40 protein-coding genes and 1 tRNA gene (1 of these 41 running past the window's edge) are annotated in these 46264 nt (G+C 63.4%); 24 read left to right on the plus strand and 17 right to left on the minus strand.

Translation table 11 applies throughout. The features are described 5' to 3' along the window. Positions 1–68 (minus strand) — tRNA-Pro (locus N7650_RS16680); it reaches 9 nt to the left of the window's first position. A 79-nt stretch (positions 69–147) separates the two neighbouring features. Then, a complete protein-coding gene (locus N7650_RS16685) occupies positions 148–369 on the minus strand; it encodes a YgdI/YgdR family lipoprotein (RefSeq protein WP_064303201.1) in 222 nt (73 codons plus the stop codon). A 194-nt stretch (positions 370–563) separates the two neighbouring features. Here N7650_RS16685 and moaB point away from each other — a divergent pair, with 194 nt between their 5' ends. Both moaB and glp read left to right on the plus strand, forming a co-directional pair. Next, positions 564–1103 (plus strand): molybdenum cofactor biosynthesis protein B, encoded by a 540-nt coding sequence (gene moaB / locus N7650_RS16690; protein WP_009404586.1) that lies wholly within the window; start codon positions 564–566, stop codon positions 1101–1103. 22 nt (positions 1104–1125) lie between these two features. After that, a complete protein-coding gene (gene glp, locus N7650_RS16695; protein ID WP_279899205.1) occupies positions 1126–2313 on the plus strand; it encodes a gephyrin-like molybdotransferase Glp in 1188 nt (395 codons plus the stop codon). 16 nt (positions 2314–2329) lie between these two features. Here the strand turns inward: glp and N7650_RS16700 are convergent, their stop codons facing one another. Next, a complete protein-coding gene (locus N7650_RS16700; protein WP_279899179.1) occupies positions 2330–3580 on the minus strand; it encodes a glycosyltransferase family 4 protein in 1251 nt (416 codons plus the stop codon). Between the two features lie 194 nt (positions 3581–3774). Between N7650_RS16700 and yegS the strand changes: the two genes are divergently transcribed. Continuing rightward, on the plus strand, positions 3775–4674 hold the full coding sequence (yegS, locus tag N7650_RS16705; RefSeq protein ID WP_279899180.1) for a lipid kinase YegS: 900 nt from the start codon (positions 3775–3777) through the stop codon (positions 4672–4674). Here the strand turns inward: yegS and N7650_RS16710 are convergent. From N7650_RS16710 to N7650_RS16720, 3 genes are all read right to left on the minus strand, one after another. After that, positions 4658–5311 carry a response regulator transcription factor gene (locus N7650_RS16710; protein WP_009404594.1) on the minus strand — a complete coding sequence of 218 codons (654 nt, stop codon included), beginning with the start codon at positions 5309–5311 and terminating at the stop codon, positions 4658–4660. The genes yegS and N7650_RS16710 overlap by 17 nt on opposite strands. Beyond that, complete coding sequence (locus N7650_RS16715; RefSeq protein ID WP_240500636.1) at positions 5308–6213, minus strand: sensor histidine kinase; 906 nt, start codon at positions 6211–6213, stop codon at positions 5308–5310. The genes N7650_RS16710 and N7650_RS16715 overlap by 4 nt, the downstream gene beginning before the upstream one ends. 501 nt (positions 6214–6714) lie before the next feature. Continuing rightward, complete coding sequence (locus N7650_RS16720) at positions 6715–7131, minus strand: histidine kinase (RefSeq protein WP_279899181.1); 417 nt, start codon at positions 7129–7131, stop codon at positions 6715–6717. Between the two features lie 379 nt (positions 7132–7510). Between N7650_RS16720 and N7650_RS16725 the strand changes: the two genes are divergently transcribed. Then, positions 7511–8446, plus strand: coding sequence for a chemotaxis protein (locus N7650_RS16725; protein WP_009404598.1), 936 nt, complete (start codon positions 7511–7513; stop codon positions 8444–8446). A gap of 47 nt (positions 8447–8493) precedes the next feature. Then, a complete protein-coding gene (locus N7650_RS16730) occupies positions 8494–9297 on the plus strand; it encodes an MOSC domain-containing protein (protein WP_279899182.1) in 804 nt (267 codons plus the stop codon). A 109-nt stretch (positions 9298–9406) separates the two neighbouring features. Here the strand turns inward: N7650_RS16730 and N7650_RS16735 are convergent, their stop codons facing one another. Continuing rightward, entirely contained in the window at positions 9407–11332 is a 1926-nt protein-coding gene (locus N7650_RS16735) for a transglycosylase SLT domain-containing protein (protein WP_279899183.1), read from the minus strand. 205 nt (positions 11333–11537) lie between these two features. Here N7650_RS16735 and N7650_RS16740 point away from each other — a divergent pair, with 205 nt between their 5' ends. Next, positions 11538–13463: an ATP-binding cassette domain-containing protein gene (locus N7650_RS16740; protein WP_279899184.1), complete on the plus strand. Its 1926-nt coding sequence runs from the start codon at positions 11538–11540 to the stop codon at positions 13461–13463. 35 nt (positions 13464–13498) lie between these two features. Here the strand turns inward: N7650_RS16740 and N7650_RS16745 are convergent, their stop codons facing one another. Continuing rightward, a complete protein-coding gene (locus N7650_RS16745) occupies positions 13499–13942 on the minus strand; it encodes a universal stress protein (protein ID WP_009404606.1) in 444 nt (147 codons plus the stop codon). Positions 13943–14052: 110 nt separating this feature from the next. On the opposite strand from N7650_RS16745, the gene N7650_RS16750 reads away from it, so the two are divergent. The 7 genes from N7650_RS16750 (at position 14053) to N7650_RS16780 (ending at position 22407) form a co-directional block, all read left to right on the plus strand. After that, positions 14053–14490, plus strand: coding sequence for a hypothetical protein (locus N7650_RS16750; protein WP_009404608.1), 438 nt, complete (start codon positions 14053–14055; stop codon positions 14488–14490). Positions 14491–14959: 469 nt separating this feature from the next. Beyond that, positions 14960–17107, plus strand: coding sequence for a fatty acid oxidation complex subunit alpha FadB (fadB, locus tag N7650_RS16755; RefSeq protein ID WP_009404610.1), 2148 nt, complete (start codon positions 14960–14962; stop codon positions 17105–17107). 31 nt (positions 17108–17138) lie between these two features. Further along, entirely contained in the window at positions 17139–18314 is a 1176-nt protein-coding gene (gene fadA / locus N7650_RS16760; protein ID WP_279899185.1) for an acetyl-CoA C-acyltransferase FadA, read from the plus strand. Between the two features lie 74 nt (positions 18315–18388). Further along, positions 18389–18640 carry a DUF1653 domain-containing protein gene (locus tag N7650_RS16765; RefSeq protein WP_009404614.1) on the plus strand — a complete coding sequence of 84 codons (252 nt, stop codon included), beginning with the start codon at positions 18389–18391 and terminating at the stop codon, positions 18638–18640. Positions 18641–18740: 100 nt separating this feature from the next. Next, positions 18741–21350, plus strand: coding sequence for a type I DNA topoisomerase (gene topA / locus N7650_RS16770; RefSeq protein WP_279899187.1), 2610 nt, complete (start codon positions 18741–18743; stop codon positions 21348–21350). Between the two features lie 247 nt (positions 21351–21597). Further along, positions 21598–22119: a DUF6586 family protein gene (locus N7650_RS16775; RefSeq protein WP_279899189.1), complete on the plus strand. Its 522-nt coding sequence runs from the start codon at positions 21598–21600 to the stop codon at positions 22117–22119. 51 nt (positions 22120–22170) lie between these two features. Continuing rightward, complete coding sequence (locus N7650_RS16780) at positions 22171–22407, plus strand: hypothetical protein (RefSeq protein WP_009404620.1); 237 nt, start codon at positions 22171–22173, stop codon at positions 22405–22407. A gap of 53 nt (positions 22408–22460) precedes the next feature. Here the strand turns inward: N7650_RS16780 and sulA are convergent, their stop codons facing one another. Together sulA and lexA are read right to left on the minus strand one after the other, a co-directional pair. Then, positions 22461–22934 (minus strand): SOS-induced cell division inhibitor SulA, encoded by a 474-nt coding sequence (sulA, locus tag N7650_RS16785; protein WP_064303188.1) that lies wholly within the window; start codon positions 22932–22934, stop codon positions 22461–22463. 12 nt (positions 22935–22946) lie between these two features. Continuing rightward, entirely contained in the window at positions 22947–23561 is a 615-nt protein-coding gene (lexA, locus tag N7650_RS16790) for a transcriptional repressor LexA (RefSeq protein ID WP_279899193.1), read from the minus strand. A 183-nt stretch (positions 23562–23744) separates the two neighbouring features. Here lexA and N7650_RS16795 point away from each other — a divergent pair, with 183 nt between their 5' ends. From N7650_RS16795 to nagZ, 3 genes are read left to right on the plus strand one after another with little or no spacing between them, the layout of a single operon-like run. Then, positions 23745–24458, plus strand: coding sequence for a TetR/AcrR family transcriptional regulator (locus N7650_RS16795; protein ID WP_009404624.1), 714 nt, complete (start codon positions 23745–23747; stop codon positions 24456–24458). A 44-nt stretch (positions 24459–24502) separates the two neighbouring features. Further along, positions 24503–25027: a L,D-transpeptidase gene (locus N7650_RS16800; RefSeq protein ID WP_279899194.1), complete on the plus strand. Its 525-nt coding sequence runs from the start codon at positions 24503–24505 to the stop codon at positions 25025–25027. A 22-nt stretch (positions 25028–25049) separates the two neighbouring features. Beyond that, positions 25050–26048: a beta-N-acetylhexosaminidase gene (gene nagZ / locus N7650_RS16805; protein ID WP_170394692.1), complete on the plus strand. Its 999-nt coding sequence runs from the start codon at positions 25050–25052 to the stop codon at positions 26046–26048. A gap of 105 nt (positions 26049–26153) precedes the next feature. Here the strand turns inward: nagZ and N7650_RS16810 are convergent, their stop codons facing one another. From N7650_RS16810 to mfd, 3 genes are read right to left on the minus strand one after another with little or no spacing between them, the layout of a single operon-like run. Further along, on the minus strand, positions 26154–29435 hold the full coding sequence (locus N7650_RS16810) for a DEAD/DEAH box helicase (RefSeq protein ID WP_279899207.1): 3282 nt from the start codon (positions 29433–29435) through the stop codon (positions 26154–26156). Positions 29436–29447: 12 nt separating this feature from the next. Further along, entirely contained in the window at positions 29448–30020 is a 573-nt protein-coding gene (locus N7650_RS16815; protein WP_279899196.1) for a CsiV family protein, read from the minus strand. A 9-nt stretch (positions 30021–30029) separates the two neighbouring features. Beyond that, the gene (gene mfd, locus N7650_RS16820) at positions 30030–33479 is read right to left on the minus strand and encodes a transcription-repair coupling factor (protein WP_009404629.1); all 3450 of its coding nucleotides are present in this window, start codon (positions 33477–33479) and stop codon (positions 30030–30032) included. A 169-nt stretch (positions 33480–33648) separates the two neighbouring features. On the opposite strand from mfd, the gene N7650_RS16825 reads away from it, so the two are divergent. The 3 genes from N7650_RS16825 (at position 33649) to sthA (ending at position 37947) form a co-directional block, all read left to right on the plus strand. Beyond that, positions 33649–35112 carry a glyceraldehyde-3-phosphate dehydrogenase gene (locus N7650_RS16825; protein WP_279899197.1) on the plus strand — a complete coding sequence of 488 codons (1464 nt, stop codon included), beginning with the start codon at positions 33649–33651 and terminating at the stop codon, positions 35110–35112. A gap of 250 nt (positions 35113–35362) precedes the next feature. Next, positions 35363–36382, plus strand: a complete 1020-nt coding sequence (locus tag N7650_RS16830) for an FAD:protein FMN transferase (protein ID WP_279899199.1) — start codon at positions 35363–35365, stop codon at positions 36380–36382. 170 nt (positions 36383–36552) lie between these two features. Further along, the gene (sthA, locus tag N7650_RS16835; protein WP_009394761.1) at positions 36553–37947 is read left to right on the plus strand and encodes a Si-specific NAD(P)(+) transhydrogenase; all 1395 of its coding nucleotides are present in this window, start codon (positions 36553–36555) and stop codon (positions 37945–37947) included. A gap of 42 nt (positions 37948–37989) precedes the next feature. Here the strand turns inward: sthA and N7650_RS16840 are convergent, their stop codons facing one another. Together N7650_RS16840 and N7650_RS16845 are read right to left on the minus strand one after the other, a co-directional pair. After that, positions 37990–38712, minus strand: a complete 723-nt coding sequence (locus tag N7650_RS16840) for a glycerophosphodiester phosphodiesterase (RefSeq protein ID WP_279899201.1) — start codon at positions 38710–38712, stop codon at positions 37990–37992. A gap of 36 nt (positions 38713–38748) precedes the next feature. After that, positions 38749–39336 (minus strand): PilZ domain-containing protein, encoded by a 588-nt coding sequence (locus N7650_RS16845; protein WP_279899202.1) that lies wholly within the window; start codon positions 39334–39336, stop codon positions 38749–38751. 94 nt (positions 39337–39430) lie between these two features. On the opposite strand from N7650_RS16845, the gene N7650_RS16850 reads away from it, so the two are divergent. The 3 genes from N7650_RS16850 (at position 39431) to N7650_RS16860 (ending at position 42697) form a co-directional block, all read left to right on the plus strand. Continuing rightward, positions 39431–40681, plus strand: a complete 1251-nt coding sequence (locus N7650_RS16850) for a lipoprotein-releasing ABC transporter permease subunit (protein WP_009394767.1) — start codon at positions 39431–39433, stop codon at positions 40679–40681. A 7-nt stretch (positions 40682–40688) separates the two neighbouring features. Further along, positions 40689–41372 carry a lipoprotein-releasing ABC transporter ATP-binding protein LolD gene (lolD, locus tag N7650_RS16855; protein WP_170394411.1) on the plus strand — a complete coding sequence of 228 codons (684 nt, stop codon included), beginning with the start codon at positions 40689–40691 and terminating at the stop codon, positions 41370–41372. Positions 41373–41452: 80 nt separating this feature from the next. Beyond that, on the plus strand, positions 41453–42697 hold the full coding sequence (locus tag N7650_RS16860; RefSeq protein ID WP_009394769.1) for a lipoprotein-releasing ABC transporter permease subunit: 1245 nt from the start codon (positions 41453–41455) through the stop codon (positions 42695–42697). A 6-nt stretch (positions 42698–42703) separates the two neighbouring features. Here the strand turns inward: N7650_RS16860 and N7650_RS16865 are convergent, their stop codons facing one another. After that, positions 42704–44047, minus strand: coding sequence for a heavy metal sensor histidine kinase (locus tag N7650_RS16865; RefSeq protein WP_279899208.1), 1344 nt, complete (start codon positions 44045–44047; stop codon positions 42704–42706). Continuing rightward, a complete protein-coding gene (locus N7650_RS16870) occupies positions 44044–44724 on the minus strand; it encodes a heavy metal response regulator transcription factor (protein ID WP_009394771.1) in 681 nt (226 codons plus the stop codon). The genes N7650_RS16865 and N7650_RS16870 overlap by 4 nt, the downstream gene beginning before the upstream one ends. Before the next feature lie 150 nt (positions 44725–44874). On the opposite strand from N7650_RS16870, the gene N7650_RS16875 reads away from it, so the two are divergent. Both N7650_RS16875 and queF read left to right on the plus strand, forming a co-directional pair. After that, positions 44875–45360, plus strand: a complete 486-nt coding sequence (locus N7650_RS16875) for a cupredoxin family protein (RefSeq protein WP_279899203.1) — start codon at positions 44875–44877, stop codon at positions 45358–45360. Between the two features lie 57 nt (positions 45361–45417). Then, positions 45418–46248, plus strand: coding sequence for an NADPH-dependent 7-cyano-7-deazaguanine reductase QueF (gene queF, locus N7650_RS16880; RefSeq protein ID WP_279899204.1), 831 nt, complete (start codon positions 45418–45420; stop codon positions 46246–46248). The last annotated feature ends 16 nt before the right edge of the window (positions 46249–46264 follow it).

The raw sequence follows: 46264 nt of genomic DNA on the forward strand, positions 1-46264 counted from the left end.
AGACAGGATTCGAACCTGCGGCCTTCTCGTCCCGAACGAGACGCGCTACCTGGCTGCGCTACACTCCGATGAAGAAAATTCTACTCAAAAATTTCGCTTCGACAAGCCCCCGTTTCGTATGGAACGGGGGCTTTTTTACGAAGGCGCTTACAGCTCTTTCACGGTGCGAATCTGGTCCTTGTTGACCCGGGTACGCTTGCCATCCAGTTGCTCGATTTCGTAGAAGCCCGAATCGTCATCGTATTTCGGGGTATCGACGGCCTGGATTTCACGACCGTCGTTGAGGGTGATCACGGTAGGGGTCGAGCAACCGGCCAGGGCGCCAATGCCAAGAGCGAGCAGGAAGGCGGGAAGGGTCCGTTTGATCATGGGTAAATCTCCAGTTAAGTGGGGCCGTATAGTTCGTTAAGACGCAAACAGTTACAGCAAGTTCAGTACGAAGTTGCGGCCAGTGCCTGATCGCCGTATTGACCGGCAGCAATGCCATGCCGGGTTGCTCGCGCGGGGCAACCCTGCCCTGTGATATAACACCGGCCATTCCCCTGGATCTACGGACTTATGCCATGAAAGCCAAGGCCGACGCGCCCTTCGTGCCGCTCAACATTGCCGTGCTGACCGTCAGCGACACCCGCACCTTCGAAACCGATACCTCCGGCCAGGTCTTCGTCGATCGCCTCACCGAGGCCGGGCACCATCTTGCCGAACGGGTGCTGCTCAAGGACGACCTGTACAAGATCCGCGCCCGGGTCGCTGCCTGGATTGCCGACGACAGCGTGCAGGTGGTGCTGATCACCGGCGGCACCGGCTTCACCGGGCGCGACAGTACCCCGGAAGCCGTGAGCTGCCTGCTGGACAAGCAGGTCGACGGTTTCGGCGAACTGTTCCGGCAGATTTCCGTGGCCGATATCGGCACCTCCACCATTCAGTCCCGCGCCCTGGCCGGCCTGGCCAACGGTACCCTGGTCTGCTGCCTGCCGGGCTCGACCAATGCGGTGCGCACCGGCTGGGACGGTATCCTCGCCGAGCAACTGGACAATCGCCACCGGCCGTGCAATTTCGTACCGCACCTGAAGCAGGCCGCGCCCTGCGAAAGCCGTGGCTGAGGCGCCGGCGGCACGGCCGCTGATGCCGGTGGAAGCGGCTCTCCAGCGCTTGCTGGAACTGGCTGCGGCGGCGCCGATCCGTGATGTCGAAGAGGCTACCCTGGCCGATGCCGAAGGTCGGGTGCTGGCAGCGGACCTGCACGCGTCCATCGACCTGCCGCCATGGCCGAACAGTGCAATGGACGGGTACGCCCTGCGTATCGCCGACTGGACCGGCGAGCCGCTGCCGGTCAGCCAGCGGATCTTCGCCGGGCATGCACCGCAGCCGTTGCAGCCTGGAACCTGCGCGCGGATCTTCACCGGCGCGCCGGTGCCGGAAGGTGCCGACTGCGTTGAAATGCAGGAGAACGCCGAAGTCCTGGCTGACCAGCGCGTACGTTTCACCGAGGAGTTGAGCCTCGGTCAGAATATCCGCCCGCAAGGCCAGGAAACCCGTGCCGGAGAACTGGTGCTGGCGGCAGGCACGCGCCTGGGGCCGATCGAACTGGGCCTGGCGGCGACCCTCGGTCACGCCTCGCTCAGCGTGGTGCGCCGGGTCAGAGTGGCGGTGCTGTCCACCGGTGACGAGCTGGTCGAGCCGGGGCTGCCACTGGGACCAGGGCAGATCTACAACAGCAACCGTCGCCTGCTGTGCAGCTGGCTGCAACGCCTGGGTTGCGAGGTGGTGGATGCCGGGATCCTGCCCGATAACCTCGAGCAGACCCGCCTGCGTCTCGGCGAGCTGGGGGCAGTGGACCTGATTCTTTCAACCGGTGGTGTATCGGTGGGCGAGGCGGATTATCTCGGCATCGCCCTGCGCGAGGCCGGCGAACTGGCGTTGTGGAAACTGGCGATCAAGCCGGGCAAGCCGCTGACCGTGGGTCAGTACAACGGCGTGCCGGTGATCGGCCTGCCCGGAAACCCCGCCTCGACCCTGGTCACCTTCGGCCTGCTGACCCGTCCCTATCTGCTGCGCCGGCAGGGGGTGCAGGATGTCGAGCCCTTGCACTTCGCCGTGCCGGCCGGGTTCGACTGGCCGAAGGCGGGCAATCGCCGCGAGTACCTGCGTGCCCGGCTGGAGCAGGGCCAGGCAAGGATCTACCGCAACCAGAGTTCCGGGGTGCTACGCAGCGCGGCCTGGGCCGAAGGGCTGGTGGAGGTGCTGGAGGGCAGCACCCCCCGGCAGGGCGATATCGTCCAGTTCATTCCCTTGAGTGAATTGCTCGGTTGAAGGGCATCTGCCGGTCCTAGGCAGGCCCAGCGCTCGCGCTTGGCAGGGCATCAGGAAGATCGCCGGCCCTGACCGGCCGACTCAGCAGGCGCTGATGCACGCCCTCCAGCTGCATCACCGCCACGCTCCAGTCATGCCGCTCGCGCACGAAGGCTCGCCCGGCCTGCGAGAGCTGGCGCATTCGCTGTGGCTGGTTCAACAGCCGGGTCAGGGTCAGCGCCAGGTCGCCCGCGTCTTCGGCGCCGAGGTAATGCTCGCCGCATGTGACCTCAAGCCCCGAAACGCCCGACGGTGTCGTCACCACCGGCAATCCCGCCGCCATGGCTTCCAGCAGCTTCACCTTGCATCCGCCACCCTGGCGCAATGGCGCGAAGAACACCGCCGAGAGGCGCTGCAGTTCGCGTAGATCGGGCAGGTACCCGACCCATTCGATGCGTGGATCATTCCAGTGCAGCCGCCACTGTTCCGGCAGCGCATGGCCGACTATCGCCAGGCGCACCGCCGGATTGCCTTGCCAGACCTGCGGCATGATTTCTTCCAGTGCCCATTCGATGGCCTGGCGGTTGGCACAGTGTTCGAAATTGCCGACGAACAACAGGCGCTGGCTATGCGGCGCGAAATCGATGTGCTGGTAATGCGCGCAATCCACGCCATTGACCACGACCTCCACCGGCTTGCCGCCGAGGCGGCTGAGTGCGTCGGCGTCGCACGGGCTTACTGCGATCACCTTGCTGGCCTGTGCCAGCACTCGTGTTTCCCAGCGCCGATAGCGCCAGCCGTCGAAGCTGTTGAAGGGGCGCAGCCACAGGGGCAAAAGGTCCTGGCAGGCGGCGCCCCTGCGCCATTCCACCTGATGTTCGCTGACCACGAACGGCAACCCGCTGGCCTGCAGCGCCCGTTCGAATGGCTGGAAGCTGTAGCTGTGTTCGATCTGGATCACGTCCCAGTGCTCCTGCAGCAGTTGCTCGAACCGATGACGCAGGTGCGGGGCCAGGCCGTTGATGCAGGCGCGCATCGGATAGCCGGCGGACACGGCTGCCAGCACGTTCAGCGGGCTTCGCAGGGGGCGCCGCGGCAGCACGATCAGGCGCTCGAGCAAGGGCTCCAGCGCCTCTCGCGTTCTGTTGCACAGCGGGACCCGGGATTGCGTCAGCAGGGTGATGCGATGACCCCGCAGCGCCATGCCGCGCAGCAGATGAAATTGCCGGGACTTGCTGCCGCTGGTGATTGGCCAAGGCAGGTAGGGCAGTGTCCAGAGTACGCGCATGGCACTTCCTCGCGACCTATGCTGGTGAATGTCAATAAAATGGCTTTTTTTCGTGGCCTGATTTTTTTGCCAATTATTTGTCGAAGCATGGTCGCGGTCGCAGGATTTTTCCATGCCGCTCGTAAGACAGCTCAACTTTTCCTGTAGCGCGATGGTCCAGATAGCAGATGAGAATCCGCCGGGGAGGGCGATCCATGAGCGAGCGCAAGGCACTGCTGGTCCTGCATGGCAAGCAGGCAATGAATGACGATGTACGTGCGGCGGTTGCGGCCATGCGCGAGCGTGGCTGGCAGTTGGACGTGCGACTGACCTGGGAAGGTGGTGATGCCGGACGGCTGGTGAACGAAGCGCTGGAGGCCGGCTACCCGCAACTGATCGCCGGCGGTGGTGATGGCACCCTGCGCGATGTCAGCCACGCCATGGTCAAGGCCGGGGCCTCGGCGAGCCTGGCCTTGCTGCCGCTGGGCACTGCCAATGACTTTGCCCATGCCGCCGGTATTCCGCTGGAGCCTGCGGCGGCGCTGGAGCTTCTGGAGAGCGAGGCGCGCCCGGTTGACCTGGGCGAAGTCGATGGTGAGGTGTTCCTCAATATGGGCACTGGCGGCTTCGGCAGCCAGGTCACCGCGCAGACCTCGGAAGACTTGAAAAAGGTACTCGGCGCGGCAGCCTATCTGTTTACCGGGCTGTCCCGCTTCACCGAACTGGGAGCGGCGTCGGTCAGCCTGCAAGGGCCGGATTTCCATTGGCAGGGCGACCTGCTGGCACTGGGCATCGGCAATGGTCGCCAGGCCGGTGGCGGGCATGTGCTGTGTCCGGAGGCAGTGGTGGACGATGGCTTGCTCGATATCAGCATCCTGCCGGCGCCCCAGGAAGTGGTCGGCACCCTGCGCGACCTGCTCGCCGGCGGCCTGGGGCTGGACAGCATGTTCGTCCGTGCGCGCCTGCCGTGGGTGGAGGTCAAGGGCTCGCAGGGGCTGGATATCAACCTCGACGGCGAGCCCTTGCAAGGCGACAACTTGCGCTTTCGCGTCTTGCCCAAGGCGCTGCGCCTGCATTTGCCGGCGAACTCGCCCTTGCTCAGTCGTCGAGGCTGATGATCTGCTCACGCACTGCAAACAGCACCAGGCCCGCAACGTCGTAGATATGCAGGCGTTTCATGATCTGCGAGCGGTGGGTTTCGACGGTCTTCACGCTCAGGCCGAGGCCATTGGCGATTTCCCGGGTGGACTTGCCGCGCACGATCAGGCGCAGGATTTCCAGCTGGCGGGCCGTGAGGTTGTGGTTGTCCATGGGCTCTGGTTTCTGCCCGCGCAGCAGGGCCTGGTTGATCACGGTGTGGGCGATGGCCGGGCTCAGGTAGCGCTCGTCATTGCGCAGCGCCGCCAGGGCCTGCTCCAGCTCGGTGGCCGTGGTGTCCTTGAGCAGGTAGCCGTGGGCACCGCTTTCCAGGGCCTGCATGATCAGGTGCGGATCGGTGTGCATGGACAGGATCAGCACCTTGCAATGCATGCCTTCGGCATGCAATTGGCTCAAGGCATCCAGTCCGCCCATGGCCCGCATCGACAGGTCGAGCAAGACGATGTCCGGCGCGAGCTCGCGCACCAGTTCCACCAACTGGCTGCCGTCGCAGGCTTCGCCCACTACGGTATAGCCGGGGATGTCGGAGACCAGGGCGCGCACGCCGGCGCGGATCAGGGAGTGGTCGTCAACCAACAGCAATTTACAGGTCATGAAGTCTTACTTGAGTTGGCGCGCTCGCGCGTGCGGGGAGGCCAGGGGAACAGCGCGTCTATGCGCGTGCCCTTGCCTGGATCGCTATGTACCGTGAGGCTGCCGTTGAGCAGTTGCGCACGTTCGGCCATGCCGGCCATGCCGCACTGGCCCTCGCTCCCGGGGTCGGACGAGGGCCGGAAACCCTGGCCATCATCACTGATCGACAGCGACAGGCCTTCGGGTTGGCGCTGGAACCGTACGATCAGGTTATCCGCCCGGGCGTGGCGCAACACGTTGGTCACCGCTTCCTGGGTGATACGGAAGGCGGCCATGGCCATGTCCTCCGGAATGCCATCCAGGCGGCTCCTGCATTCCAGGCTCCAGCGCAGGTCGGTATTTTCCAGGGTGCGCGTCAAGTGCGCGCGCAGGCTGGCTTCCAGCCCCAGGCTGTTGAGCTGGCGTGGCGCAAGGCTGGTGGCAAGGTTGCGCACATTTGCCAGGGTGTCGTCCAGGGTGCTGCGCAGCGTGCTGCAGTGCTGCTCGAGCGGTTGTGGAATGCGTCGTTGCAGCCACTCGGCCTGGAGCTTGGCCGCGGTGAGCGATTGGCCGATGTCGTCGTGCAGTTCGCGGCTCAGGCGCTGGCGCTCGCCTTCCTGGACCTTGAGCAGACGGTCGGCCAGTTCCTGGGGAGACATCATCAGGCTGTGCTTGCGCCAATGGCCTGCCCACAGGACCGCCACAAGGCAAAGGGCCTGCAGCAGGACCACGAACACCGGCAGGGGTGCGGCGTTCAGGTGGCAGGCCAGTCCGGCCGCCAGCGAGGCCAGGCTCGCCAGCACTGCGGCCCGGTGCAGCAGGACCGCGCCGCGCGGACAGCGGGTGAACGTCTTGAGGCTTGAGTACACGGGAAATGAAGCCATTGAAAGATCACTTTTCAAAGCCAGTCCGGGGTGATTGAAAGGCTTTTAAGCAAGACCTTCAACAACTTTTATCATCATGTTGCAACAAGGCGGCCTGGCACTTTTCCAGTGCGTTGAGAGCGCCATGTTCCAGCATGGCCAACAGTCGGCTACCGGCTCGGGCGGCGCATGTTAACACCTTGGACGCAATTGGTCGTCGGGTCTGTTAATGGGCCGATGAGTCAGGTTTTACGGGCTGGTACGGTCGTTCCGTCGAGGTCGCGATTCTAGCACTTTGCCACTACTGTTGGCGAACCCAAACTTCCCTGAAAGCGTGCATCTGCTGTTTCCGTAGTGATGGAATTTAATGGAAAGAGGCGGCTTAGTTGCTGCTTAGTGCAATGCCGAATCACAGCGATATGCATGTCGGATATGTTTTCGACACGGCTTAGTTGAACTTTGATTGTACGCGCTGATTGTACCGGGGCCGTGCCAGAGGGGTTGGCACGGTGCGGGGGCTGTTCAGGCGGTCTGCACGGGTGCGCGCAGGATGTTTTCCAGGCTGTCCAGCAGTTCCCGTTGTTCCTCGGCATCCAGGTTAAGCGTGCCGCTGTACGGGTCGATCAGTTCGACTTGCCAGGCCAGCAGGCACAGGCAGGCTTCAAGGATGCCCAATGCTGGCCCATGCAGACGGTTGCGGTATTCGGCGGGTTCGAGCAATGCAACCAGTGCCGCGCAAAAGTCGGCAATCTCCAACAGCCCGACGCTGCGCGCCCTGTCCCTAAGGGAAGCCAGGGTATGGATCAGGCAATGGCTGGCATCGGCATCCTCGCCGATCTGCTGAAAATGCTGCAGGCATTCCTGGCCACGGCTTAGCAGCAGATGGGCCTCACCCAGGAAATCCTGGACGGCGCTCATATCCGGTGTGTCGTTCAGCATCGGTCCGCTCCCCCCGAATACGAACGCAAGGCCCCAAGGCAGACGGACGAACGGTCAGGAACGGAGGCTGGCCACAGCAGTTTGTTAGCGAACACAGGCCTGACTCCATTCATGCATTGAGAATGGCGTCACATTAATGGCTAACGGATATCACGAATATCAGGTCCAACCCGATTGTTGATAAGGGTTTCCCTGATGAGGTTTTCCGGGGTTAGCCCGGTCGCGGGACAGCGCATGAAAGGCTGTGGGCAAAGTAAAGCATGATGCTAAAGTGACATCAATGCCCCCGAGTGCTTTTTCTGCGAGGGGTCAAGCCAAGCCGCATACGGCCGATATAAAGCCGATGCTTTTTACTTTTGCGACAAGCCTGGGGGATTCAATGGCTGGCATTCTCGACACGGTAGACCAACGCACACAGCTGGTAGGCGAGAACCGCCTGGAAATCCTTATGTTCCGCCTCGCGGGCCGGCAATTGTTCGCGATCAACGTCTTCAAGGTGCAGGAAGTCCTGCAGTTGCCGAAGCTTACCCTGATGCCACAGCGCCATAGCTACGTGTGCGGTGTGGTCAACCTGCGCGGCCAGACCCTGCCGGTGATCGACCTGTCCCAGGCGATCGGCATGCGCCCGCTCGAACCGGGGCCGAACAGTACCATCATCGTCACCGAGTACAACCGCTCCGTGCAGGCGTTCCTGGTCGGTGGCGTCGATCGCATCGTCAACATGAACTGGGAAGCCATCATGCCGCCGCCGACCAGCGCCGGTCGCCAGCATTACCTGACCGCCATCAGCAAGGTCGATGAGCAACTGGTCGAGATCATCGATGTAGAGAAGGTCCTGGCGGAAATCGTTCCGTACAACGCCAAGGTGTCCCGGGACAAGCTGGAGGATCCACTGCTGCAGCGCGCCCGGGGACGGGAAATCCTCCTGGTGGACGACTCCACCGTGGCCCTGGCGCAACTACGGGAAACCCTGTCGCAGCTAGGGGCCAGGCTGCATGTGGCCAGCGACGGCCTGAAGGCGTTGAAGATGCTCAAGGGCTGGGCGGATGCCGGTGAAGACGTCTGCGAGAAGTTGCTGATGGTCTTCACCGACGCGGAAATGCCGGAAATGGACGGCTACCGCCTGACCACCGAGATCCGCAGCGATGCGCGCCTGCGCGGGTTGTACGTGGTGCTGCACACTTCGCTGTCGGGCAGCTTCAACGAATCGATGGTGAAGAAAGTGGGTTGCGACAATTTCCTCTCCAAATTCCAGCCTGATCGCCTGGTGGAAGTGGTGCGCCAGCGCCTGGAACTGGACGAAGCCACCGCCTGATGTCGCACCCGGTGTAAGCTGTTCTTTTTTCCAGGGGAGCATGGCCGATGCATCTGAGTGCGCTTTATCGTTATCCGCTCAAGTCGGGGCGGCCCGAAGCCTTGCAGCGCTCGCCCTCGGGCCTGCTTGGCCTGGCGGGCGATCGTCGCTGGATGCTGGTGGACGCCGGCAACAACCGCTTCCTGACCCAGCGGGCCTTCCCGCAGATGAGCCAGCTGTCGGCGCTTTATGCCGCCGACGGCAGCCTGCTGCTGGATGCGCCCGGTTTTGCCTCCCTGCATGTTGCCGTGCCCCCGCCGGATGAAGCCCTGCGCGGCGTGACCATCTGGCGTGACACCCTGATGGTGCCGGATGCCGGGGAGGCCGCCGCCGAGTGGCTGAGCGCGTTCATGGGGCGTGCGGTGCGCCTGGTGCATGTGCCGGAGCAGCGCACCCGTTATCTGCCCTCGGGCTATGGCGAGAACAGTGACCGCGTGGCGTTCGCCGATGGTTTTCCGCTGTTGCTGATTGGCCAGGCGTCGCTCGACGATCTCAACCGCAAGATCGGGCGGCCCATGGAAATGCTGCGGTTCCGGCCGAACCTGGTGATCGCAGGCGCCGAGCCTTTCGCCGAGGATGACTGGAAACGGATTCGTATCGGCCAGCAGACGTTCCGGGTGGTCAAGCCCTGCGGGCGCTGCATTCTGACCACCATCGACCCCGCCACCGGCGAGCGCAGCGCCGACCGCGAGCCTTTCGCAACCTTGATGAACTATCGGCAGAAGGAAGGGGAGGCCATGTTCGGGCAGAACCTGGTGGCCGACGGGGATAGTGTGCTGGAGGTGGGGATGGAAGTGGAGGTTCTGGAGTAGGCTGTGTTCTTGAAGGCCTCATCGCTGGCAAGCCAGCTCCCACAGGTCCAGTGTATGCAGTACCTGTGGGAGCTGGCTTGCCAGCGATGAGGCCTTCAAGAATCACACATCACTGATCATCGAAATACCGCTCATGCCAATCCACCAGCGGCTGGGGTGAGTTGAGCTTCTGCCCGTAGATCACCGCATAAGACAGCACGTTCTGCACGTACTGGCGGGTTTCATCGAACGGAATCGATTCGACCCATACGTCGAAACTCAGGTGATCCGCGCCGCGCAGCCATTGCCGTACCCGGCCAGGCCCGGCGTTGTACGCCGCCGAAGCCAGCACCCGGTTGCCGTTGAATTGTCCGTGGACCTGGCTCAGGTAGGCCGCGCCCAGCTGGATATTCTTGTCCGGATCCAGCACCTGGCTGGGCGAGGCCAGCGGAATGCTGAACTTGCGCGCGGTCTCCTTGGCCGTCGCCGGCATCAATTGCATCAGCCCGCTGGCGCCGACGCTGGAGCGGGCGTCATCCATGAAGGCACTTTCCTGGCGGGTAATCGCGAATACCCAGCTCGAATGCAGGCCGCGAACCTTGGCCTCGCGTACCAGGGTGTCGCGGTGTGCCATGGGGAAGCGGATATCCAGGTCATCCCAGTATTGCGCCTGGCTGATGGTGCGGATGGCCGGGAAGTACCAGCGCAGGTCGTAGGCGATACGTGCCTGGGCGACCATTTCGTCGCGATTGAAGTGGCGGCTGACGTGGTACCACTCGCGGCGGCCGTTGACGATCTCGCCGCGGGCATGGAATTCAAGGGCACGCCGGATGCCCGGGGTGCTGCGCACCTTGTTCATCAATTGCTGGCTGATCACCAGCGGTTTGTTGTTCAGTTGATAGGGCGTTTGCGCACGGTCGGCAGCGAGGAACCCGTAGAAATCACGCTCACGCGCGACGGTCTTGTACAGCAGCGGAATCTGCGGGTTCTGCGGCTGCGCCAGTTCCAGGCTGCGCGCCTGCCAGTAGCGCCAGCGGTTGCTGCTGGCGAGGTCCTGGGGCAGGCGCTTGCTCAGTTCGTAGGCCTCTTCCCAGCGACCCAGGCGCAGCAGCAGGCGCATGCGCCATTCGCTGACGGTGTTGTCGCGCAGTTGCGGGTCGTAGCGGGTCATCAGGTCCAGCGCCCGCGGGTCGTAGCGACGGGCCAGGGTCAGGCCGATCTCGCGGGCGATGGCAACTTTCTCTTCTGCCGAGAAGTGCATGCGGTTGGCGTAGTCGTCGAGCAGCGCCATGGCCCGGTCCGGATCCTGGCGGGCCAGGCGACGCAGGCCGAGGCTGACCACGTCGGACATGGCTTCGTTGGCCGGGGTGAAGCGCGACGGCTGGTTGAGCAGTTCCGGCTTCTGTGCGACATCGATCAGCAGCCGCCCTTCGTTGCCAAGGGTCGGCAGGGTTTTCACCAGGTTGTTGGCCAGCGCGTAGTTGCGAGCCTGGGCGGCCAGCTTGGTGCGCAGCCAGCGTTTCTGCTCGGTGAGCTGGCCTTCCGCGGCCCAGCGTTCGAACAAGGCGTCGCAGGCGGCCGGCTGCGACTTGCCCACGGCCCAGAGTTTGTCGGCGGTGGCATAGCCTTCGGCACGCAGGCCGTGGGCCAGTTGGTACTGGCCATTGAGGCAGTCCAGTTCGGTGAAATTCAGTTTTGGGTCGTAGTACTTGACGAATGTCTGCCAGTCGCCGCGCTCGGCCAGCCAGCGCAACCAGCGCAATTTCATCCAGTTGGCCTGGGGCAGGTCGCCGTTTTTCGCCAGGAACGCTTCGATCTCGGCGTTGCTTGCGGTTTTCAGGCGGGCGGTCAGCTCGTCATAGGCGAGGTAGGGTTCCAGCGGGTAGTCCTGCAACGCAGCGGCGTAGCGCTGGTACGGACCCTTGTCGCCCTTGGCCAGGGCGCGCTTGGCCTCGTCGTACATCTGGCGTTGTTGGGCAAGATCGGCGGCTTGCGCGATGCCGGCCACCGAGGCGGAAAGAAGCAGGCAGGAAACGAGGTTGAGCAGGCGGCGCATGAGACTTCCAGGCAGTTGACCAAAACGAGTGGCGGCGTCGCCAGCACTGTGGGTTCACAGGCCTTAGCTTAGCCGTTTGCCAGCAGTCGATGAAAGCATTGTGCTTGCATCCGGACGTAATGGCGCGCCGCCCGGCGGATACCGGTGCAGGCTGTGTCGGACGGTCAAGTCGGGTAGAATGCGCGCCCGCTTTATGGAGAAGAACATGACCCTGCTCAAATTCAGCGATGTGTCCCTCGCTTTTGGCACCATGCCCTTGCTGGACAAGGTGTCCTGGCAGATCGCCCGTGGTGAGCGGGTCTGCATCATCGGCCGCAACGGCACCGGCAAGTCGAGCATGCTGCGCCTGGTCAAGGACGAGCAGAAGCCCGACGACGGTGAAATCTGGCGCGCCCCCGGCCTGAAGATCGGCGAGTTGCCCCAGGAATTGCCAGTGGCCGACGGCCGCACCGTCTTCGACGTGGTCGCCGAGGGCCTGCAAGGTGTCGGCGCACTGCTTGCCGAATACCATCATCTGAGCCAGAACATCCACAACGATGCCGACCTGGAAAAGCTCATGCATGTCCAGCAGGACCTCGAGGCCCGTGATGGCTGGCGCCTGCAACAGCTGGTGGACAGCACCCTGAGCCGCCTGCAACTGCCGGCCGACAAGACCCTCGCCGAGCTCTCCGGTGGCTGGCGACGTCGTGTGCTGCTGGCCCAGGCCCTGGTCTCGGAGCCGGACCTGCTGCTGCTCGACGAACCGACCAACCACCTGGATATCGGTGCCATCGCCTGGCTGGAAGACGCCTTGAGCAGCTTCCCCGGCGCTGTGCTGTTCATCACCCACGACCGTTCCTTCCTGCAGAACCTGGCCACCCGTATCCTCGAACTGGACCGCGGCGGCCTGATCGACTGGAACGGCGACTACGCCAGCTTCCTGGTGCACAAGGAAGCGGCGCTGGCCGCCGAGGAAACCGCCAACGCGCTGTTCGACAAGCGCCTGGCCCAGGAAGAGGTGTGGATTCGCCAGGGCATCAAGGCCCGGCGTACCCGTAACGAAGGCCGCGTGCGCGCATTGAAGGCCCTGCGCGTGGAGCGCAGCGAGCGTCGCGAGCGCCAGGGCAAGGCGAACATCCAGATCGAATCCGCGGAAAAGTCTGGCAAGCAGGTGATGGTGCTGGAGAACGTCAGCTTCGCCCATCCGGGCGGCCCGACCCTGGTCAAGGATTTCTCCATGGTCCTGCAGCGCGAGGACCGTATCGGCCTGCTCGGCGCCAACGGTACCGGCAAGACCACCCTGCTCAAGCTGATGCTGGGCGATCTGCAGCCGACCAGCGGCAAGGTCGAGGCGGGTACCCGTATCGAGGTCGCGTACTTCGACCAGTTGCGCAACCAGCTGGAACTGGAAAAGACCGTGATCGACAACCTGGCCGAAGGCCGGGACTTCATCGAGATCGACGGCCAGAGCCGCCATGTGCTCAGCTACCTGGGCGACTTCCTGTTCAGTCCGCAGCGCGCACGCACCCCGGTCAAGGCACTGTCCGGAGGCGAGCGCGCGCGGTTGCTGCTGGCCAAGCTGTTCAGCAAGCCGGCCAACCTGCTGGTCCTCGACGAACCGACCAACGACCTCGACGTGGAAACCCTCGAACTGCTGGAAGAAGTGCTGTCCGGCTACAAGGGCACCGTGCTGATGGTCAGCCACGACCGGGCCTTCCTCGACAACGTGGTGACCAGCACGCTGGTCTTCGAAGGCGAGGGGCGGGTGCGCGAGTACGTCGGTGGTTACCAGGACTGGATCCGTCAGGGCGGTTCGCCACGTCTGCTGGGGGTGAGCGAAAGCAAGTCGGGCAAATCCGAGCTGAACAGCGCAGTGGTTGCGGCGCCGGTGGCCGAGGCTGCGCCGGTCGCTGCCGCTGCGGCGCCGGAAGCGAAGAAGAAACTCAGCTACAAGCTGCAACGTGAGCTGGAGGCCCTGCCCGGGCAGATCGACGAACTGGAAGAGAAGATCGCTGCGGTGCAGCAGGAAATCTCCGACCCGGGCTTCTACCAGAAGCCGATCGACCACACCGCCAAGGTGCTGGCCAGCCTGGAGAGCATGCAGGCGGAGCTGGATGTGTTGGTGGAGCGTTGGGCAGAGCTGGATAGCTAATAAAGGAATGGGGCCGCAAAGCGGCCCCAAACCTGTCAGTCGGCTTTCTTCTGCAAGCGAACCGCCAGTACATCGCACGGCGCGCCATGCAGCACGTCGTTGGCAGTCGAGCCGAGCAGCAGGGCCAGGCCGTGGCGGCCATGGCTGCCGACCACGATCAGGTCGCAACGCTGGTCCTTGGCCAGTTGGTGGATTTCCTGGCGAGGTTGGCCATAGGTCAGGTGCGAGTCGCCGCGATTGATCTCCGGATACTTGTTGAACAGGCGATCCATGCGCTCCTTGGCCTGGTCGAACTGCTGCTGTTGCAGTTGCGACAGGTCCATCGGCACGTCGCCGCCAAAGGCCATGGCCATCGGCTCGACGATATGCACCAGCGACACCTTGGCATTGCTCGGGCCGGCCAGCTCGCGGGCGCGCTTGATGACCGGATCGCATTCTTCGGTCAGGTCGACGGCAACCAGAATGTGTTCGTAGGGCATGAGAGGTTCTCCTGACAATCGTAATAAAGAAAGTATGGCCCGTTTCAGGCTGATCGCATCCAGCTGCGGCTAACCCGCTCATCGGTAACGTGTTGATAGGAATAACAGATATGACGGTCTGGGTAGTTGTGTCAATCCTTGCGCTGATTCTCAGCCCCCTGGCCTGGCTGCTGCCGTCCCGGCGCATGAGCGGGCGCATGGCGTTGCGCTTGGAGGCGCGGCGCATGGGCATGAACATGCAACTGGCGCCACAGACCTGGCCGCACTGGCTGCCGCACGAGCCGCCGGCGACCTGCGCGCAGTACCACCGGGCGCGGCGCAAGGGCAGTGCGGATACCTGGAGCTACTGGCAGACCGAGCCGGGTGTCTGGCTCGACCAGTGGCGTGAGCCCTGCGTTGACGAGCGCGTGCTGGAGCAGCTCAAGCGCTTGCCGGCCAGCGTCTACAAAGCCGAAGCCGGCACGCAGATGATCGCCCTGTGCTGGGGCGAACGCGAGGACGCTGCTGTATTGCAGGATGTTGCTCAGGTGCTGCAAAACCTGGCATGAAAAAAGCCCGCCCGGGCATCCGGGCGGGCTGCGTTACGCTGCTGAAAAAAAGGCCAGGCAGGCCGGGAGGTAGTTCAGTAGTTCGCAGTGTAGTGGGCAATTCATCTTCGCGCGCGGCAAATTCCCTTCTTTTTTCTCCTCCCACCCTGTTTACCCCGCTGGATCGATTTCCCGCCAGGGGCGTCTATCGCTTACGTGAATGATCGCCGATCACCGTCATGCGCTGTTGCTCAAAAGCCGTACAGAACTGACTGCAAGGTCGCTTTTCGCCAGTGCTTTTGGGGGTTTGACAAAGATCATCTTTTCGTTGAATGTGTGCACACCCCAATCAAACGGGCGTATGAATTGAGCGTTTGTATTGTAAGAAAGCTCGTACAGAATCCCGACTATCACGCTGCCGGTCAGGTCTGAAACAGAACAAAAGCGGTCAGCGTGTACAGTTCAGCTTCCATATCGTGGAGATCAGTTGATGATTTACGAAGGTAAAGCCATCACGGTTAAGGCTCTTGAAAGCGGCATCGTCGAACTGAAGTTCGACCTCAAGGGTGAGTCCGTCAACAAATTCAACCGTCTTACCCTGAACGAACTGCGTCAGGCGGTGGATACCATCAAGGCCGACGCTTCGATCAAGGGCGTGATTGTCAGCAGTGGCAAGGACGTGTTCATCGTCGGTGCCGACATCACCGAATTCGTCGACAACTTCAAGCTGCCCGAGGCCGAGCTGATCGCCGGCAACCTGGAAGCCAACCGCATCTTCAGCGACTTCGAAGACCTCGAGGTGCCGACCGTCGTCGCCATCAACGGCATCGCCCTGGGTGGCGGTCTGGAGATGTGCCTGGCGGCCGACTTCCGCGTGATGTCCACCACTGCCAAGATCGGCCTGCCTGAAGTCAAGCTGGGTATCTACCCGGGCTTCGGCGGTACCGTGCGCCTGCCGCGCCTGATCGGCGCCGACAACGCGGTCGAGTGGATCGCCTCCGGCAAGGAAAACCGCGCCGAAGACGCCCTGAAAGTGGGCGCGGTCGATGCCGTGGTTGCTCCTGAGAAACTCGGCGAAGCGGCCCTGGACCTGATCAAACGTGCCATCAGCGGCGAGTTCGATCACAAGGCCAAGCGCCAGCCGAAGCTGGAAAAGCTCAAGCTCAACGCCATCGAACAGATGATGGCCTTCGAAACCGCCAAGGGCTTCGTCGCTGGCCAGGCCGGCCCGAACTACCCGGCGCCGGTCGAAGCGATCAAGACCATCCAGAAGGCCGCCAACTTCGGTCGCGACAAGGCCATCGAAGTGGAAGCCGCCGGCTTTGCCAAGCTGGCCAAGACCTCGGTAGCCGAAAGCCTGATCGGTCTGTTCCTCAATGACCAGGAACTCAAGCGCAAGGCCAAGGCCCATGACGAGATCGCCCACGACGTGAAGCAGGCAGCCGTGCTCGGCGCCGGCATCATGGGCGGCGGCATCGCCTACCAGTCCGCGGTCAAGGGCACGCCGATCCTGATGAAGGACATCCGCGAGGAAGCCATCCAGCTCGGCCTGAACGAAGCGTCCAAGCTGCTCGGCAAGCGTGTCGAGAAAGGCCGCCTGACGCCTGCCAAAATGGCCGAGGCCCTGAACGCGATCCGTCCGACCCTGTCCTACGGCGACTTCGCCAATGTCGACATCGTCGTCGAAGCCGTGGTCGAGAACCCGAAGGTCAAGCAAGCGGTGCTGGCCGAGGTGGAAGCCCAGGTCAAGGACGATGCGATTCTCGCCTCGAACACCTCGACCATCTCCATCAACCTGTTGGCCAAGGCGCTCAAGCGTCCGGAAAACTTCGTCGGCATGCACTTTTTCAACCCGGTGCACATGATGCCGCTGGTAGAAGTGATCCGTGGCGAGAAGTCCAGCGAAGTGGCGGTGGCTACCACCGTTGCCTACGCCAAGAAGATGGGCAAGAACCCGATCGTGGTCAACGACTGCCCGGGCTTCCTGGTCAACCGCGTGCTGTTCCCGTACTTCGGCGGCTTCGCCAAGCTGGTCAGCGCCGGCGTCGACTTCGTGCGTATCGACAAGGTCATGGAAAAGTTCGGCTGGCCGATGGGCCCGGCGTACCTGATGGACGTGGTTGGCATCGACACCGGTCACCATGGTCGCGACGTGATGGCTGAAGGCTTCCCGGACCGTATGAAGGACGATCGCCGCTCCGCCGTCGACGCCCTGTACGAGGCCAACCGCCTCGGCCAGAAGAACGGCAAGGGCTTCTACGCCTACGAAACCGACAAGCGCGGCAAGCCGAAGAAGGTCGCCGACGCTTCGGTGCTGGAAGTGCTCAAGCCGGTGGTCTACGAGCAGCGCGAGGTCAGCGACGAAGACATCATCAACTGGATGATGGTCCCGCTTTGCCTGGAAACCGTGCGCTGCCTTGAAGACGGCATCGTCGAGACCGCAGCCGAGGCCGACATGGGCCTGGTCTACGGCATCGGTTTCCCTCCCTTCCGCGGCGGCGCGCTGCGCTACATCGATTCCATCGGTGTAGCCGAGTTCGTGGCCCTGGCAGACAAGTACGCCGATCTGGGCCCGCTGTACCACCCCACCGCGAAGCTGCGTGAGATGGCCAAGAACGGCCAGCGCTTCTTCGGTTAAGCGCCCAACGGTATAGAGCGAGAGTAAATATATGAGCCTGAATCCAAGAGACGTGGTGATTGTCGACTTCGGTCGCACGCCGATGGGCCGCTCCAAGGGTGGCATGCACCGCAATACCCGCGCCGAAGACATGTCCGCGCACCTGATCAGCAAGGTGCTGGAACGCAACGCCAAGATCGACCCGGCCGAAGTCGAGGACGTGATCTGGGGCTGCGTCAACCAGACCCTGGAGCAGGGCTGGAACATCGCGCGCATGGCGTCGCTGATGACCCAGATCCCGCACACTGCCGCCGGCCAGACCGTCAGCCGCCTGTGCGGCTCGTCGATGAGCGCCCTGCACACCGCCGCCCAGGCGATCATGACCGGCAACGGCGATGTCTTCGTCGTCGGTGGCGTCGAGCACATGGGCCACGTCAGCATGATGCACGGGGTCGACCCGAACCCGCACATGTCCCTGTACGCCGCCAAGGCCTCGGGCATGATGGGCCTGACCGCCGAGATGCTCGGCAAGATGCACGGCATCAGCCGTGAGCAACAGGACCTGTTCGGCCTGCGCTCGCACCAGCTCGCCCACAAGGCGACCGTGGAAGGCAGGTTCAAGGACGAGATCATCCCGATGCAGGGCTACGACGAGAACGGTTTCCTCAAGGTCTTCGACTACGATGAAACCATTCGCCCGGACACCACCCTGGAAAGCCTCGCGGCGCTGAAGCCTGCCTTCAACCCGAAAGGCGGCACCGTGACTGCCGGTACCTCGTCGCAGATCACCGACGGCGCTTCGTGCATGATCGTCATGTCGGCCCAGCGCGCCAAGGACCTGGGCATCCAGCCGCTGGCGGTGATCCGCTCCATGGCGGTGGCTGGCGTGGACCCGGCGATCATGGGCTACGGCCCGGTCCCGGCGACCCAGAAAGCGCTCAAGCGCGCAGGTCTGAGCATTGCCGACATCGACTTCATCGAGCTCAACGAAGCCTTCGCCGCCCAGGCCCTGCCAGTGCTGAAGGATCTGAAAGTGCTCGACAAGATGGATGAGAAGGTTAACCTGCACGGCGGCGCGATCGCCCTGGGTCACCCGTTCGGCTGCTCGGGCGCGCGTATTTCCGGTACGCTGCTCAACGTCATGAAGCAGAACGGCGGTACCCTTGGCGTTTCGACCATGTGCGTCGGCCTCGGCCAGGGCATCACCACGGTCTTCGAGCGCGTCTGATCGCGTGGTTGACCAAACCGGGGCCTGGTGCCCCGGTTTTTGTTTTTTCGGATTTTTTCAGGAGGGCCAGCGGCATGCAGATACAACCAGGCGTATACCGGCATTACAAAGGGCCTGAGTACCGTGTCTTCGGCACTGCGCGGCATTCCGAAAGCGAGGAATGGGTAGTCTTCTACCAGGCGTTGTACGGCGAATTCGGCCTGTGGGTACGGCCGTTGTCGATGTTTCTCGAGTCGGTGGAAGTTGACGGGGAGCAAGTCCCACGCTTTGCTTTGGTCGAGGCCGAAGCGACGCTGTTTTCGCGACCGGATGGCGCAGGCGGCTGAACTCCCGTGCTTGACCTCATTCTATAGCCACTATATATAGCGGTGCCGCGTCAGGTGCCTGGCGTGTTTTTTATTTCGATATTCAGGAATTTTCCGATCCATGGGCAAATCGCTGGTCATTGTGGAATCCCCGGCTAAGGCCAAGACCATCAACAAGTACCTGGGCAACCAGTACGTGGTGAAGTCGAGTATCGGCCATATCCGCGACCTGCCCACCAGCGGTTCGGCCAGTGCCAGCAAGGAACCGGCCGCCAAGCGCGGCAAGGCTGCCGGTGAAGCGCCGACGCTGTCGCCCAAGGAAAAGGCGCGCAAGCAGTTGGTTGCGCGCATGGGTGTGGATCCGGATCACGGCTGGAAGGCCAAGTACGAGATTCTCCCGGGCAAGGAGAAGGTCATCGACGAACTGCGTCGGTTGGCCAAGGACGCCGACACCATCTATCTCGCAACCGACTTGGATCGCGAAGGGGAGGCCATCGCCTGGCACCTGCGCGAAGCCATCGGTGGTGACGACAGCCGCTACAAGCGCGTGGTGTTCAACGAAATCACCAAGAAGGCCATCCAGGAAGCCTTCTCGCAACCGGGCGACCTCGATATCGACCGGGTCAATGCCCAGCAGGCGCGGCGCTTCCTCGACCGCGTAGTGGGCTACATGGTCTCGCCACTGCTCTGGGCCAAGATCGCCCGTGGCCTGTCCGCTGGCCGGGTGCAATCGGTGGCGGTGAAGCTGGTGGTCGAGCGTGAGCGCGAGATCCGCGCCTTCATTCCCGAGGAGTACTGGGAGGTCCACGCCGACCTCGGTACCGCGAAGAACGCCAAGGTGCGCTTCGAAGTCGCCCGCGAGAAGGGCGAGGCGTTCAAGCCGCTGAACGAAGCCCAGGCCATGGCGGCGCTGGACAAGCTCAAGGCCTCTTCCTACAGCGTGGCCAAGCGTGAAGACCGGCCGACCAGCTCCAAGCCTTCGGCACCGTTCATTACCTCGACCTTGCAGCAGGCGGCGAGCAACCGTCTCGGCTTCGGGGTGAAGAAGACCATGATGATGGCGCAGCGGCTGTATGAAGCCGGCTACATCACCTATATGCGTACCGACTCGACGAACCTGTCGACCGACGCCGTGGAAATGGCGCGCAGCTACATCGAGAGCGAGTTCGGCAATAAATACCTGCCTGATGCGCCGATCGTCTATGGCAGCAAGGAAGGCGCCCAGGAGGCGCACGAAGCGATTCGTCCTTCCGACGTCAACACCCATCCGAGCAAGCTCAGCGGTATGGAGCGTGATGCCGAGCGCCTGTACGAGCTGATCTGGCGCCAGTTCCTCGCCTGCCAGATGCCGCCTGCGCAATACCTGTCGACCACCGTCAGCGTCGCAGCAGGTGATTTCGAGCTGCGTGCCAAGGGTCGCATCCTCAAGTTCGACGGTTACACCCGCGTGCTGCCGCAACAGAGCAAGCCGGGCGAAGACGATGTTCTGCCGGAAATGAACCAGGGCGAAGTGCTCAAGCTGATCCAGCTGGATCCGAGCCAGCATTTCACCAAGCCGCCGGCGCGCTACTCCGAGGCCAGCCTGGTCAAGGAAATGGAAAAGCGCGGTATCGGTCGTCCATCGACCTATGCCGCGATCATTTCCACCATCCAGGACCGCGGCTACGTGACGCTGCACAACCGCCGCTTCTATTCCGAAAAGATGGGCGACATCGTTACCGAGCGCCTGTCCGAGAGCTTCTCCAATCTGATGGACTACGGCTTCACCGCCGACATGGAGGAGAACCTCGACGACGTTGCCCAGGGCGAGCGTGACTGGAAGAACGTGCTGGACGAGTTCTACGGGGACTTCAGCAAGAAGTTGCAGGCCGCGGAATCCAGCGAGAACGGCATGCGTGCCAACCAGCCGACCCCCACCGACATTCCATGCAAGGAATGCGGCCGGCACATGATGATCCGTACCGCCTCCACCGGCGTGTTCCTTGGCTGCTCGGGCTATAGCCTGCCGCCGAAGGAGCGCTGCAAGGCCACGGTCAACCTGGTGCCGGGCGACGAGATCGCTGCGGACGACGAAGGTGAATCGGAGTCTCGTGTGCTGCGCGGCAAGCATCGTTGCCCGATCTGTTCGACGGCGATGGACGCTTATCTGCTGGACGAAAAGCACAAGCTGCATATCTGTGGCAACAATCCGGACTGCCCTGGTTACGAGATCGAGGAGGGCAATTACCGGATCAAGGGCTACGAAGGCCCGAGCCTGGAATGCGACAAATGCGGTAGCGAGATGCAGCTCAAGACCGGCCGATTCGGCAAGTTCTTCGGTTGCACCAATCCCGAGTGCAAGAACACCCGCAAGTTGCTCAAGAACGGCGAGGCGGCACCACCGAAGATGGACAAGGTGGATATGCCGGAGCTCAAGTGCGAGAAGGTCAACGACACCTATGTGTTGCGCGACGGCGCCTCGGGCCTGTTCCTGGCGGCCAGCCAGTTCCCGAAGAACCGCGAGACCCGGGCGCCACTGGTGCTGGAGATCATCCCGCACAAGCATGAGATCGATCCGAAGTACCACTTCCTCTGCGACGCACCGCAGAAGGACCCTGAGGGTCGCCCGGCGGTGATTCGCTACAGCCGCAAGACCAAGGAACAGTACGTGCAGACCGAAGTGGACGGCAAGCCGACCGGCTGGCGCGCGTTCTACGACGGCAAGGCGTGGAAGGTCGAAGACAAGCGCTAAGCGCTTCGGCTGATAGTTGAAAGGCCGCGGCTGACGATGTCAGGCGCGGCCTTTTTGTTTGTTCTTCCGGGCCTCATCGCTGGCGAGCTAGCTCCCACAGGTTTTGTGTGCGCCGCGAACCCTGTGGGAGCTGGCTTGCCAGCGATAGGGCCCGAAAGTACGAAATAGCTTACAGATCCTTGCACAGGGCCGAAGCTTCCCCGAAACTGACAGACCCCGCCTCGCAGTCCTACCGGAGAGCGCCTCAATGGCCCAGGAACTCTACACCCGCACCAATCAGAAAATCTTCTTCGCCGGTCTGGCCCTGGAAGGCCTGGGCAAGGCGCAGGAAAGCCGGGCCATGAATGCCCAGGCGCTGGTCCAAGCCGAGCGGGAGTCGGCGCTGTTCCACCTGTACGGCGCATTGCTGGGGCTGTGCCATGAGATCGCCGGGTTTTATCGCCTGCCAGAGGCCAATGCATCCCGCGCCGAGCAACTGTTGACCCCGCAGGTTCTGGAAAGCATCGCAATCCCGGAAATGGCCGAGCTGGTAGAACTGGCCCAACAGCCGGAAACCTGGCTGGCGCGTTTGTTGAAAGCTTATTCCGATTTGTTCAAACCGCCGGTCGCCAATAAAGCGTCCAAAGGCGACGTCACCCAGCCGCTGATTCAGGCCGTCAACCTTGACGAGCCTGCTGTCGCGCCGCTTTCCCGGGAGGAACTGGAGGAATGGCGGCAAAACCTGAAGAAGCTGACCGTGCGTTTCCGCGAGGGTTTGAGTGAGTGCTGATTGTGACCGGCACTGTTACAATATCGCCCTTTCCTGGAGACCTCTGCTGATATGCCCACGTCCTTTCTAGAAATTGTCGAATTGCCAGACGGTCGCATCGAACTGCGCCGTGCCGAGGACGAGGGTTCCCTGGTTACCCTGAGTTTTTCCGAAGACGCCAAGGCGTTCCTGCAGGGCCAGCATGTCGAGGTGGCGAAGGCCATGCTCAGCGTTGGCGTGCAGATGGCGGGGCGTTTGGTGGAAGGTGAGATCGAGCGGGAAGACGAAGGACCGCGCGTCCTTCACTGAGACTGGCCGGGCTTCCTCGCAATGAGGAAGCCGGATGTTCGGCGTCGTAGCGGTTAACCCAGGCGAATGTTCAGGCTCTGCGCGCTTCCGGCGTTGGCGGCACGGGTCAGTTGTTGCCGTGCTGCGCTGCCAAGTGGGGTCAGCCAGCTCACCACGGTGTGGCTGCGGCCCAGGCGCAGGGCGTCGCAGGCCAGTTGCAGGGCGCTCTGGTTGCCACGCGGTTGCAGGATCAGGATGCGCTCGCGGTTCAGCCCGGCATCACGCAGCCAGGCCTGGGTGAGGCTGGCAGGTGGTGCGATCAGCGTCAGCCAGCGCGCATCTTCTTCCTCGCTCAACTCCCGCAGGACCGGTGCCAGCAGGTTCTGGCAGTGCTCCAGCGCACCACGGAAAGACAACTCGCTGAAGACCTGCGGTTCATTGCTGGAGCGCGCAGGCTTTTCCGCTTTGAGTCCAGGCAGTGCAGGCTGGGCCAGGAATGCCTCGAACAGGGGTAACTGTGCTTGCTGTGGTGTGTGGGTAAACTGCATGACGCCTCCTGGTTACCGGCGAATGACGCCGACGCTCAACCCCTCGATCACCAGGTCCTGTTCCTTCAGGTTGACCTCGATGGGGGCGAATTCGGGATTTTCCGCGATCAGCCAAACCTTGCTGCCTTCACGTTTGAAGCGCTTGACCGTGACTTCGTCACCCAGGCGGGCTACGACGATCTGCCCATTGCGCGCTTCGCGGGCGGTGTGCACGGCGAGAAGATCGCCGTCGAAGATGCCGACATCCTTCATGCTCATGCCGTGTACCCGCAACAGGTAATCGGCGCGAGGATGGAAGAAGGAAGGGTTGATGGCGCAGGACTCCTCGATGTGCTGCTCCGCGAGGATGGGGGCGCCGGCGGCGACCCGGCCGATGATCGGCAGCGAGCTGTCGTCCTGCGGCGGGCGGGCTTCGAAGCCTGGAATGCGGATGCCACGGGATGCGCCCGGAGTCATCTCGATCGCACCCTTGCGTGCCAGCGCCTTGAGATGCTCTTCGGCAGCATTGGGAGACTTGAAGCCCAGCTCCTGGGCAATCTCGGCGCGGGTGGGCGGGAAGCCGTTGTCTTCCAGGCAGCGCTTGATGAAAGCCAGAATCTCAGCTTGGCGTGGCGTCAGTTTTAGCATGTCGATGGCTCTGTCTTTTTATACAGTGACTGGGATTATATACAGTAGATTGGCTGCTGCAAGCCTCAGGCTACAGGCGGTAAGAAAAAGCGGGGCGGCTGTGCTCTAATAGCGCCCTCTGACTTGACAGTCACGTGGATGAAACGTATGTTTCAAACAACTGTTTGTCAGGTAGATCATTTCATGGCCCAATCGGAAACCGTCGAACGCATTCTCGATGCTGCAGAGCAACTGTTCGCGGAAAAAGGCTTCGCCGAAACCTCGCTGCGCCTGATCACCAGCAAGGCCGGGGTCAACCTGGCGGCGGTCAATTATCACTTCGGCTCGAAGAAAGCCTTGATCCAGGCGGTTTTCTCGCGTTTCCTGGGGCCGTTCTGCCAAAGCCTCGAACGTGAACTGGACCGGCGCCAGGCGCGCCCCGAGCACAAGCCAAGCCTCGAAGAGCTCCTTGAAATGCTGGTGGAACAGGCACTGGTGGTGCAGCCGCGCAGCGGCAACGACCTGTCCATCTTCATGCGCCTGCTGGGCCTGGCCTTCAGCGAGAGCCAGGGGCACCTTCGGCGTTATCTGGAGGACATGTACGGCAAGGTCTTCCGCCGCTACATGCTGCTGGTCAACGAGGCAGCCCCGCGTATTCCCCCAATCGAACTGTTCTGGCGCGTGCACTTCATGCTCGGCGCCGCGGCGTTCAGCATGTCCGGGATCAAGGCGTTGCGGGCGATCGCCGAGACCGATTTCGGCGTCAACACGTCCATCGAACAGGTGATGCGCCTGATGGTGCCGTTCCTCGCCGCCGGCATGCGTGCCGACAGCGGCGTCACCGACGATGCCATGGCCGCAGCGCAACTGCGCCCGCGCAGCAAGTCGACCGGTACGCCGGCTCCGGCCAAGGCCTGATTGCGACTGGGCGCGACGCCTGGCTTCGGCTAAGCTAGCGCCCCATGTCTACTCTCGATCTGCTGCATATTTCCCTCGCCGACCAGGCCCTGTACGGCTTCGCCCAGGGTCGCCTGGTCGTGCGCCTGCCGGTGTCCACGGCGCTCAACGGCCCGGGTGAACGCAACGGTTCTGGCTGTACGCCGCGTGGCCTGCACCAGGTGCGGGCGAAGATCGGCGCCGGCCTGCCACAAGGCGCGGTGCTGCGTGGCCGACGCTGGACCGGTGAAACCTGGAGCCCCGAGCTGCACGAGCAGTTTCCCGGCCGCGACTGGATCCTGACCCGCATTCTCTGGCTCAGCGGCTGCGAACCCGGCCGCAACCGCCTGGGGCCGGTCGATACCTTCCGCCGCTACATCTATCTGCACGGCACGCCGGACACCGAGCCCATGGGCGTGCCGTTGTCCCATGGCTGCATCCGCCTGCGCAATGTCGACCTGTTGAAGCTGTTCGACCAGGTTCCGGCGCACTGCCCGGTACGAATCGAAGAAGCCGCCTGCCCGCAGTGGGCAGGCGCGCCCCTTAACTGAAGGATCATTCATGACTGCCAGCCTGCAAGGCTCCCTGATGGTGGATATCGCCGGTACCTGGCTGACCGCCGAAGACCGCCATCTCCTGCGCCAGCCCGAAGTGGCCGGCCTGATCATCTTCGCCCGCAACATCGACAGCCCGCGCCAGGTGCGCGAGTTGACCGCGTCGATCCGCGCCATTCGCCCGGACCTGATCCTCGCCGTGGACCAGGAAGGCGGCCGTGTCCAGCGCCTGCGCCAGGGCTTCGTGCGCCTGCCGGCAATGCGCGCCATCGCCGATAACGACAATGCCGAGTACCTCGCCGAGCAGTGCGGCTGGCTGATGGCGACCGAAGTGCTGGCAGTGGGGCTGGACCTGAGCTTCGCGCCGGTGCTGGACCTCGATCACCAGCGCAGTGCCGTAGTCGGCAGCCGCGCGTTCGAGGGGGATCCACTACGTGCGACGGCCCTGGCCGGCGCCTTTATCCGTGGCATGAACGCCGCCGGCATGGCGGCTTGTGGCAAGCACTTCCCCGGTCACGGCTGGGCCGAGGCCGACTCCCATGTCGCGATCCCTACCGACGAGCGCAGCCTGGAGCAGATCCGAGCTGCCGACCTGGTGCCGTTCACCCGGCTCAGCGGCCAGTTGGCAGCTGTGATGCCGGCCCATGTCATCTACCCGCAGATCGACAACCAGCCCGCTGGTTTCTCCCGCCGTTGGCTGCAGGAAATCCTGCGCGGCGAGCTGGGCTTCGATGGCGTGATCTTCAGCGATGACCTGTCCATGGCCGGCGCCCACGTGGTAGGCGATGCGGCGGGCCGGATCGAAGCGGCGCTGAGTGCCGGCTGTGATATGGGGCTGGTGTGCAACGATCGTGCTGCGGCCGAGCTGGCGTTGAGTGCGGCGCAGCGGATGAACGTAACGCCGTCGCCGCGGATTGCGCGGATGCGCGGGCAGGGCTTCGCTCGCACCGATTATCGTGAGCAACCGCGCTGGCTGGAGGCGCTGGGGGCTTTGAAGCAGGCGCAATTGGTCGATTGATGTAGCGAATTCCAGGGCCTCATCGCTGGCAAGCCAGCTCCCACAGTGTCCGCGGCGCCGCCGAACCTTGTGGGAGCTGGCTTGCCAGCGATGAGGCCTTCGAAATCAACGCCCCTTCTGCTGCTCCGGCAGCGGCGAGAACAACGCCTCGATATCATCCGCCGCCAGCTTCCACTGACCCGCAGCGTTCCCCTCCAGCAACCCCGCTGCCAGCGCCGCCTTTTCCTTCTGCAGTTGCTGGATCTTCTCTTCCACGGTGCCGCGGGTGATCAGTTTGTAGACGAATACCGGCTTGTCCTGGCCGATGCGATATGCGCGGTCGGTGGCCTGGTTTTCCGTGGCCGGGTTCCACCAGGGGTCGTAGTGGATCACGGTGTCGGCGGCGGTGAGGTTGAGCCCGGTGCCGCCGGCCTTGAGGCTGATCAGGAACAGCGGTGTATCGCCATTCTGGAACTCCCGCACCGGTGTGCGCCGGTCCTTGGTGTCGCCGGTCAGCAGGCTGTAGCGGATCTTGCGTTTCTCCAGTTCTTGCTCGATGAGCGCCAGCATCGACGTGAACTGGGAGAACAGGAGGATCTTGCGCCCTTCGCTGAGCAGGTCGTCGAGCATGTCCATCAGGCTGCCCAGCTTGCCCTTGTCGGACTGCGACCCTTTCACTGTGGCATTGGCCACCAGGCGCAGGTCGCAGCAGACCTGGCGCAGCTTGAGCAAGGCTTCGAGAATCACGATCTGGCTGCGCGCCGCGCCATTGCGGGTGATTTCGGCGCGGACCTTGCTGTCCATCGCTACCCGCACGGTTTCGTAGGTGTCGCGCTGGGCGTCGCTGAGATCGACCCAGTGGATGATCTCGCTTTTGGCCGGCAACTCGGTCGCCACCTGCTCCTTGGTCCGGCGCAGCAGGAACGGGCGGATCCGCGCGGCCAGGTGGCTCATGCGCTCGCTATCGCCGTACTTCTCGATGGGCGTGCGGTAGTCGCGGGCGAAGGTCTTGCTGTCGCCCAGCCAGCCCGGCATGAGGAAGTGGAAGATCGACCAGAGTTCGCCCAGGTTGTTTTCCATGGGCGTGCCGGTCAGGCACAGGCGCTGGTCGGCTTTCAGCTCGCGGGCGGCCTGGGCGGCCTTGCTGGTGGCATTCTTGATGTTCTGCGCTTCGTCGAGTATCAGCAGGTGCCAGTCGATCGGGGTGAAGTGCTCGAGATCGCGAGGGAGCAGGGCGTAGGTGCTGAGGACCAGGTCGTAGTCGCGCAGGTCGGCGAAATGCCGGTTACGCCCGGCGCCATGCAGGGCGACGACCTTGAGCTGCGGAGTGAAGCGCTCGGCCTCGTCAAGCCAGTTGGGGATCAGGCTTGTCGGCATGATAGCCAGTGCCGGGCTTTTAAGGCGACCGGCGTTCTTTTCCGCGAGCACATGGCTGAGGGTCTGCAGGGTCTTGCCCAGGCCCATGTCGTCGCCGAGCAGGCCGCCTACCTCCAGTTCGCGCAGGGTTTGCAGCCAGCTCAAGCCTTCCAGCTGGTAAGGCCGCAGTGTTGCATTCAGGCCTTGCGGGGCCTGCACCTCGGTGTACTGCGCAGTCTTCAGGCGCGAGGCGAAGTCACGCAGGCGTTCGCCGCCTTGCCAGGTCAGGGAGATGCCGTGGAGGTTGCTCAGGCGCGCCGCATCCGGGGCGGACAGGCGCAGGCTGCGGCCATCGTTTTCCGTCAGGTACAGTTCGCCGAGGGTCGCCATCAGCGGCTTGATCAGCCCATAGGGCAGGGCGACCCGTGCGGCCGTGGCGCCGTGGCGATGGCGATTGAGGTCGATCAGCAGGTGTTCGTCGTCGCCGCGCCTGGCCAGTTCGCTGCTGCGCAGCAGTTCCGGATTGCTGCGCAGCAGGTGCAGGAGGATCGGCAGCAGGCTGTGGCGTTCGCCGTTGACCACGATGCCCAGTTCCAGGTCGAACCACTGGTGCCCGCCGCCTTCCTCGATATCGGCGTACCACTCGTCCACTTCCTGCAGGTTGAAGGCGAAGTCGGCATGGATCTCGATTTCCCAGCCAGCTTCACGCAGCGCGGGCAAGCCTTCACGGGCGAAGTCCAGCCATTGCTGGTCGGTGTCGAGCAGCAGCAGTTCGCCGGCGCTTTCCGGCAGGGCCTTGCTTTGTCGGGTGGCGACCTTGAAGCCCCAGCCATGCAGGACCTTGCGCAAGGCTTGTTCGGCCTGGGCGTCGCGCTGGATATGCTGGGTGGCATTGTCAACGAAGCGGGTCAGTGGCTTGTTGCCGCTGGCACGCAGGCCGTCGTAGTTGAACGACAGTGCGGCGCGGTGTTGCAACTGGCGCTGCATGCGCCCGCTCTTCGGGGCGTAGGCGCTGAATTCGTGGCTTCCGAGGATCAGGTGGGCGACGGGCTGGATGCCGTCGATGGTTTCTTCGCGCAGCCTGGTGGGTGTCGGCAGTTGCTTGTCCAGGGCCGCGAGGCGATGGCTGAGCTGGGCTACCAGGGGTTCCGGTACGTCCGGTGCCAGGGTCAGTTGCTGGGCAACGTAAGGATCCAGGTTATGCCGGAGCAGGCCGGCCTGCATGATGGTGATATCGAACCAATACAACGGTTGCAGCGGCAGGACCCGGCGCACGGGCTCATCGCCGTGATGCCACATTCCCCAGTAGTGACCGTTCTTCTGGCGTACCCAACGGAACTCGGCGTCCAGGACCGGGCCCTGGGTCACCGGGCGCATGCCCTCGTCGAACATCAGGCGGCCGGTGTCCAGCGCTTGCTGGAACACCTCGCTGTCATGTTTTTCATCGAGGGGGAAGGTCATGCCCCAGAATCGCTCCTTGCGATTAAGGTGCAGGAGAATCTGCCGGTCTTGCGGGGTGACGTACCTGGGTGGCTGGAACAGCAGTTCGGGGATCGATCGCAGGTTGGCGAACTGGATGCTCCCATTGGGTTGCCGTGTGCCTTTCCTGATCTTCAGGCAGAAGATGTCTTCATCGAAATGGATGAAGTAGTAGAGGGCACGGCCCTGGCTGTCTGGCCGCTGCTCGACGCTGCCCGGCGCGGGCTTTTCCAGTTTGTCCAGCCAGGACTCCAGATCCGCGGTCAGCCTCTCGCCCGAGGGTTCGAGATGATCCTGGGCGTAGTAGAGCACGGCAGCGCAGTGCTTGCAGTCGACGCCCACCGGGCAGGTGCAATCGCAATCAACCCAGTATCCATTGTCTCCACGCGGTTTTATGCCGATCACCTGCCTGTAGCGGTGATCGCCCGAGCCTTCGCAGGTGGCGTGGATCGTGTCGTTCTCGACCTTTACGATGCGGACTCGTTGCTGTCTCGCGTAACCGAGCCCGCGTTCCAGCACCCTGGCACTGAATTCGTCCTGCCAGGCGCTACTTCCGAGCAGTCGGTCGAGCATATGAGGCATGTCTTACTGCTCCATCATCTCGGGATCAGGCGCCGGGCTCGCCGGCGCTCCGACTTTGCGAATCTTCACCAGCAGAGCCAGGTGTCCGCCATCGAGGAAGGTCAGTTCCGCGCTCTTCACGTTCTTGTTGCCCTGCTTGAACGCCTCGCTCTGTATCACTGCGCCGTTGGCGTCGAACTGGTTGACCCAGAAGTTTGCCTCGACACTGATGAAACGCGCTTCGCCCAGGCTCAGGTTGCCTTCGATGGGGAAGTGGCCGAACTGCTCCTGGCCGTCACTGATGGCGACCTTCGACACGCCACTGCCAACGCTCTGCTGCCAGGCCTTGTGCGCCAGCACGGTGTACTGGCTGTTGGCGGCGAGCGCGGCCACTTCCTTGTCGAGAATCGGCTGGCGCACATCGTACTGCGCGATCGGTGCGGCGCCGTCGCTCCAGTTTTCCGGAGCGAACTGGCTGGTGATGGCCGGTACCGCGTTCTGTCGCACCAGGATCATTTCCACCAGGTACTGGGTGTCGGCGAAAGCCGCCGGCGCGACCAGCGCCAGCAGCAGGGTGAGGTTGCGAATGGCACGCATGAATCTTCCTTACGCGGTTTGCGGGGTGAGGCGCTCGAACAGCGCTTCGAGTGTCGAGAATCGTTCATCGGCGCGTTCCATGGGCACCATGAACCTGAACTGGGTGGCGCCTTCGAATTTGTAGCGCTTGGGCTGGCCCTGGATCAGCTTGATCAGCACCAGCGGATCGACCGGGGTCTCGCTTTCGAATTCGATCTTGCCGCCTTGCGGGCCGGCATCGACCTTCTTGATCCCGAGCTTCTCCGCCTGCAGCTTGAGCAGGGTCAGGCGGATCAGGTTCTTGGTCGGCTCGGGGAGCAGGCCGAAGCGGTCGATCATCTCCACTTGCAGGTCGTTGAGGCCGTCTTCGTCCACCGCCGAGGCGATGCGCTTGTACAGGATCAGCCGCGCATGCACGTCGGGCAGGTAGTCCTCGGGAATCAGCGCCGGCAGGCGCAGGTTGATCTCCGGGCCGCCGCCCAGCGGCTGGTCGAGGTTCGGCTGGGTGCCCTTGCGGATCGCCTTGACTGCACGTTCGAGCATTTCCATGTAGAGGGTGAAACCCACCGCCTGGATCTGCCCGCTCTGGCCTTCGCCGAGCAGTTCGCCAGCACCGCGGATTTCCAGGTCGTTGGTCGCCAGCACGAAGCCGGCACCGAGATCCTGGGTGTTGGCGATGGCTTCCAGGCGCTTCTCCGCATCGGCGGTGATCTGCTGGCGCGGCGGCGTCAGCAGGTAGGCGTAGGCCTGGTGGTGGCTGCGTCCGACCCGGCCGCGCAACTGGTGCAACTGGGCCAGGCCGAACTTGTCGGCGCGCTCGATGATGATGGTGTTGGCACTCGGCACGTCGATGCCGGTCTCGATGATGGTCGAGGCGATCAGCACGTTGAAGCGCTTGTGATAGAAGTCGCTCATCACCTGTTCGAGTTCGCGCTCGCGCATCTGCCCGTGGCCGATGCCGATGCGCGCCTCGGGCACCAGCTCGGCGAGGTCGGCGGCGCATTTCTCGATGCTCTTCACATCGTTGTGCAGGTAGTAGACCTGGCCGCCGCGCAACAGCTCGCGCAGCAATGCTTCCTTGATCGTGCTCTTGTTCTGCTCCATGACGAAGGTACGCACCGACAGCCGGCGGGCCGGCGGGGTGGCGATGATCGACAGGTCGCGCATGCCCGACACCGCCATGTTCAGCGTGCGCGGGATCGGCGTGGCAGTCAGGGTGAGGATGTCGACTTCGCTGCGCAGGGCCTTGAGCTGTTCCTTCTGGCGCACGCCGAAACGGTGCTCCTCGTCGATGATGACCAGGCCCAGGTCCTTGAACTTGACGTCGTCCTGCAACAGCTTGTGGGTGCCGATGACGATATCGATCTTGCCCTCGGCCAGCTCGCCCATGGCGGTGCTGACTTCCTTGGCCGACTTGAAGCGGCTCATCACTTCAACGCTTACCGGCCAGTCGGCGAAGCGGTCGCGGAAGCTGTTGTAGTGCTGCTGGGCGAGCAGGGTGGTGGGCACCAGGATGGCCACCTGGCGACCGCTGTGCACAGCGATGAAGGCGGCGCGCATGGCCACCTCGGTCTTGCCGAAGCCAACGTCGCCGCAGACCAGGCGGTCCATCGGCTTGGCGGCGAGCATGTCTTCGCGCACCGCTTCGATGGCGTTCTGCTGGTCCGGGGTTTCCTCGAAGGGGAAGCCGGCGCTGAATGCGGCGTAGTCGGCGGCCGGGTCGGCGAAGGCGTAACCCTTGCGCGCGGCGCGGCGGGCATAGATGTCGAGCAGCTCGGCGGCGACATCGCGAACCTGCTCGGCCGCCTTGCGCTTGGCCTTCTGCCAGGTCTCGGAACCGAGCCGGTGCAGCGGGGCCAGGGCGTCGTCGCTGCCGGTGTAGCGGGCGATCAGGTGCAGGTTGGCTACCGGCACGTAGAGCTTGGCGCCTTCGGCGTATTCCAGGGTGAGGAATTCGGCGGCCTGGTTGTCGATCTCCAATGTCGCCAGGCCCAGGTAGCGGCCGACACCGTGGTCGATATGCACCACCGGGGCGCCTTCGCGCAGCTCGGTAAGGTTCTTGATCACCGCGTCGTTGCTGGCGTCGCTGCGTTTCTCGCGACGTCGGCGCTGCATCACGCGCTGGCCGAACAACGGGCTTTCGGCGACCAGCGCCAGGGCCGGGTCTTCCAGCACCAGGCCGTCGTCCAGCGGGGCGATGGTGATTGCCAGGCGCTCCTTGCCGGTGACGAAGTCGAGCCAGCTGTCCACGGTCTGCGGGCGCAGTTTCAGGCGTTCGAGCAGTTCCAGGAGCACTTCGCGCCGGCCGGCGGATTCGGCGGTGAACAACACCCGGCCGGGGAACTGGTCGAGGAACTCCGAAAGCGCGGCCAGCGGCTGGTTGGCCTTGGCCTCGATGGCCAGGTTCGGCAGTTTCTGCGCCGGGAAGCGCTCGCGGCCGACGCCGGCATCCACGTCATCGGCGCTGACCACGATGCGCGGCCAGCCCTTGAGCCTGGCAAAGCAGTCTTCCACCGGCAGGAACAGCTCGGCGGGCGGCAGCAGTGGCCGGTTCGGATCGATGCGGCGCTCTTCGTAGCGGCCGCGCACGTCGTTCCAGAAATGCTCGGCGGCCTGTTCCACGCCCGGCAGGGAGAACACCTGGGTATCCTGGGGCAGGTAGTCGAACAGGGTCGAGGTTTCATCGAAGAACAGCGGCAGGTAGTACTCGATGCCGGCGGGGATGATCCCGCTGGTGAGGTCCTGGAAGATCGGGCTGCGGCGGAAGTCCACGTCGAAGCGCTCGCGGAAGCGCGCCTTGAAGCGGGTCACCGCGTCCTTCTGCAGGGGGAATTCCCGCGCCGGTAGCAGGCGTACCGAGCCGACCTTGTCGATGGAGCGCTGGGTCTCCGGGTCGAAGGTGCGCAGGGTCTCGATCTCGTCGTCGAACAGATCGATGCGGTAGGGCAGCTTGCTGCCCATGGGGAACAGGTCGATCAGGGCGCCACGCACGGCGAACTCGCCATGTTCGTAGACGGTATCGACGCAGCGGTAGCCGCTGGCCTCCAGGCGGCTGCGCATCTGTTCCACATCGAGCTTCTGGCCGATATCCAGGACCAGGCTGCTGCCGAGCAGGAAGCGGGTTGGCGCCAGGCGGTGCAGGGCGGTGGTGATCGGCACCACCAGGATGCCGTGGTCCAGCTCCGGCAGGCGGTACAGGCTGGCGATCCGCTGCGAGATGATGTCCTGGTGCGGGGAGAACAGGTCGTAGGGCAGGGTTTCCCAATCTGGGAAGGGCAACACCGCCAGCTCCGGCGCGAAGAAGCGCAGTTCCTGCTCCAGCCGGTCGGCGCTCTGGCTATCGGCGGTCAGTAGCAGGGTGAAGCGTTTGGCGGCGCTGGCAGCCTCGGCGATGGCCAGGCTCAGGGCGGCGCCGGGCAGGTTGCCCCAGGTTTGTTTGCCGGCGGTGGCCGGAAGGTGCGGTAGACGCAGAACTGGCACGGGAGGTCGAGCTCCAAGCGTTGCGACAAAGAGATCGATTGTACCGGTCCGAAGCCCATGGGGTAAGGCTTGCAGTGGTCAAATTGGCGCGACGTGACGGGGGCGACAGGCGCTCATTGCTCGAACGAGAGCTCGGCGTCATAATGTAGCCCCTTTTTTCTGTCCCTACATGTGGAAGGTTCCCGTGACTCAGAAGCCCGACCAGTGTCTTGGTGAGTGGATCGATCGTGAAGCACTTGCAGAAGCGATGATCCCGCTTATCGGTCAGCTCTACCGCAATAACAACGTGGTGAGCTCGATCTATGGCCGCAGCCTGATCAACCGCTCGGTGATCTCGATCCTCAAAGCGCATCGCTTTGCCCGTCATCGCCAGAGCGACGAAACCGAACTGTCCGTCCACGAGACATTCCCCCTGCTCAAGGCCATGAGCGAGCTGAAACTGGGCGCCGCCTCGGTCGACCTGGGCAAGCTGGCCAACAAGTTCAAGCTTGAAGGCAATGGCCGCAGCGTCGAGCAGTTCGTCCGTGAAGAACTGGCCGAAGTGGCTGGTCAGCAGAACGCTTCCGCACGCAAGGGCACCGACGTCGTCCTGTACGGTTTCGGCCGCATCGGCCGCCTGCTGGCGCGCATCCTGATCGAGAAGACCGGTGGTGGCGACGGCCTGCGCCTGCGCGCCATCGTCGTGCGCAAGGGCGCGACCAACGACCTGATCAAGCGTGCCAGCCTGCTGCGTCGTGACTCGGTTCACGGCCCGTTCGACGGCACCATCACCGTCGACGAAGAGAACAACACCATCACCGCCAACGGCAACCTGATCCAGGTGATCTACGCCAAGGCGCCGAGCGAAGTCGACTACACCCAGTACGGTATCGACAACGCCCTGATCGTCGACAACACCGGTGTATGGCGCGACGCCGAGGGCCTGGGCCAGCACCTGGCCTGCCCGGGCGCTGCCCGCGTGATCCTCACCGCACCTGGCAAGGGCGCGCTGAAGAACATCGTGCACGGCATCAACCACGGCGACATCACTGCCGACGACAAGATCATCTCCGCCGCTTCCTGCACCACCAATGCCATCGTGCCGGTGCTGAAGGCGCTGAATGACCAGTACGGCATCGTCAACGGCCACGTCGAAACCGTTCACTCGTTCACCAACGACCAGAACCTGATCGACAACTTCCACAAGGGCAGCCGTCGCGGTCGTGCCGCGCCGCTGAACATGGTCATCACCGAGACCGGCGCCGCCACCGCAGCCGCCAAGGCACTGCCAGTGCTGAAGGGCAAACTGACCGGCAACGCCATCCGCGTTCCGACGCCGAACGTCTCCATGGCGATCCTCAACCTGAACCTGGAAAAGGCCACGACTCGCGAAGAGCTGAACGAGTACCTGCGCCAGACCGCCATGCATTCCGAGCTGCACAAGCAGATCGACTACGTGAGCAGCCAGGAAGTGGTATCGACCGACTTCGTCGGTTCGCGTCACGCCGGTGTGGTCGACGCCGAAGCCACCATCTGCAACGAAAACCGTGTTGTCCTGTACGTCTGGTACGACAACGAATTCGGTTACAGCTGCCAGGTCGTGCGCGTGATGGAAGACATGGCCGGTGTGAACCCGCCTGCGTTCCCGCGCTAAGCTTGCTGGTGCGTTGAAAAGGAACGGGAGCCTGCGGGTTCCCGTTTTTTTTGGCGTTTTGTTTTATGCTTCAGGGCCTCATCGCTGGCAAGCCAGCTCCCACAGGGTTCGGTGTGTACAGCTCCAGTGGAGGCAGGCATGCAGGCCTGTGTTGTGGTTGATGACTCCTACAAATTTAGCGGTGCACACGATACCTGTGGGAGCTGGCTTGCCAGCGATGAGGCCCTGAAGATTGCTACAGGAGGAGCATTTGAAAACAGCCCTGAGCATCCTCTGTGCCCTTGCCCTTACAGCTTGCAGCAAACCTGACCCGGTCGAGCGCCTCACCGGCCCCACCATGGGCAGCACCTGGACCGTGCAATACGTCCCGCCCGCCTCGGGCCCGGACGCCGGCCAGGTCAAGAAGGAGATCGAAAGCATCCTCGCCGAGATCGACCAGCATTTCTCCACCTACCGCAGCGACTCCGAAGTCGCCCGCTTCAACCGCCTGCCCGCCAACAGTTGCCAGCCGATGCCCGCCGATGTGCTCAAGCTGGTGCGCCTGGGCGAAACCCTCTGGCGCGAAAGCGGTGGCGCCTACGACCTCAGCGTCGAACCCCTGATGGACCTCTGGGGCTTCGGTCCCCAGTCGCGCGAAGAAAAAGTCCCCGCTGCCGAGCGCCTGGCCGAAGTCCGCCAGCGCGTGGGGCAGGGCCATCTGCGCATCGAAGGCCAGCAGTTATGCAAGGACATCGCCCTGGAGCTGGACTTCAACAGTATCGCCGCCGGCTACAGTGTCGATCGCATCGTCGAACGCCTGCAAGCGCTGGGCATCGACGACCTGCTGGTGGAAGTCACCGGCGAACTCAAGGCGGTCGGCCGCAAGTCCGATGGCAGCGCCTGGCGCGTGGCCCTGGAGTGGCCGCGGGAAGACCGCCAGATCGCCGAGCAGATCCTCGGCATCGATGGGCTTGGAGTGTCCACCTCGGGTGACTACCGCAATTATTTCGAGGAAAATGGCCAGCGCTTTTCCCATACCTTCGATGCCCGGCTCGGCAGGCCGATCGCCCATGCACTGGCGGCGGTCACGGTGTTCGAGGCGTCGGCGCTGGTAGCCGACGGTTATTCGACCCTGTTGCTGATCCTCGGGCCGGAGCAGGGTTGGGAATTCGCCGTGGCACAGAATCTGCCTGCGGTTTTCGTCATGCGTGCCGATAGCGGTTTTATCGCCCGTGTGACCCCGGCCTTCGAGCGGATCGTCGGTAGGAACGCAGGTAAAAACGAAGAATGAATGTCTTGCATGTAGTGCAGAGAAAAATAGCCTACGACGCGACCAAGGGTTAATGTGCGCGCCGTTCAAGCTTGATTAGACTGCACCCGAATTTTTTCATGGCGTCCAACCGTGCGCCATGATGCCCCGGTCGCCGGTGTGGCGCCCGGGCCTGTTCTGAAGGAGTACGCATGGCTGTCTACAACTACGACGTAGTGGTGCTGGGTTCCGGCCCCGCAGGAGAAGGGGCGGCAATGAATGCCGCCAAGGCAGGACGCAAGGTGGCGATGGTCGATAGCCGTCGTCAGGTCGGCGGCAACTGCACCCATCTGGGCACCATCCCGTCCAAGGCCCTGCGTCACTCGGTGCGCCAGATCATGCAGTTCAACACCAACCCGATGTTCCGGGCCATTGGCGAACCGCGCTGGTTCTCCTTCCCCGACGTGCTCAAGAGCGCCGAGAAGGTGATTTCCAAGCAGGTCGCCTCGCGCACCGGCTACTACGCGCGCAACCGCGTCGACGTCTTCGTCGGCACCGGCAGCTTCGCCGACGAGCAGACCGTGGAAGTGGTCTGTGCCAATGGTGTGGTCGAGAAACTGGTGGCCAAGCACATCATCATCGCCACCGGCTCACGCCCTTATCGCCCTGCCGATATCGATTTCCACCACCCGCGCATCTACGATAGCGACACCATCCTCAGCCTCGGCCACACCCCGCGCAAGCTGATCGTCTACGGCGCCGGTGTGATCGGTTGCGAATATGCGTCGATCTTCAGCGGCCTGGGGGTTCTGGTGGAGCTGGTGGACAACCGTGGCCAGCTGCTGAGCTTCCTCGATTCGGAAATCTCCCAGGCCCTGAGCTATCACTTCAGCAACAACAACATCACCGTACGCCACAACGAAGAGTACGAGCGCGTCGAAGGCCTGGACAACGGGGTGATCCTGCACTTGAAGTCGGGCAAGAAGATCAAGGCCGACGCCTTGCTGTGGTGCAACGGCCGCACCGGCAACACCGACAAGCTCGGGTTGGAAAACATCGGCATCAAGGTCAACAGCCGCGGACAGATCGAAGTGGACGAGGCCTACCGTACCCAGGTGCCGAACATCTACGGCGCCGGTGACGTGATCGGCTGGCCGAGCCTGGCCAGCGCCGCCCACGACCAAGGCCGTTCCGCTGCCGGCAGCATCGTCGACAATGGCAGCTGGCGCTTCGTCAACGACGTGCCGACCGGGATCTACACCATTCCCGAGATCAGCTCGATCGGCAAGAACGAGCAGGAACTGACCCAGGCCAAGGTGCCTTACGAAGTGGGCAAGGCCTTCTTCAAGAGCATGGCCCGAGCGCAGATCGCCGGCGAGCCGCAAGGCATGCTGAAGATCCTGTTCCACCGTGAAACCCTGCAGATCCTCGGTGTGCACTGCTTCGGCTACCAGGCGTCGGAGATCGTCCATATCGGCCAGGCCATCATGGATCAGCCGGGTGAGCGCAATACCCTGAAGTACTTCGTCAACACCACCTTCAACTACCCGACCATGGCCGAAGCCTATCGGGTGGCGGCCTACGATGGCCTCAACCGGCTTTTTTGAGCGGCTCCGGCCGGTGGCCTGAGCCGGCCGGGGAGATCGATTTCAGCGATTCCCGAGGGTGGCAGTGGCCAAACCGGGAAAGTCTGTAATCAGGCTGTCCACGCCGAAGTCGGCGAGTCGGCGCATCAGCGCCGGCTCGTTGACTGTCCACACCGACACGTGCAATCCCTGGCGCTGGGCCTTGACCAGCCGCTCGGGGCTGCACAGCGTCCAGTTCAATGCCAGCAGCTCGCAACCGTAGTTCTGCGCGACCTTCAGCGGGTCGAGCCAGGCATATTCCGCCACCAGCCCGCGGGAAATGTCCGGGACCAGTTCCTGGGCGGCACCCAGTACTTCGCGGGAGCTGGAGGTGATGGTCACCTTGTCCAGCAGGCCGAAGCGCTGGGCCATTTCGCGAATGGCCAGGACGGTGGTTGCCGCACGGGTGCGCGAGGCGCTCTTGACCTCCAGTTGCCAGTGCTCGAACGGGCATTTCTCGAACAGTTCCTCGAGGCGTGGGATAGGGCAGGGCTGCACCCAGCCCGGACCACCCTTGCGCGCGTCGTAGGTCACCAGGTCGGCGGCGGGATGCTCGACCACCTTGCCGCGGCGGCCGGTGGTGCGTTTCAGGGTCGGGTCATGGATCACCATCAGCTCGTTGTCGGCCGACAGGTGCAGGTCCAGTTCGCAGCGCCGCACGCCGTGCCCGAGGCACTGCTGGAAGCTGGTCAGGGTGTTTTCCGGGGCTTCGCCCTTGGCGCCGCGATGGCCGTAGATCTGCGTCACGTTTGTTCCTTCAATGAAAAGACCGAAAGCTGAAAATCAGGAAGTCGGTGGGGCGTTCTGTTCCAGTGCCTGGCGGCGTTGCTGTTGCTGTCGTTGCAGGATATAGCGGGCGAGCAACTGGCGCTGGGCATCGCTCATGTCGATGAATTCGCAGCCCAGCTCGTAGCTGCCGTCGGCCCGCCTGGCGCAATGGGTGACCTTGCCGCGCAGGAGCAGGCCGGAAGCCCGGGGCATCAGCACCATCTTGAGGGCGACGCGGCTGCCGGGCTCGAAGGGCTCGGCGCTGTTGAACTCGACCCCGCCTTCGGAGAGCTTTACCGGTTGCGGTGCGCCGATCTCGCCGATCAAGGTCTGCGCGAGTACCGCGCTGAGCAGGTCGATGCGTTTGTTCTGGGCCTTGAGGAAGGCGGCGAGGGTGCGGTCCTTCTCGCTCAGCTGGCGCAGCAGGTGCTGGGATTCGAACTCGCTCAGGTGCAGTTCGCTGAGCAGATTGAACAGCGGGGAATCATCTTGCAATAAGTCCGTGCCAAGGGCCTCCGCTGCGCTCAGCGGGCTAATTTCCAGTGCGATCCTGTCGTCGATACGGTAGTATTCGCGGCGATCTTCTTCATCTAATGTCGACATGGCGAACCCATGGTTACGGCGGTGGTCTGAGTGTAAATCCGCTGTCCTGCCCCCGCCACAAGGACGTTCCTCTTTCATCCGAACAAGCCCCGACATGTTCAGACCTCTTTTCGTCTACATCGGCACGCGCTACACCCGTGCCAAGCGTCGCAACCACTTCGTCTCGTTCATTTCCCTGACCTCGATGATCGGCCTCGCCCTTGGCGTGGTGGTGATGATCGTGGTGCTCTCGGTCATGAACGGTTTCGACCATGAGATGCGTACCCGGGTCCTGGGCATGGTCCCTCATGCGACCCTCGAGACCGGGCAACCGCTGACCGACTGGCCAGCCCTTGCCGATCAAGTAAAGCAGAATCCATCGGTGCTCGATGTCGCGCCCTTCACCCAGATGCAGGGGCTGCTGACCCACGCCGGCAAGGTACAGAAGGTCCTGCTCAATGGGGTTGACCCGGCGCAGGAGCGCAAGGTTTCGATTATCGGCGACTTTATCCGGCAGGGGCGGCTGGAAGACCTGGCGCCCGGCGACTTCGGCATCATGATCGGCGACAAGGCCGCGAGCAGGCTGGGTGTCGGCATCGGCGACAAGGTGACCTTCGTCGCCCCCGAGGTCACCGTGACCCCGGCCGGCATGTTCCCGCGCATGAAGCGCTTCACCGTGGTCGGCACCTTCCATGTCGGCGCAGGCGAGATCGATGGCTTCCTGGGGCTGACCAACATCGCCGACCTTTCGCGCCTGCATCGCTGGAAACCGGACCAGGTCCAGGGCCTGCGCCTGAAGTTCGACGACCTGTTCCAGGCCCCGCGCATTGCCTACAACATTGCCCATCAACTGGGCGACCAGGAGTTCTACGCCCGCGACTGGACCCGCAGCTACGGCAACCTGTACCAGGCGATCCGCATGGAGAAGGCGATGATCGGCCTGCTCCTGCTGCTGATTGTCGCGGTGGCGGCGTTCAACATCATTTCCACCCTGGTCATGGTGGTGAACGACAAGCGCGGCGATATCGCCATCCTGCGTACCCTGGGCTCCACGCCGCGACAGATCATGGCGATTTTCATGGTCCAGGGCACCATCATCGGCGTGCTCGGTACCGCCATCGGTGCCGTTGTCGGCATTCTTGCGGCGCTGAATGTCAGCGCCGCCATCGCCGGTCTGGAAACCCTGATCGGGCATAAATTCCTCAACGCCGACGTCTACTTCATCGACTACCTGCCGTCCCGGATCATGGCCGAGGACGTATGGATGGTCTGCGGCGCGGCGCTGGTCCTGAGTTTCCTCGCCACCTTGTATCCGGCCTGGCGTGCGGCACGCACCCAGCCCGCGGAGGCGCTTCGTTATGAGTGAGTTGGGCATGAGTGATAAAGCCGTACTGAGTTGCCGCAACCTGGGCAAGTCCTATGACGAGGGCCCGGAGTCGGTGCAGGTGCTGTCGAACCTGCAATTGGAACTGTTCCCCGGCGAGCGCGTGGCCATCGTCGGCAGTTCCGGATCGGGCAAGAGCACCTTGCTCAACCTGCTGGGTGGCCTCGATACCCCGAGCCAGGGCAGCGTGTGGCTGGCCGGCGAGGAACTGTCCGCCCTTGGCGAACGTGCCCGCGGCCTGCTGCGCAACCGCGCGCTGGGCTTCGTCTACCAGTTCCACCACTTGCTGCCCGAGTTCACCGCGCTGGAGAACGTGTGCATGCCGCTGTTGATCGGTCGTACCGCGATTCCCGAAGCCCGCGAGCGTGCCGAGGCGTTGCTCAAGCGCGTCGGCCTCGGTCATCGCCTGGGGCACAAGCCGGCCGAGCTGTCCGGTGGCGAGCGCCAGCGCGTGGCGATCGCCCGGGCGCTGGTCAACCGTCCCGGCCTGGTGATGCTCGACGAGCCGACCGGCAACCTCGACCAGCACACCGCCCAGGGTATCCAGGACCTGATGCGCGAATTGAGCACCTCGTCGCAGACCGCCTTCCTGGTGGTGACCCATGACCTGAACCTGGCCCGGCAGATGGACCGCGTGCTGCGCCTGGAAGAGGGCCACCTGGTTCCGATCTGAAGCGTCGATCTGACTCGTGGCGGGCGCCCGTGGCATAGCCGGGCGCCCTGGTCGTTTTCCTTGCCTGGGTGCATCACTTCATGTTCAGACCCTTGTCCATTTTCATCGGCGCTCGCTACACCCGCGCCAAGCGCCGCAACCACTTCATCTCGTTCATTTCCATGACCTCGATGATCGGCCTGTCCCTGGGCGTGCTGGCGATGATCACCGTGCTCTCGGTGATGAACGGCTTCCAGCGCGAAATGAGCGCGCGCATTCTCGGCATGGTGCCCCACGCCATGATCATCGGCGCCAAGCCGCTGGATGACTGGCAGCCGGTGGCTGCGGCCGCCCTGAAGAATCCCGAGGTAGTCGCCGCGGTACCCTTCACCGAGATGGAAGGCATGCTCTCCTACAAGGGTTCGATGCAGCCGATCCAGGTCAGTGGCATCGACCCGGCCCAGGAAGGCAAGGTCTCGATCGTCACCCAACACATCGTCCAGGGCAGCCTTGAAGACCTGAAGCCAGGCGAATTCGGCGTGGTCGTTGGCGAAATCACTGCGCGGCGCTTCCGTCTCAATGTCGGTGACAAGCTGACCCTGATCGTTCCGGAAGCGAGCAGCGAGCCGGGTGGCATCACGCCGCGCATGCAGCGCTTGAACGTGGTCGGCATCTTCAAGGTCGGTGCCGAACTGGACGGGTCCATGGCCATGATCCATATGGCCGATGCCGCGCAGATGCAGCGCTGGGAGCCGAACCAGGTGCAAAGCGTGCGCCTGAAGATCAAGGACCTGTACGCCGCGCCGGCGGTTTCCGGCGCGATCGCCGGCAGCCTCGGCGACGGCTATCGTGCCGACGACTGGACCCACACCCAGGGCAGCCTGTTCAGCGCGATGAAGATGGAAAAGACCATGATCGGCCTGTTGCTGCTGATGATCATCGCGGTGGCGGCCTTCAACATCATCGCCACCCTGATCATGGTGGTGAACGACAAGGGGGCCGACATTGCGATCCTGCGCACCATCGGTGCCACACCGGGACAGATCATGGGCACCTTCATGGTCCAGGGCAGCCTGATCGGTGTGGTCGGCACCCTGATCGGCGGCGTGCTGGGCGTGGCCCTGGCACTGAACGTCAGCGACGTGGTGGGCTGGATCGAGCGCGTCAGCGGCCAGCACATCTTCACCTCCGACGTGTACTTCATCAGTTCGCTGCCGTCGGAACTGCAATGGGGCGATGTGGTGCTAATCTGCAGTGCCGGCCTGGTGATGAGCTTCCTCGCCACCATTTATCCGGCCTGGCGTGCCTCGCAGGTCGAGCCGGCGATGGCGCTGCGCTACGAATAAGCCTGTTCAGGCGGCGGGCAGCTCGATGATGAATCGGGTCCAGCCCTGCGCCGATTCGGCGCGAATGCTGCCGCCATGGGCGCGGACGATGGATTGGGTGATGGCCAGGCCCAGCCCGGCATGCTCGCTGCTGCCGGCCCGGCGTGCCGGATCGGCGCGGTAGAAACGGTCGAACAGGCGCGGCAACAGCGCCGCGTCGATTGGCTCGCCGCGATTGGCGACTTCCAGGTGAATCCCGCCGTCGCATTCTTCGATACTGATCCTGATCTCCCCATCGCCGGGGGTGAAGCGCAGGGCATTGTCCAGCAGGTTGGACAGGGCGCGCCGCAGCATATGCCGGTCGCCGGCCAGGATCGCTTCTCCCGTGCGGCTCAAGCCAACCCCGGTGTCCTCGGCCAGCGCGCCGTAATACTCCAGCAACGCATCCGCTTCCCCGTGCAGCGCCAGCGGCTCGCGATTGGGCATCAGCAGGCCGTGGTCGGCCTTGGCCAGGTACAGCATGTCGTTGACCATCTGCGCCATCCGTTGCAGCTCTTCCAGGTTGCCGTGCAGGGCTTCCCGGTATTCGTCCAGGCTGCGCGGGCGGGTCAGGGTGACCTGGGTGTGGGTCAGCAGGTTGGACAGCGGCGTGCGCAGCTCATGGGCGATATCCGCGGAGAAGGCTGAAAGGCGCTGGAAGGCGTCGTCCAGGCGTTCGAGCATGGCGTTCATGGTGCCGGCCAGCTCCGCCAGTTCCACGGGCATTTGCTCGACCGGAAGGCGCGTGGTCAGCGAGCGTGCGGACACGCTGGCGGCCACTTCGCCCATCCGGCGCAAGGGGCGCAGGCCGCTGCGCGCGGCCCAGGCGCCGAGCAGCGCAGTGGCCAGGGCGCTGAGGCCGACGGTCAGCCAGATCAGGTGCTGCATGCGCTGCAGGAAATGCTGGTGGTGGGTGATATCGAGGTACAGGGTCAGTCGGGCATCCGGCAATTGCACGTCGAGGCTGCGGTAATCGCTGTGGTCGGCGTGCAGGGTAGCGAGGCCTGGCGTGCCCGGGCTGTCGGGCAGGTTGCTGCGGCTGGCGAACCACAGGCTGCCGTCCGGGCCTTGCAGGCGCAGGGCGAGATCCGCCTGGTGAGCCAGTTCTTCCTTCAGCCCGGGAAGCCGGGATTCGAGGGCGGCGGGGCTATCGACACCTTCAAGGATCCGTTGCAGCACTGGCAGGCGGCTGTTCAGCAATTGCTGGTCCAGCTCGACGAAATGCGCCTCGCTGGCACGGCTGAACAGTATGCCCGCCAACAACGAAACCACCGCCGTGCAGGCAGCGAACAGCAGGGCCAGGCGTACGCCGAGGGACAGGCGGGGCATCAGGCTCGACGCTCTTCCAGCACATAACCCATGCCGCGCACCGTATGGATCAGCTTGTTCTCGTGGGCGTCGTCGATTTTCAGGCGCAGACGGCGGATCGCCACTTCGATGACGTTGGTGTCGCTGTCGAAATTCATGTCCCAGACCTGCGAGGCGATCAGCGACTTGGGCAGCACTTCGCCCTGGCGGCGCAGGAGCAGTTCGAGCAAAGCGAATTCCTTGGCGGTCAGGTCCAGGCGCTGGCCGGCGCGTTCAACGCGACGGCGGATCAGGTCCAGGCGCAGGTCGGCCAGGCCGAGGGTGGTTTCCTGCGCCGGATTGCTGCCGCGGCGCAGCAGGGTGCGGACCCGGGCCAGCAGCTCGGAAAAGGCAAATGGCTTGACCAGGTAATCGTCGGCACCCAGTTCCAGGCCGTGGACGCGGTCCTCGACGGCATCCCGGGCGGTGAGGAACAGCACCGGCACGCTGTGGCCGGCGTCGCGCACCGCCTGGAGAATCTGCCAGCCGTCGCGGCCAGGCAGCATTACATCGAGAATCAGCAGATCGTAGTCGCCGGTCAGGGCCATGAACTGGCCGGTTTCGCCGTCGCTGGCCAGTTCCGTGCTGAACCCGGCCTCGCTGAGGCCCTGGCGCAGGTACTGGCCGGTCTTGGCCTGGTCTTCGACGATCAGCAGTTTCATTGGGGGGCTCGGCTCGGGGTGACGGTGACGTTATACCTGTCCGGCAAAGGAGCAGGGTGAAGCTGACAAAGTTGTAATCTTTTCGTCAGGTCGATGCCAGCGCGGTTTTTGCACCATGGCACCCTGAACCGTTCGCAACGAGGTACCCCGATGAAGCGCGCACTCACCACCGTCCTGCTTACCTTGCTCAGCCTGCCGGCCCTGGCCGCGCCAGGCCAGGGGTTCGCCTTCGGCCAGCCAGCCCCGGCGGCCAAGGCGACCCGGACCGTCGAGGTAACCCTGGGAGACATGTACTTCGAGCCGCGTACCCTGGAGGTCAAGGCCGGCGAAACCGTGCGTTTCGTAGTGATCAACAAAGGGCAGGTGGCTCATGAGTTCAACCTCGGCGATACGGCGATGCATACGGCGCACCAGAAGGAAATGCTCGCCATGGCGCAGATGGATCACTCGAAAATGGGCCACGGCGATATGAACCACGGCATGCAGCACGACGACCCCAACACGGTTCTGGTCCAGCCCGGACAACGTGGGGAACTGACCTGGACGTTCAGCAATTCCGCGCCCATCGAGTTCGCTTGCAACGTGCCTGGCCACTATCAGGCGGGGATGGTCGGCACGCTGAATATCGCCCGGTGAGCCATCCATGGCTCAAACCCGATAAACTACGGCAATTTCGTCCTTCAGGTTTGAGCCATGCACCCCGCTGCAGAACACTCTCCGCTGGGTAAATCCAGCGAATACGTCTCCACCTACACTCCGTCCCTGCTGTTTCCCATCCCGCGCCTGGCGAAGTGGGCGGAGCTGGGCGTCAGCGGCGACAACCTGCCGTGGCAGGGCGTCGACTTCTGGAACTGCTTCGAGCTGTCCTGGCTGCTGCCTTCGGGCAAGCCGGTGGTGGCCATCGGCGAGTTCGCCATTCCTGCCGACTCGCCGAACATCATCGAGTCCAAGTCGTTCAAGTTGTATCTCAATTCGTTGAACCAGACGCCATTCGACTCCACCGAGGCGTTGCAGGCGTGCCTGGTGAAAGACCTCAGTGCCGCCGCCGGCAAGCCTGTGGGCGTGCGCATCCGCAGCCTGGGTGAAGTGTCTGGGGAGGGCGTAACGAGCCTGCCGGGGCAGTGCATCGACGACCTTGATGTCAGCATCAGCAACTATGAGCAGCCGCAGCCGGAACTGCTGCGCTGCAACCGGGACAAGCCGGTCGAGCAGGTTCTGCACAGCCACCTGCTGAAATCCAACTGCCCGGTCACCGGCCAGCCGGACTGGGGCAGCGTGGTGGTGGAATACCGTGGGCCGGAGCTGGATGCGGCGAGTCTGCTGGGCTATCTGGTCAGCTTCCGCCAGCATGCGGATTTCCATGAGCAATGCGTGGAGCGGATCTGGCTGGACCTCAAGCGCCTGCTCGATCCCGAGCACCTGACCGTGTATGCGCGCTATGTGCGGCGCGGCGGGCTGGATATCAATCCGTACCGGAGCATGGGGCCGGTCGAGGTGGATAACCGGCGGTTGGTGCGGCAGTAACCATTATCTGAAGAGC

The organism is Pseudomonas sp. GD04058 (assembly GCF_029836855.1).
Taxonomy (GTDB): domain Bacteria; phylum Pseudomonadota; class Gammaproteobacteria; order Pseudomonadales; family Pseudomonadaceae; genus Aquipseudomonas; species Aquipseudomonas bharatica.

Coding starts and splice junctions, on each gene's coding strand:
- fadA (WP_279899185.1), top strand. CDS start 17,139: ATGAGCCTGAATCCAAGAGACGTGGTGATTGTCGACTTCGGTCGCACG.
- N7650_RS16815 (WP_279899196.1), bottom strand. CDS start 30,020: ATGCGTGCCATTCGCAACCTCACCCTGCTGCTGGCGCTGGTCGCGCCG.
- N7650_RS16725 (WP_009404598.1), top strand. CDS start 7,511: ATGGCTGGCATTCTCGACACGGTAGACCAACGCACACAGCTGGTAGGC.
- N7650_RS16845 (WP_279899202.1), bottom strand. CDS start 39,336: ATGTCGACATTAGATGAAGAAGATCGCCGCGAATACTACCGTATCGAC.
- N7650_RS16720 (WP_279899181.1), bottom strand. CDS start 7,131: ATGCTGAACGACACACCGGATATGAGCGCCGTCCAGGATTTCCTGGGT.
- N7650_RS16875 (WP_279899203.1), top strand. CDS start 44,875: ATGAAGCGCGCACTCACCACCGTCCTGCTTACCTTGCTCAGCCTGCCG.
- N7650_RS16685 (WP_064303201.1), bottom strand. CDS start 369: ATGATCAAACGGACCCTTCCCGCCTTCCTGCTCGCTCTTGGCATTGGC.
- N7650_RS16730 (WP_279899182.1), top strand. CDS start 8,494: ATGCATCTGAGTGCGCTTTATCGTTATCCGCTCAAGTCGGGGCGGCCC.
- N7650_RS16710 (WP_009404594.1), bottom strand. CDS start 5,311: ATGACCTGTAAATTGCTGTTGGTTGACGACCACTCCCTGATCCGCGCC.
- N7650_RS16780 (WP_009404620.1), top strand. CDS start 22,171: ATGCCCACGTCCTTTCTAGAAATTGTCGAATTGCCAGACGGTCGCATC.
- lolD (WP_170394411.1), top strand. CDS start 40,689: ATGAGTGATAAAGCCGTACTGAGTTGCCGCAACCTGGGCAAGTCCTAT.
- N7650_RS16715 (WP_240500636.1), bottom strand. CDS start 6,213: ATGGCTTCATTTCCCGTGTACTCAAGCCTCAAGACGTTCACCCGCTGT.
- N7650_RS16860 (WP_009394769.1), top strand. CDS start 41,453: ATGTTCAGACCCTTGTCCATTTTCATCGGCGCTCGCTACACCCGCGCC.
- N7650_RS16735 (WP_279899183.1), bottom strand. CDS start 11,332: ATGCGCCGCCTGCTCAACCTCGTTTCCTGCCTGCTTCTTTCCGCCTCG.
- yegS (WP_279899180.1), top strand. CDS start 3,775: ATGAGCGAGCGCAAGGCACTGCTGGTCCTGCATGGCAAGCAGGCAATG.
- fadB (WP_009404610.1), top strand. CDS start 14,960: ATGATTTACGAAGGTAAAGCCATCACGGTTAAGGCTCTTGAAAGCGGC.
- N7650_RS16870 (WP_009394771.1), bottom strand. CDS start 44,724: ATGAAACTGCTGATCGTCGAAGACCAGGCCAAGACCGGCCAGTACCTG.
- sthA (WP_009394761.1), top strand. CDS start 36,553: ATGGCTGTCTACAACTACGACGTAGTGGTGCTGGGTTCCGGCCCCGCA.
- N7650_RS16810 (WP_279899207.1), bottom strand. CDS start 29,435: ATGCTCGACCGACTGCTCGGAAGTAGCGCCTGGCAGGACGAATTCAGT.
- lexA (WP_279899193.1), bottom strand. CDS start 23,561: ATGCTAAAACTGACGCCACGCCAAGCTGAGATTCTGGCTTTCATCAAG.
- glp (WP_279899205.1), top strand. CDS start 1,126: ATGCCGGTGGAAGCGGCTCTCCAGCGCTTGCTGGAACTGGCTGCGGCG.
- N7650_RS16775 (WP_279899189.1), top strand. CDS start 21,598: ATGGCCCAGGAACTCTACACCCGCACCAATCAGAAAATCTTCTTCGCC.
- N7650_RS16745 (WP_009404606.1), bottom strand. CDS start 13,942: ATGCCCTACGAACACATTCTGGTTGCCGTCGACCTGACCGAAGAATGC.
- N7650_RS16800 (WP_279899194.1), top strand. CDS start 24,503: ATGTCTACTCTCGATCTGCTGCATATTTCCCTCGCCGACCAGGCCCTG.
- N7650_RS16825 (WP_279899197.1), top strand. CDS start 33,649: ATGTGGAAGGTTCCCGTGACTCAGAAGCCCGACCAGTGTCTTGGTGAG.
- N7650_RS16740 (WP_279899184.1), top strand. CDS start 11,538: ATGACCCTGCTCAAATTCAGCGATGTGTCCCTCGCTTTTGGCACCATG.
- N7650_RS16700 (WP_279899179.1), bottom strand. CDS start 3,580: ATGCGCGTACTCTGGACACTGCCCTACCTGCCTTGGCCAATCACCAGC.
- N7650_RS16750 (WP_009404608.1), top strand. CDS start 14,053: ATGACGGTCTGGGTAGTTGTGTCAATCCTTGCGCTGATTCTCAGCCCC.
- moaB (WP_009404586.1), top strand. CDS start 564: ATGAAAGCCAAGGCCGACGCGCCCTTCGTGCCGCTCAACATTGCCGTG.
- N7650_RS16765 (WP_009404614.1), top strand. CDS start 18,389: ATGCAGATACAACCAGGCGTATACCGGCATTACAAAGGGCCTGAGTAC.
- queF (WP_279899204.1), top strand. CDS start 45,418: ATGCACCCCGCTGCAGAACACTCTCCGCTGGGTAAATCCAGCGAATAC.
- N7650_RS16795 (WP_009404624.1), top strand. CDS start 23,745: ATGGCCCAATCGGAAACCGTCGAACGCATTCTCGATGCTGCAGAGCAA.
- N7650_RS16850 (WP_009394767.1), top strand. CDS start 39,431: ATGTTCAGACCTCTTTTCGTCTACATCGGCACGCGCTACACCCGTGCC.
- sulA (WP_064303188.1), bottom strand. CDS start 22,934: ATGCAGTTTACCCACACACCACAGCAAGCACAGTTACCCCTGTTCGAG.
- topA (WP_279899187.1), top strand. CDS start 18,741: ATGGGCAAATCGCTGGTCATTGTGGAATCCCCGGCTAAGGCCAAGACC.